This is a genomic window from Mycobacterium sp. E342 (genome assembly GCF_001667665.1).
GTDB lineage: Bacteria > Actinomycetota > Actinomycetes > Mycobacteriales > Mycobacteriaceae > Mycobacterium.
This window is the reverse complement of sequence record NZ_LZJM01000065.1, coordinates 1-57,162: the sequence shown is the minus strand read 5'-3', so window position 1 is coordinate 57,162 and position 57,162 is coordinate 1. Positions and strand designations below refer to the sequence as shown.

At 69.6% G+C, this 57,162-nt stretch carries 57 protein-coding genes and 2 pseudogenes (1 of these 59 only partly in view); 29 read left to right on the top strand and 30 right to left on the bottom strand.

Going from position 1 to position 57,162, the window contains the following annotated elements; genetic code table 11:
- The 4 genes and pseudogenes from A5692_RS27915 to A5692_RS29665 all read right to left on the bottom strand — a co-directional run.
- A protein-coding gene (locus A5692_RS27915; RefSeq protein ID WP_369830254.1) for a YlxR family protein crosses the window boundary here: on the bottom strand, positions 1-53 show its 5' portion. The gene continues 205 nt to the left of window position 1, outside the view; only the first 53 of its 258 coding nucleotides appear in the window; its start codon is at positions 51-53; its stop codon lies off the left edge, out of view.
- A gap of 207 nt (positions 54-260) precedes the next feature.
- Positions 261-1,316 carry a transcription termination factor NusA gene (nusA, locus tag A5692_RS03220; RefSeq protein WP_068051975.1) on the bottom strand — a complete coding sequence of 352 codons (1,056 nt, stop codon included), beginning with the start codon at positions 1,314-1,316 and terminating at the stop codon, positions 261-263.
- A 49-nt stretch (positions 1,317-1,365) separates the two neighbouring features.
- Positions 1,366-1,893 (bottom strand): ribosome maturation factor RimP, encoded by a 528-nt coding sequence (gene rimP / locus A5692_RS03215; protein ID WP_068051973.1) that lies wholly within the window; start codon positions 1,891-1,893, stop codon positions 1,366-1,368.
- 216 nt (positions 1,894-2,109) lie between these two features.
- Positions 2,110-2,493 (bottom strand): annotated as a pseudogene (locus A5692_RS29665) (hypothetical protein); the annotation flags it as partial.
- On the opposite strand from A5692_RS29665, the pseudogene A5692_RS27905 reads away from it, so the two are divergent.
- Positions 2,456-2,635 (top strand): annotated as a pseudogene (locus A5692_RS27905) (hypothetical protein); the annotation flags it as partial. The pseudogenes A5692_RS29665 and A5692_RS27905 sit on opposite strands and share 38 nt — an antisense overlap.
- Complete coding sequence (locus tag A5692_RS03205; RefSeq protein WP_067924867.1) at positions 2,632-3,078, top strand: ferritin-like domain-containing protein; 447 nt, start codon at positions 2,632-2,634, stop codon at positions 3,076-3,078. The pseudogene A5692_RS27905 and the gene A5692_RS03205, both read left to right, overlap by 4 nt.
- A 19-nt stretch (positions 3,079-3,097) precedes the next feature.
- On the opposite strand, the gene A5692_RS03200 is transcribed toward A5692_RS03205, so the two are convergent.
- The 8 genes from A5692_RS03200 to mqo form a co-directional block, all read right to left on the bottom strand.
- Complete coding sequence (locus A5692_RS03200; RefSeq protein ID WP_068051971.1) at positions 3,098-4,846, bottom strand: proline--tRNA ligase; 1,749 nt, start codon at positions 4,844-4,846, stop codon at positions 3,098-3,100.
- Positions 4,847-4,984: 138 nt separating this feature from the next.
- Positions 4,985-6,577, bottom strand: a complete 1,593-nt coding sequence (locus tag A5692_RS03195) for an MFS transporter (protein WP_068051968.1) — start codon at positions 6,575-6,577, stop codon at positions 4,985-4,987.
- 33 nt (positions 6,578-6,610) lie between these two features.
- Positions 6,611-7,816, bottom strand: a complete 1,206-nt coding sequence (gene cobA, locus A5692_RS03190) for a uroporphyrinogen-III C-methyltransferase (RefSeq protein WP_068051965.1) — start codon at positions 7,814-7,816, stop codon at positions 6,611-6,613.
- An 81-nt stretch (positions 7,817-7,897) separates the two neighbouring features.
- Positions 7,898-9,274 (bottom strand): cobyrinate a,c-diamide synthase, encoded by a 1,377-nt coding sequence (locus A5692_RS03185; protein ID WP_068051962.1) that lies wholly within the window; start codon positions 9,272-9,274, stop codon positions 7,898-7,900.
- Positions 9,271-9,885 carry a cob(I)yrinic acid a,c-diamide adenosyltransferase gene (cobO, locus tag A5692_RS03180; protein ID WP_068051958.1) on the bottom strand — a complete coding sequence of 205 codons (615 nt, stop codon included), beginning with the start codon at positions 9,883-9,885 and terminating at the stop codon, positions 9,271-9,273. The genes A5692_RS03185 and cobO overlap by 4 nt, the downstream gene beginning before the upstream one ends.
- Before the next feature lie 15 nt (positions 9,886-9,900).
- Complete coding sequence (locus tag A5692_RS03175; protein ID WP_068051955.1) at positions 9,901-11,736, bottom strand: magnesium chelatase subunit D family protein; 1,836 nt, start codon at positions 11,734-11,736, stop codon at positions 9,901-9,903.
- The gene (locus A5692_RS03170) at positions 11,733-12,212 is read right to left on the bottom strand and encodes a GNAT family N-acetyltransferase (protein ID WP_068051952.1); all 480 of its coding nucleotides are present in this window, start codon (positions 12,210-12,212) and stop codon (positions 11,733-11,735) included. The genes A5692_RS03175 and A5692_RS03170 overlap by 4 nt, the downstream gene beginning before the upstream one ends.
- Positions 12,209-13,711: a malate dehydrogenase (quinone) gene (gene mqo, locus A5692_RS03165; RefSeq protein ID WP_255396983.1), complete on the bottom strand. Its 1,503-nt coding sequence runs from the start codon at positions 13,709-13,711 to the stop codon at positions 12,209-12,211. The genes A5692_RS03170 and mqo overlap by 4 nt, the downstream gene beginning before the upstream one ends.
- A gap of 123 nt (positions 13,712-13,834) precedes the next feature.
- Between mqo and A5692_RS03160 the strand changes: the two genes are divergently transcribed.
- Positions 13,835-14,866 carry an alpha/beta hydrolase gene (locus tag A5692_RS03160; protein WP_068051995.1) on the top strand — a complete coding sequence of 344 codons (1,032 nt, stop codon included), beginning with the start codon at positions 13,835-13,837 and terminating at the stop codon, positions 14,864-14,866.
- Positions 14,867-14,870: 4 nt separating this feature from the next.
- Positions 14,871-16,250 carry a mycothione reductase gene (mtr, locus tag A5692_RS03155; protein ID WP_068051949.1) on the top strand — a complete coding sequence of 460 codons (1,380 nt, stop codon included), beginning with the start codon at positions 14,871-14,873 and terminating at the stop codon, positions 16,248-16,250.
- A 128-nt stretch (positions 16,251-16,378) separates the two neighbouring features.
- Here the strand turns inward: mtr and A5692_RS03150 are convergent, their stop codons facing one another.
- The gene (locus A5692_RS03150) at positions 16,379-16,843 is read right to left on the bottom strand and encodes a Fur family transcriptional regulator (RefSeq protein WP_068051990.1); all 465 of its coding nucleotides are present in this window, start codon (positions 16,841-16,843) and stop codon (positions 16,379-16,381) included.
- Between the two features lie 166 nt (positions 16,844-17,009).
- Here A5692_RS03150 and A5692_RS03145 point away from each other — a divergent pair, with 166 nt between their 5' ends.
- From A5692_RS03145 to A5692_RS03045, 21 genes are all read left to right on the top strand, one after another.
- Positions 17,010-18,125, top strand: coding sequence for a HoxN/HupN/NixA family nickel/cobalt transporter (locus A5692_RS03145; RefSeq protein ID WP_068051946.1), 1,116 nt, complete (start codon positions 17,010-17,012; stop codon positions 18,123-18,125).
- Between the two features lie 72 nt (positions 18,126-18,197).
- Positions 18,198-18,533 (top strand): hydrogenase maturation nickel metallochaperone HypA, encoded by a 336-nt coding sequence (locus A5692_RS03140; protein ID WP_068051943.1) that lies wholly within the window; start codon positions 18,198-18,200, stop codon positions 18,531-18,533.
- Between the two features lie 28 nt (positions 18,534-18,561).
- Entirely contained in the window at positions 18,562-19,332 is a 771-nt protein-coding gene (gene hypB, locus A5692_RS03135; RefSeq protein ID WP_068051940.1) for a hydrogenase nickel incorporation protein HypB, read from the top strand.
- Positions 19,333-19,561: 229 nt separating this feature from the next.
- Entirely contained in the window at positions 19,562-20,617 is a 1,056-nt protein-coding gene (locus tag A5692_RS03130) for a hydrogenase expression protein HypE (protein WP_068051937.1), read from the top strand.
- An 80-nt stretch (positions 20,618-20,697) separates the two neighbouring features.
- The gene (locus A5692_RS03125; protein WP_068051934.1) at positions 20,698-22,497 is read left to right on the top strand and encodes a nickel-dependent hydrogenase large subunit; all 1,800 of its coding nucleotides are present in this window, start codon (positions 20,698-20,700) and stop codon (positions 22,495-22,497) included.
- A 4-nt stretch (positions 22,498-22,501) separates the two neighbouring features.
- Entirely contained in the window at positions 22,502-23,404 is a 903-nt protein-coding gene (locus tag A5692_RS03120) for a NifU family protein (RefSeq protein WP_068051931.1), read from the top strand.
- Positions 23,401-24,027 (top strand): DUF5947 family protein, encoded by a 627-nt coding sequence (locus tag A5692_RS03115; RefSeq protein ID WP_068051929.1) that lies wholly within the window; start codon positions 23,401-23,403, stop codon positions 24,025-24,027. Before A5692_RS03120 ends, A5692_RS03115 begins: the two co-directional genes overlap by 4 nt.
- Entirely contained in the window at positions 24,024-24,674 is a 651-nt protein-coding gene (locus A5692_RS03110) for a DUF6084 family protein (protein WP_068051926.1), read from the top strand. The genes A5692_RS03115 and A5692_RS03110 overlap by 4 nt, the downstream gene beginning before the upstream one ends.
- Positions 24,671-25,996, top strand: a complete 1,326-nt coding sequence (locus A5692_RS03105; RefSeq protein WP_068051923.1) for a hypothetical protein — start codon at positions 24,671-24,673, stop codon at positions 25,994-25,996. The genes A5692_RS03110 and A5692_RS03105 overlap by 4 nt, the downstream gene beginning before the upstream one ends.
- Positions 25,997-26,147: 151 nt before the next feature.
- Positions 26,148-26,657: a hydrogenase maturation protease gene (locus A5692_RS03100; RefSeq protein WP_068051920.1), complete on the top strand. Its 510-nt coding sequence runs from the start codon at positions 26,148-26,150 to the stop codon at positions 26,655-26,657.
- Positions 26,648-26,914 (top strand): HypC/HybG/HupF family hydrogenase formation chaperone, encoded by a 267-nt coding sequence (locus A5692_RS03095; protein WP_068051917.1) that lies wholly within the window; start codon positions 26,648-26,650, stop codon positions 26,912-26,914. The genes A5692_RS03100 and A5692_RS03095 overlap by 10 nt, the downstream gene beginning before the upstream one ends.
- A 1-nt stretch (position 26,915) precedes the next feature.
- A complete protein-coding gene (hypF, locus tag A5692_RS03090) occupies positions 26,916-29,285 on the top strand; it encodes a carbamoyltransferase HypF (RefSeq protein ID WP_068051914.1) in 2,370 nt (789 codons plus the stop codon).
- Positions 29,282-30,004, top strand: a complete 723-nt coding sequence (locus A5692_RS03085) for a HypC/HybG/HupF family hydrogenase formation chaperone (protein ID WP_068051911.1) — start codon at positions 29,282-29,284, stop codon at positions 30,002-30,004. The genes hypF and A5692_RS03085 overlap by 4 nt, the downstream gene beginning before the upstream one ends.
- Positions 30,001-30,681, top strand: coding sequence for an SIS domain-containing protein (locus tag A5692_RS03080; RefSeq protein ID WP_068051908.1), 681 nt, complete (start codon positions 30,001-30,003; stop codon positions 30,679-30,681). The genes A5692_RS03085 and A5692_RS03080 overlap by 4 nt, the downstream gene beginning before the upstream one ends.
- Positions 30,678-31,790, top strand: a complete 1,113-nt coding sequence (gene hypE, locus A5692_RS03075; protein ID WP_068051905.1) for a hydrogenase expression/formation protein HypE — start codon at positions 30,678-30,680, stop codon at positions 31,788-31,790. Before A5692_RS03080 ends, hypE begins: the two co-directional genes overlap by 4 nt.
- An 11-nt stretch (positions 31,791-31,801) precedes the next feature.
- Positions 31,802-32,074, top strand: coding sequence for a HypC/HybG/HupF family hydrogenase formation chaperone (locus A5692_RS03070; RefSeq protein WP_067921005.1), 273 nt, complete (start codon positions 31,802-31,804; stop codon positions 32,072-32,074).
- Positions 32,075-32,085: 11 nt separating this feature from the next.
- Positions 32,086-33,225, top strand: a complete 1,140-nt coding sequence (gene hypD / locus A5692_RS03065; protein ID WP_068051902.1) for a hydrogenase formation protein HypD — start codon at positions 32,086-32,088, stop codon at positions 33,223-33,225.
- Positions 33,222-33,971, top strand: a complete 750-nt coding sequence (locus A5692_RS03060) for a DUF6390 family protein (RefSeq protein ID WP_304528599.1) — start codon at positions 33,222-33,224, stop codon at positions 33,969-33,971. The genes hypD and A5692_RS03060 overlap by 4 nt, the downstream gene beginning before the upstream one ends.
- Positions 33,972-34,046: 75 nt before the next feature.
- Complete coding sequence (locus tag A5692_RS03055; RefSeq protein WP_068051899.1) at positions 34,047-35,183, top strand: alkaline phosphatase family protein; 1,137 nt, start codon at positions 34,047-34,049, stop codon at positions 35,181-35,183.
- A gap of 103 nt (positions 35,184-35,286) precedes the next feature.
- Positions 35,287-35,739, top strand: a complete 453-nt coding sequence (locus tag A5692_RS03050) for a hypothetical protein (RefSeq protein WP_068051896.1) — start codon at positions 35,287-35,289, stop codon at positions 35,737-35,739.
- A 147-nt stretch (positions 35,740-35,886) separates the two neighbouring features.
- Entirely contained in the window at positions 35,887-36,777 is an 891-nt protein-coding gene (locus A5692_RS03045) for a PPE family protein (RefSeq protein WP_068051893.1), read from the top strand.
- Between the two features lie 7 nt (positions 36,778-36,784).
- On the opposite strand, the gene A5692_RS03040 is transcribed toward A5692_RS03045, so the two are convergent.
- From A5692_RS03040 to dxr, 10 genes are all read right to left on the bottom strand, one after another.
- Positions 36,785-37,513 (bottom strand): gamma-glutamyl-gamma-aminobutyrate hydrolase family protein, encoded by a 729-nt coding sequence (locus A5692_RS03040; RefSeq protein ID WP_068051890.1) that lies wholly within the window; start codon positions 37,511-37,513, stop codon positions 36,785-36,787.
- 153 nt (positions 37,514-37,666) lie between these two features.
- Positions 37,667-38,227 carry an alpha/beta hydrolase gene (locus A5692_RS03035; RefSeq protein WP_197514337.1) on the bottom strand — a complete coding sequence of 187 codons (561 nt, stop codon included), beginning with the start codon at positions 38,225-38,227 and terminating at the stop codon, positions 37,667-37,669.
- 121 nt (positions 38,228-38,348) lie between these two features.
- Positions 38,349-39,860: a cobyric acid synthase gene (locus A5692_RS03030; protein WP_068051884.1), complete on the bottom strand. Its 1,512-nt coding sequence runs from the start codon at positions 39,858-39,860 to the stop codon at positions 38,349-38,351.
- A gap of 14 nt (positions 39,861-39,874) precedes the next feature.
- Complete coding sequence (gene map / locus A5692_RS03025; protein WP_068051983.1) at positions 39,875-40,732, bottom strand: type I methionyl aminopeptidase; 858 nt, start codon at positions 40,730-40,732, stop codon at positions 39,875-39,877.
- Positions 40,733-40,766: 34 nt separating this feature from the next.
- Positions 40,767-41,351: a DUF1707 domain-containing protein gene (locus tag A5692_RS03020; RefSeq protein ID WP_068051881.1), complete on the bottom strand. Its 585-nt coding sequence runs from the start codon at positions 41,349-41,351 to the stop codon at positions 40,767-40,769.
- Between the two features lie 130 nt (positions 41,352-41,481).
- A complete protein-coding gene (locus A5692_RS03015) occupies positions 41,482-43,296 on the bottom strand; it encodes a penicillin-binding transpeptidase domain-containing protein (protein ID WP_068051878.1) in 1,815 nt (604 codons plus the stop codon).
- A gap of 142 nt (positions 43,297-43,438) precedes the next feature.
- The gene (locus A5692_RS03010) at positions 43,439-44,293 is read right to left on the bottom strand and encodes a GNAT family N-acetyltransferase (RefSeq protein ID WP_068051875.1); all 855 of its coding nucleotides are present in this window, start codon (positions 44,291-44,293) and stop codon (positions 43,439-43,441) included.
- A gap of 57 nt (positions 44,294-44,350) precedes the next feature.
- Positions 44,351-45,529, bottom strand: coding sequence for a flavodoxin-dependent (E)-4-hydroxy-3-methylbut-2-enyl-diphosphate synthase (ispG, locus tag A5692_RS03005; protein ID WP_068051872.1), 1,179 nt, complete (start codon positions 45,527-45,529; stop codon positions 44,351-44,353).
- Between the two features lie 17 nt (positions 45,530-45,546).
- Positions 45,547-46,770 carry an RIP metalloprotease gene (locus A5692_RS03000; protein ID WP_068051868.1) on the bottom strand — a complete coding sequence of 408 codons (1,224 nt, stop codon included), beginning with the start codon at positions 46,768-46,770 and terminating at the stop codon, positions 45,547-45,549.
- Between the two features lie 19 nt (positions 46,771-46,789).
- Positions 46,790-47,995, bottom strand: coding sequence for a 1-deoxy-D-xylulose-5-phosphate reductoisomerase (dxr, locus tag A5692_RS02995; protein ID WP_068051865.1), 1,206 nt, complete (start codon positions 47,993-47,995; stop codon positions 46,790-46,792).
- Positions 47,996-48,073: 78 nt separating this feature from the next.
- On the opposite strand from dxr, the gene A5692_RS02990 reads away from it, so the two are divergent.
- Complete coding sequence (locus tag A5692_RS02990; RefSeq protein ID WP_067921031.1) at positions 48,074-48,328, top strand: DUF2631 domain-containing protein; 255 nt, start codon at positions 48,074-48,076, stop codon at positions 48,326-48,328.
- A 73-nt stretch (positions 48,329-48,401) separates the two neighbouring features.
- Here the strand turns inward: A5692_RS02990 and rlmN are convergent, their stop codons facing one another.
- From rlmN to pyrH, 4 genes are all read right to left on the bottom strand, one after another.
- A complete protein-coding gene (gene rlmN, locus A5692_RS02985; RefSeq protein WP_068051862.1) occupies positions 48,402-49,508 on the bottom strand; it encodes a 23S rRNA (adenine(2503)-C(2))-methyltransferase RlmN in 1,107 nt (368 codons plus the stop codon).
- A 23-nt stretch (positions 49,509-49,531) separates the two neighbouring features.
- Positions 49,532-50,455: a phosphatidate cytidylyltransferase gene (locus A5692_RS02980; RefSeq protein ID WP_068051859.1), complete on the bottom strand. Its 924-nt coding sequence runs from the start codon at positions 50,453-50,455 to the stop codon at positions 49,532-49,534.
- A 32-nt stretch (positions 50,456-50,487) separates the two neighbouring features.
- Positions 50,488-51,045 (bottom strand): ribosome recycling factor, encoded by a 558-nt coding sequence (frr, locus tag A5692_RS02975; protein WP_046186785.1) that lies wholly within the window; start codon positions 51,043-51,045, stop codon positions 50,488-50,490.
- A gap of 67 nt (positions 51,046-51,112) precedes the next feature.
- On the bottom strand, positions 51,113-51,916 hold the full coding sequence (gene pyrH / locus A5692_RS02970) for a UMP kinase (protein WP_068051856.1): 804 nt from the start codon (positions 51,914-51,916) through the stop codon (positions 51,113-51,115).
- A 352-nt stretch (positions 51,917-52,268) separates the two neighbouring features.
- Between pyrH and A5692_RS02965 the strand changes: the two genes are divergently transcribed.
- Positions 52,269-52,505, top strand: a complete 237-nt coding sequence (locus A5692_RS02965; RefSeq protein ID WP_068051853.1) for a CsbD family protein — start codon at positions 52,269-52,271, stop codon at positions 52,503-52,505.
- A 222-nt stretch (positions 52,506-52,727) separates the two neighbouring features.
- Positions 52,728-53,465, top strand: coding sequence for a response regulator transcription factor (locus tag A5692_RS02960; RefSeq protein WP_068051980.1), 738 nt, complete (start codon positions 52,728-52,730; stop codon positions 53,463-53,465).
- An 8-nt stretch (positions 53,466-53,473) separates the two neighbouring features.
- On the opposite strand, the gene A5692_RS02955 is transcribed toward A5692_RS02960, so the two are convergent.
- Complete coding sequence (locus A5692_RS02955) at positions 53,474-54,409, bottom strand: lysophospholipid acyltransferase family protein (protein ID WP_068051850.1); 936 nt, start codon at positions 54,407-54,409, stop codon at positions 53,474-53,476.
- A gap of 98 nt (positions 54,410-54,507) precedes the next feature.
- Complete coding sequence (locus tag A5692_RS02950) at positions 54,508-55,071, bottom strand: MPT63 family protein (protein WP_068051847.1); 564 nt, start codon at positions 55,069-55,071, stop codon at positions 54,508-54,510.
- Between the two features lie 448 nt (positions 55,072-55,519).
- On the opposite strand from A5692_RS02950, the gene A5692_RS02945 reads away from it, so the two are divergent.
- On the top strand, positions 55,520-56,359 hold the full coding sequence (locus A5692_RS02945) for a glucose 1-dehydrogenase (protein WP_068051843.1): 840 nt from the start codon (positions 55,520-55,522) through the stop codon (positions 56,357-56,359).
- An 18-nt stretch (positions 56,360-56,377) separates the two neighbouring features.
- On the opposite strand, the gene A5692_RS28810 is transcribed toward A5692_RS02945, so the two are convergent.
- Entirely contained in the window at positions 56,378-56,797 is a 420-nt protein-coding gene (locus tag A5692_RS28810) for a hypothetical protein (RefSeq protein ID WP_068051841.1), read from the bottom strand.
- Positions 56,798-57,162 lie beyond the last annotated feature (365 nt).

Here is a 57,162-nt window from a genome sequence, read left to right as displayed (position 1 = left end):
AGGCTGGTCCCGGTGTCAACGATCACGGCGTAGTCGCCGTTCCCGTCCGGCACAGCCACGACGCGAAGCAGTTCGACGGCCAGCTCTCGCTTCCGGCACCCGACACACGTCCGGACTGGTCCGTCCACACGTCTGTGCGCCGAGACCGAAGGCTCACGCTGGATCACGGCTCAGTCTAGCGTCACTTATCCGATGGTCAGAACCGCCCGAGGTGCGGGCCGCCGTCCCGCCCGGCGGCGCCCCCGGGCCGGCTGTCTGCGCTAGCGGTCGTGCGCCATCCCATGGGTGGCCCCATTTTCGGGGTGACCCGCCGAATGCGGCTCGGATCCGCCGGGCGTGTCGCCGCGGATGTCGATGCGCCAGCCGGTGAGCCGGGCGGCCAGCCGCGCGTTCTGGCCCTCCTTGCCGATGGCCAGCGACAACTGGAAATCGGGTACCACCACGCGGGCGGCGCGGGCGTTCTGGTCGATGATCGACACGGAGACCACCTTGGCCGGCGACAAGGCGTTGGCCACGAAGCGGGACGGGTCTTCGTCGTAGTCGATGATGTCGATCTTCTCGCCGGACAGCTCGCTCATCACGTTGCGGACCCGCTGGCCCATCGGGCCGATGCAGGCCCCTTTCGCATTCAGGCCGGGGACGTTGGATTTAACCGCGATCTTGGAGCGATGGCCGGCCTCGCGCGCCACCGCCACGATTTCGACCGACCCGTCGGCGATCTCGGGGACCTCCAGGGAGAACAGCTTGCGCACCAGGTTGGGGTGCGTGCGGGACAGCGTGATCACCGGCTCCCGCGCGCCGCGGGTCACCCCGATCACGTAGCACCGCACCCGGTTGCCGTGCTCGTAGCTCTCGCCGGGGACCTGTTCGGCCGCCGGGATCACGCCCTCGGAGGCCTTGGTCTCGGTCCCCATCCGGACGACGACCAGCCCGCGGGCGTTGGCGCGGCTGTCCCGCTGGATGACGCCCGCGACGATCTCGCCCTCGCGGGTGGAGAACTCGCCGTAGGTGCGTTCGTTCTCCGCGTCGCGGAACCGCTGCAGCATGACCTGGCGGGCGGTGGTGGCGGCGATGCGGCCGAAACCCTCCGGGGTGTCGTCCCATTCGCTGATCACGTTGCCGTCTTCATCGGTCTCGCGGGCGACCACCTTGACGACGCCGGTCTTGCGGTCGATCTCGATGCGCGCATCGTTCTGGTGGCCCTCGGTGTGCCGGTACGCGGTGAGCAGCGCCGACTTGATCGTCTCGAGCAGCTCGCTGACCGAGATGCCCCGATCCACCTCGATGGCATGCAGCGCGGCCATGTCGATGTTCATCAGCGCCGCTCCTCCTCATCGCTAAGCTCTGCATCGTCGCCGGCGCGGTTCATGCTCCGGCCTCCGTCCTGCCGGCCTGGCCCGCCAAGTCCAACTCGGCTTGAGCCGGGGGCGAAAACTCCACCTGGACAACGGCTTTGGCGATATCGGCGAGCGGAATCCGGCGCAGCCGATAGTCACGGCCCGCACGGACCACCAGCGCGACGGCGTCGCCGCTCGCCTCGCCGATCCGGCCGGTCAGCCGCGAACCGTCGACGAGGACGACGTCGACCTTGCGGCCACGGGCGCGGCGGAAATGCTTTTCACCGGTCAGCGGGCGGTCCACCCCGGGCGAACTCACCTCGAGCACGTAACGGTCCCCGATGTCGTCGAGCCCGTCCAGCAAAGCCGACGCCGAGTGCGACAGCGTCGCGATGGTGTCCAGGTCGAGGGCTTTGTCGCCGTCGGCGATCACGGTGATCCGCGGCGGACGCGTCCGGGCGTCGACGACCACGTCCTCGATCTCGTATCCCGCGCGCGCGAACTCATCACCGAGTAGCTCGATCACCTGCGTCTGCGAAGGTAGCCCGGTGGTCACGGCGAGCTCCTCATCTTGAGTTGTCCGGTCAGCTGGAGGGCGTCGCCGCCCCGCTGGCTTGCGGGCGGCTCCAGTGTCCCGGCGGAACGCGAAGGCTGCCGTCCCGCGAGAGCCAGCTATCAACGATACGCCAGGAATCGCGTCTGACGGCCGGATCGCGTCCTGGCTTCGTACCCACCTCCGCACCGATGGCAGGATGTGTTTGTGTCTAGCGCAGATCCCGTCGTCAACCGGCGGGGTGTGCTCGCCGGCGGTGCGGCTCTGGCTCGGGGCGGGGGCCGTCGTCTCGCTCGTCGACGACGTGGTGATCTTGCCGGCGGCCCGCGAGATCTCGGTGGACAGGGCGCGGGCGTGCGCGGCGCGCTGGCTGGCGACCACCGTCAGCGCGGCGGCGATCTGCGGCGGATTGCCGACGGCCGCCGCGGCCGCCCCGGCCAGCGCGCTGTCCTTGCGGGCCTGGTCCAACGGCCCCAGCAGTTCTTCGACGGCCGGGGGTTTGGGCGGGGACTCGCCGCAGGCGGAGGTGACCACCCCGAGCGCAGCCAGAGCCGCACCGGCCGGCCCACCGCCACCCCCGCCGCCGGTGTCCGACGTGATCAACGCGCTGCGCGCCTCGGCGGACAGCGCCAACCGCCTGGTGGCGGGCGAATCCGGCTACCGGGCGGGGCTGCTCGCCTCGATCATCGCGTCCTGCACGGCGTCGTACACGGTCGCCCTGGTGCCCGGGGGCCCGTCGATATGAGCTCCGGCAAGGACGCCGACAACGCGGCGCTGTGCGACGCGCTGGCCATCGAGCACTCGACGATCTACGGCTACGGCATGGTGTCGGCGCTGTCACCACCGAGCGTGAACGGCATGGTGGTGGAGGCCCTGGCCCAGCACCGCCAACGCCGCGACGACGTGATCGCGATGCTGACGGCGCGCAAGGTCAACGCACCCGTCGCCGCCGCCGGTTATCAGTTGCCCCTCCTGGTGGGCAGCGCGGCCGACGCGGCGCGCCTGGCGGCGCGGATGGAGAACGACGGCGCGTCGGCCTGGCGCGTGGTGATCGAGCACGCCGAGACGGCCGACGACCGCGCGTTCGCCGCGACGGCCCTGACGCAAAGCGCCGTGATGGCCGCCCGATGGAACCGCGTGCTGGGCGCCTGGCCCATCACGACGAGCTTCCCGGGCGGAAACGACTAGCGCCGCAAGGCTTTTCGTCCTATCCGGCCAGGGTGGCCGCGAGGTCGGTGGCCAGCGACGGGCCGGTGGCCAGCTCGCGGGTCTCTCCGGTGAAGCGGTCGCGCAGCTCCACCACGCCGTTGCCCCACCCGCGGCCCACCACCAGGATCCAGGGCACGCCCAGCAGCTCGGCGTCCTTGAACTTGACCCCGGGCGACGCCTGCCGGTCGTCGAGCAGGACATCGACCCCCAACCGGTCCAGTTCGCCGGCCAGCGCGGTGGCCCCCGTGCGGGCGTCCGCGTCCTTGTTGGCGATCACCAGGTGGACGTCGAACGGCGCGATCGCCGGCGGCCAGCGCAGGCCCAGCTCGTCGTGGTGCTGCTCGGCGATCACCGCCACCATCCGCGACACCCCGAGGCCGTAGGAGCCCATGGTGAGCCGCACCGGCTTGCCGTCCTCGCCGAGCACGTCGGCGGCGAACGCGTCGGTGTATTTGCGGCCGAGCTGGAAGATGTGCGCGATCTCGATGCCCCGCGCCGAGACCAGCGGGCCGGCGCCGTCGGGAGACGGATCACCGTCGCGCACCTCGGCGGCTTCGATGGTGCCGTCGGCGGTGAAATCCCGGCCGGCCACCAGGCCGACGACGTGCCGGCCCGGTTCGTCGGCCCCGGTGATCCAGCTGGTCCCGTCCACCACCCGAGGGTCGACGAGATAGCGAACGCCGTTGTCGCGCAGCGCCTTCGGTCCTATGTAGCCCTTCACCAGGAACGGGTACCTGGCGAAGTCGGCGTCGTCGAGCAGCGCGTAGTCGGCCGGTTCCAGGGCCGCGCCCAGCCTCTTGTCGTCGACCTCTCGGTCGCCGGGTAGCCCGATGGCCAGCAGCTCCCACTCCCCGCCGGGCTGGCGCACCTTGAGCAGCACGTTCTTCAGCGTGTCGGCCGCGGTGACGGTGTGACCGAGGTCCGCCGTGTTGGCCCAGTCCACCAGGGTGGCGATGGTCGGGGTGTCACCGGTGTCGTGGACCACCGCCTCGGGGAGGCCATCGATGGGTTTGGCCTCCGGGCGGGCGGTGATGACGGCCTCGACGTTGGCCGCGTACCCGGACTCCAGGCAGCGCACGAAGGTGTCCTCGCCGACCGGGCTTTCGGCCAGGAACTCCTCCGACGCGCTGCCGCCCATCGCTCCCGACACCGCGGACACGATCACGTAGCGCACCTGCAGCCGGTTGAAGATGCGCTGGTAGGCCTCCCGATGCGCGTGGTAGGCGGCCTTGAGCCCGGCGTCGTCGGTGTCGAAGGAGTAGGAGTCCTTCATCAGGAACTCGCGCACCCGCAGGATCCCCGCGCGCGGCCGCGCCTCGTCGCGGTATTTGTTCTGGATCTGGTAGAGCAGGACCGGAAAGTCCTTGTAGGAACTGTATTCACCCTTGACGGTCAGGGTGAACACCTCTTCGTGCGTCGGCCCGAGCAGGTAGTCGTTGCCGCGGCGGTCCTTGAGGCGGAATACGCCGTCGCCGTATTCGGTCCACCGGTTCGTCGTCTCGTACGGCGCGCGCGGCAGCAGGGCGGGGAACAGGATCTCCTGCCCGCCGATCGCGTCCATCTCCTCCCGGACGACGGCTTCGATCCTGCGCAGCACCCGCAGGCCGAGTGGCAGCCAGCTGTAGAGCCCGGGGGCGATGGGCCGGATGTAGCCGGCCCGGATGAGCAGCTTGTGGCTGGGCACTTCGGCGTCGGCGGGATCGTCGCGCAGGGTGCGCAGGAACAACTGGGACATCCGGGTGATCACAGCGGGCCAGCCTAACTTGTCAGGGATGGGCGCCTAGCAGCCGAGGACCCATGCAAGGCTCCGCGAATCTGGTATCGCCGGCGCTATCGAATGCGGCGCAAAGCTATTGGTGCCGGCCGTCAATCGGCGACCGCGGCGTCACAGCTCGCCGGCGTCGATCGCTTCCTTGACCTCTTGCGCGTGGGCGACCTGCGCCGGCGTGTAGCCGATCAACAGCGCGGCGGCGCCGACGACGACGGCCACCCCGGCCACCCACAGCAGGCCGTAGGTGTAGCCCTGGTCGAGCGCGTGCAACTGGAGGTCGTTCATGATCTTCACCGGGCCGGTGGTCCCGCCCATGTACAGCGTGCGTGAGGTGATCACGGCCTGGATGACGGCCAGTACCAGCGGCCCGCCGAGGCTCTGCAACATCAACGCGATCGCCGAGACCGGGCCGATCTGGTCGAAACCGACACCGGCGATGGCCGCCAGCGTCAGCGGGACGACGCAGATGCCGATGCCGATTCCGCCCACGATGATGGGGAGCACCAGGTTGGGGAAATAGGGCACGCCGCGGTGCATGAATGCCCAGCCGTAGAGCATCGCCCAGAACAGCAGAATCCCGCCGCCGATCGTCAACACCCGGGGCGAGAACCGCGACACCAGTTGCGAGGAGACGCCCAGGCCTATCCCCATCGCGATGACGAACGGGATGAAGCCGACCCCGGCGCGCAGCGCGCTGTAGCCGAGGATGTCCTGCACGTACAGGCCGATGCAGACGGTCAGGCTGAACATGAGCCCGCCGGCAAGGAAGATCGCGGCGAAGGTGACCAGCCGGTTGCGGTCGCGGAACAGGTCGAAGGGGACGACGGGATTTTCGGCGGTGCGCTCCACGATGATGAAGGCCAGCGCCGCGGCCATGGCCACCACACCGGAGCCGACGGTGGTGATCGACACCCAGCCCTTCTCCGGCCCCATCGAGAAGGCGAAGACGGCGGCGGTGCAGGCCAGCGTGGCCAGCATGGCCCCGGTCGCGTCGAGCTTCATCCGCTCGCGGTTGGTCTCGCGCAGCGCGGTGCGGGCCAGGTAGATCATCACCAGCCCGATCGGCACGTTCACCAGGAACGCCAGCCGCCAGGACACCTCGGTCAGCGCTCCGCCGACCACCAGGCCCATCACCGAACCGATGGCGGTCATCGCGGCGAACACGGCCGTCGCGAAGTTACGCGCGGGCCCCTTCGGGAAGGTGGTGGCCACCAGCGCCAGGCCCGTCGGCGAGGCGATGGCGGACCCGACGCCCTGGGAGAGCCGGGCGATCACCATGGTGGCCTCGTCCCACGCCACCGCGCACAGCACCGAGGAGATGGTGAACAGCGCGACGCCGACGATGAAGGTGCGCTTGCGCCCGATCGTGTCGCCGAGCCGGCCACCCAGCAGCATCAGCCCGCCGAAGGTGAGGACGTACGCGGTGATCACCCAGCTGCGGCCGGCATCGGACAGGCTCAGCTCGTTCTGGATCTTGGGAAGCGCGACGATGGCGACGGTGCTGTCCATGGTCGCCAGCAACTGCATGCCGCCGATCGCGATCACGGCCGCGATGAAGCGACGCGAAGGCAACCAGGCCGGGTAGTACTTGCTGAGGCGAGTGGAGGCGGTCTCCGCCGGGCGCGTGGCGCGCACCGGGGCCGGACGATCGGGGCGCGCGGAGGTGAAGTTCCGCACCGCGCGCTCACTGTCGTTGAGGGCCGTCATAAAGGGTTACCTTACAGTAATCTTAAGATCCGTTTAAAGCCCGAAAGCCGCCACCGGACCGATCACGATGATCGCGGGAGGTCGGATGCCCTCGGCGCGGATCTTTTCCGGCGTGTCGGCCAGGGTGGCCCGCAAAGTCTGCTGGGCAGCCGTCGTGCCGTGCTGCACCACCAGCACCGGTGTATCCGCAGGTCGACCGCCTTGTATCAGCGCTTCGGCGAAAAGCTCGATGCGTTCGACGGCCATCAGCAAAACAATGGTGCCCGTCAAGGCGGCCAACGCATTCCAATTCACTAACGATTCGGGATGTCCGGGCGCCAAGTGGCCGCTGACCACGACGAATTCGTGATTGACGGCCCGATGCGTGACCGGGACACCGGCCAGCGCGGGCACCCCTATGGCACTTGTCACACCCGGCACCACGGTGACCGGGATCCCGGCGTCGGCGCACGCGAGCACTTCCTCATACCCGCGGGCGAAGACGAACGGGTCGCCGCCCTTGAGGCGGACGACGAACTTCCCGGACCGGGCGCGGTCGATCATGACGTCGTTGATCGCGTCCTGCGCCATCGCCCGCCCGTAAGGGATCTTCGCCGCGTCGATGACCTCGACGTGCGGGGGCAGCTCGGCCAGCAGTTCCGGCGGCGCGAGCCGGTCGGCGACGTCGACGTCGGCGTGGGCCAGCAGGCGGCGTCCGCGCACCGTGATCAGCTCGGGGTCGCCGGGGCCTCCGCCCACGAGCGCCACGCCGCCGCGCACGACGTCGGAACTCGCGGCGCTGTCCGTGGTGATGAGCCCGGCCTGCAACGCCTCGCGGATGGCCGAGCGGATCGCCGCCGACCGGCGGTGCTCACCGCCGGCGAGCACCCCGACCGACAACCCGGCATAGCTGAAGGACGCCGGTGTCACCGCCGTGCCCTCCACGGCGATGTCGGCGCGGACGCAGAACAGGTGGCGGCGTTCGGCCTCGGCGACCACCGCCGCGTTCACGTCAGGATCATCGGTGGCTGCGATCGCGTACCAGGCGCCGTCCAGGTCGCCATCTCGGTATTCGCGCAGGGAAAAGGTGATTCCACTCATCGCCTCGACCGACCTGGTGGCACTGCGGGAGATGACGTGGACGTCGGCACCGCTGGCGATGAGCAGGGGCAGCCGGCGCTGGGCAACCGTGCCGCCGCCGACGACGACGACCTTTTTGCCGGCCAACCGCAGTCCAGCGAGGTAGGCGTTCTCGGTCACCGGGCAAGCCTAGTGGCAGAGCTTCTGGACGCCGTGAGCGTAACGCCACGGCGCGTTTGTGCGGATTTTTTCGCAGCGCGGTTACGCTCGCGCAGCGGCGCGGCGGGCGGCGGCGTGCGCGACGAACCGCGCGACGGCTTGTGGTGCGGCAGCCGGATGCGTGTGCAAGTACGAGGCGTGCACTCCGGCGTGCACGACGCCTTCGCGCACGGTATCCGCGCCGTTGCCCCGGTACACCCAGGCGGGCTGGTAGCTGTCGCTGAAAGTGACTGCGGTCCGGTGGAATTCATGCCCCACCGCCCGCTGCCCGGCGGAATACAGCGGTGAATCGGCAACGGCTACCGCGTCGCGGTAGGCGAGCGTCAGGTGCGGGGTGAACCGTGCCGACCCGGCCAGCACCCCGCACATCGGATGGCCGTCGAGTTCGGTGGCCAGGTAGATGAGGCCGGCGCATTCGGCGTGGATCGGCGAGCCCGCGCCGGCCAGCTCGTTGATCTGCCGGCGCACCACCTCGTTGGCCGAGAGTTCGGCGGTGAACTGTTCCGGGAAACCGCCGGGCAGCACCACCGCGTCCGTCCCGTCGGGCAACTCCTCGGCCAGCGGATCGAATTCGACCACGTCGGCGCCGGCGGCGCGCAGCAGCTCGGCATGCTCGGCATAGGCGAAGGTGAACGCCTTGCCGGCCGCCATCGCCACGGTGGCCCGCCCGCCCGGCGTCTCCCCCACCGCCGTCGCCGGGTCCCATGGCGGGGCGGCCCGGCTCGCGGCGACCGCCGCCACGGCCGCCAGGTCGACGTGACGAGCGATCAGGTCGGTCATCGCCTCGACCGCCTGCCGCGCCCGCCGCCCGTACTCAACCGCGGTGACCAGACCCAAATACCTTGTCGGAAGCTCCAATTCGGCCGCGCGGGGAATGGCGCCCAGCACCGCGACGCCCGCCTGCTCGCAGGCCTGCCGCAGCACCTGCTCGTGCCGGGCCGAACCGACCCGGTTGAGGATCACGCCGCGGACCCGCGTCGCGGTGTCGAACGTCGAAAAGCCGTGCAGCAGCGCGGCGATGCTGTGGCTCTGGCCGCGTGCGTCGACGACCAGGACGACGGGGGCGCCCAGCAGGCCGGCGACGTGGGCGGTGGAGCCCTGCGCGGGGCCGGCGGCGACGGGGCCGATCCGCCCGTCGAATAGGCCCATCACCCCTTCCACCACCGCGATGTCGGCGCCGCCGGCCCCATAGGCGTACAGCGGACCGACGAGGTCCTCGCCGACCAGCACAGGGTCCAGGTTGCGGCCGGGACGCCCGGCCGCCAGGCCGTGGTAGCCGGGGTCGATGAAGTCGGGGCCGACCTTGAACGGCACCACCACATGACCCGCACGCCGCAGGGCACCTATCAAACCCGTTGCGACGGTGGTCTTTCCGCTGCCCGATGCCGGCGCGGCGACGACGATCGCGGGGACACTCACCACTCGATGCCCTTCTGTCCCTTGCGGCCCGCGTCCATCGGGTGCTTGACCTTGGTCATCTCGGTGACCAGGTCGGCGGCGTCGATCAACCGCCGTGGGGCGTCGCGCCCGGTGATGACCACGTGCTGGTGGCCGGGCCGCGCCAGCAGCACGTCTACCACCTCGTCGACGTCCACCCAGCCCCATTTCAGCGGGTAGGTGAATTCGTCGAGCACGTAGAAATCGTGGCGCTGCGCGGCCAGCCGGTCCGAGATTTCGGCCCACCCGTCGGCAGCGGCCGCGGCGTGATCGAGCTCGCTGCCCGCCTTGCGCGACCAGGACCAGCCCGCCCCCATCTTGTGCCATTCGACCGGCCCACCCACATGGTCCTGATCGTGTACCCGGCCGAGTTGCGTGAAGGCGGTCTCTTCGCCCACTTTCCATTTGGCGCTCTTGACGAACTGGAACACCGCGACGGACAGTCCGGCGTTCCAGGCGCGCAGCGCCATCCCGAACGCCGCCGTCGACTTGCCCTTGCCGGGGCCGGTGTGGACCGCCAGCACCGGGGTGTTGCGCCGGGCCCTGGTGCTCAGCCCGTCATCGGGGACCTGAAGCGGGCGGCCTTGGGGCATGAGCGATTACCTTTCTCAGGCGGCGTTGCGCACGGCGCGCGTCAGGGAGTCCGCGTGCAACTGCTCCAAGCGCACGACCGGCGCGCCGAGCTGGCGGGCCAGTTGCCCGGCCAGACCCAGCCGCACATAAGACGTTTCGCAGTCCACCACCACCGCGGCGGCGCCCTCGGCCGCCAGGCTGGCGGCCGCGGCCCGGCTGCGGCCCAACGGATCCGGCCCGGCGGTGGCCCGGCCGTCGGTGAGCACCACCACCAGGGCACGCCGGGCCCGGTCGCGGGCCTTCTCCCGGACGATCAGTTGCCGCGCGGCCAGCAGGCCCTCCGCGAGCGGGGTCTTGCCGCCGGTGTCGAATCGGGCCAGTCGCCGGCCGGCGATGTGCGCCGACGACGTCGGCGGCAGCAACAGCCGCGCCTCCTGCTGGCGGAACGTGATCACGGCCACCTTGTCGCGGCGCTGGTAGGCGTCGCGCAGCAGCGACAGCGCCGCGCCGCTCACCGCGGCCATCCTGTCGCGCGCCGCCATCGAGCCCGACGCGTCCACGACGAAGATCACCAGGTTGCCTTCGCGCCCTTCGCGAATCGCCCGCCGCACGTCCTCGGGCGCCGGCCGCAACGGTCCGGCCGCGGCGCGCTCGGCGGCCGACAGCAGGGTGGCGAACAGGTGCAGCCCGTGCGCGCCCGAGCCGGTGTCATTGCCGTCGGCGGCCGCGACGACGCTGCCCGCGGCGTTGCGGGCCCGCGAGCGCCGCCCGGGCGCGCCCGCGCCGACGCCGGGCACCGTCAGCGCCTTGGTGCGGAAGGTTTTCGACGGCGGCGCGCTGGGCCTCGGGTTCGCCGGTGCCGGCGAGTTGGCTTGCGGCGCGCTCACATCGGCGGAGTGGCCGTTCCCGCCGGGCGGTTCGGGGTCGGGTTCGGGGTCGGGCTCGCCGTCGCCGCCCTGCGCCAGCGCCTCGTCCAGCTGGTCGCGGTCGATGCCCGGGTCGTCGAACGGGTCGCGGCGGCGCCGGTGCGGCAACGCCAGCTCCGCGGCCACCCGGACGTCTTGCTCCTCGACGGACGTGGCCCCCCGCCAGGCGGCGTGCGCAGCGGCGGTGCGGGCCACCACCAGGTCGGCCCGCATCCCGTCGACGTCGAAAGCCGCGCACACCGCTGCGATGCGTCGTAATTCATTGTCCGGCAACACGACCTGACCGACGAGCGCCCGCGCGTCGGCGATCCGGCGAGCCAGCTCGGCCTCGGCGTCGGCGTAGCGCTCGGCGAATGCGTCCGGGTCCGCCTCGTAGGCCATGCGCTGGCGGACCACCTCCACCCGCACGTCGACATCGCGCGACGCGTGCACGTCGACGGTGAGACCGAACCGGTCCAGCAGTTGCGGGCGCAGTTCGCCCTCTTCGGGATTCATGGTGCCGATCAGCACGAACCGGGCCTCGTGCGAATGGGAGATCCCGTCGCGTTCGATGTGCACCCGGCCCATCGCGGCGGCGTCCAGCAGCACGTCCACCAGATGGTCGTGCAGCAGGTTGACCTCGTCGACGTAGAGCACCCCACCGTGGGCGCGGGCCAGCAGCCCCGGCGAGAAGGCATGCTCGCCGTCGCGCAGCACCCGCTGCAGGTCAAGCGAGCCGATCACCCGGTCTTCGGTTGCGCCGAGCGGCATTTCGACGAGGCCGGTCCCCTCGCTGCCGTTGGCGGCGGACAGCAGCGCCGCCAGACCGCGCACGGCCGTCGACTTGGCCGTGCCCTTTTCGCCCCGGATCAACGCGCCGCCGATCTCCGGTCGGACCGCACACAAGAGCAGCGCCAGGCGCAGCTGGTCGTGCCCGACGATCGCGCTGAACGGATACGGCCTCACGGTAGCTCCGTCAGGCCGGAGCCCGGGCGTGCGGGCTTGAGCATCGGCACGTGCGGGATGCCGTCGTCGACGAAATCCTCACCGGCGCGCACGAAGCCATGCTGGGCGTACATGTCGGCCAGGTAGGTCTGCGCGTCGATCCGGCACGGGTAGTCGCCGACCTCGGCCAGGGCGGCGCGCAGCAGCCGGGTGGTGTGACCCTGCCCGCGGGCACTGCGTTTGGTGCACAGCCGGCCGATCCGGAACGTCTTTCGGCCGCCGGCGTGCTCCTCCATCAACCGCAACGTGCAGATCACCTCACCCTCGGGCGTCTCGAGCCAGAAGTGCCGAGTCTCGGCGAGCAGGTCACGCCCGTCGAGCTCCGGGTACGGGCAGGCCTGTTCCACCACGAATACCTCCACCCGCAACTTGAGCAGCTCGTAAAGGGTCCGCGCGCCAAGGTCTTTGGCCCAGGACCGACGCAAAGCTTCACTCATGACCGAACCCCCGAATCGGACCTCAATCCCAGCACCTCGGTGCTCCAGGACCACACCTCGTCGTACAGCTCCGGCTCGCGGGACAGCTCGACGCCCAGCGACGGCACCATCTCTTTGAGCGCGGGCAGCCAGGAGCGGTAGCGGTCGGCGAAGCACCGCTGTAGCACCTCGAGCATGGCCGACACGGCCGTCGACGCTCCCGGGGAGCCTCCCAGCAGCCCGGCGATGCTGCCGTCGGCGGCGGCCAGCACGGTGGTGCTGAAGTCCAGCACGCCACCCTTGCGCCTGTCGCGCCGAATCACCTGCACGCGCTGACCGGCCACGGTCAGCCCCCAGTCGGAATCGACCGCGCTGGGCGCGAATTCGCGCAACGCGTGGATGCGGTCCGGTTCGGACAGCCGCAGCTGGCCGATCAGGTAGTTGACCAGCCTCAGCTGGGTGAGGCCCACCCCGAGCACGGACACCGCGTTGTCGGGTTTGACCGAGCGGGGCAGGTCGGACAGGCGGCCGTGCTTCAAGAACTTCGGCGACCAGCCGGCGTACGGCCCGAACACCAGCCACGGCTTGCCGTTGACGAACCGGAGGTCCAGGTGCAGCGCGCCGAGCGGCGGGGCCCCCGGTGCCGGCACCCCGTACACCTTGGCGCGGTGGGCGGCGACGAGCTGCGGGTTGTCGGTGCGCAGGAACCGACCGCCGATGGGGAATCCGGCCAAGCCCCTGACCTCTTTGATGCGGGACTTCTGCAGCAACGGCAGGGCGTCGCCGCCGGCCCCGACGAAGACGAATTTGGCGTTCAGCCGGTGCTTTTCGCCGGTGCGCCGATTGCGCAGCAGCAGCGTCCAGGTGCCGTCGGACTGGCGGGCCAGATCGCGGACCTCGTGGCCGAACAGCGCGGTCGCGCCGCCCTGCACGCAGAAACCGACGAGTTGGCGGGCCAGCGCACCGAAGTCGACGTCGGTGCCGTGCGGGGCCCAGTTGAGGGCGGTCGGCTCGGAGAAGTCGCGCTTGGCGGCCATGAACGGCAGCCGGCGGGCGAACTCGTGCGGGTCGTCGATGAATTCCGTGCCGGCGAACAGCGGGTTGGTCGCCAGGGCGCGCTGCCGTCGGCGCAGAAACTCGACGCGCCGCGCGCCGCGGACGAAGCTCACGTGGGGAAGCGGGTTGAGGAAGCCGGTGTCGGTCAGCATCCCGTTCTCGACGGCGTACGCCCAGAATTGGCGGGTCACCTGGAACTGCTCGTTGATGCGCACCGCCTTGGTGATGTCGATCGAGCCGTCGGCGTTCTGGGGGGTGTAGTTGAGCTCGCACAGCGCGGAATGCCCCGTGCCGGCATTGTTCCAGGGGCTGCTGCTCTCCGCGGCGACGGCGTCCAGCCGCTCGACGACGGTCATCGACCAGTCGGGCTGCAGCCTGCGCAGCAACGCACCCAGCGTGGCGCTCATGATGCCCGCGCCCACCAGCACAACGTCCGTCCGTGCGGTTCTGGCTAGCGACGACACCTGCTCCTTGGTCCTTTCCTCGACTGCGCCGACACTCAGGCTATCCCGAGGTAAACCCGGCACGAACGGCATGCGCCCCCCGGTGGCCAGCAAAACCTCTAAGCTGGCCTGGTGAGCGGCGGGGTGACTGGCTGGGAACCCGATGTCCTGCCCGGCTATTGGCGGCGCACCATCGCCCTCGGGCCCGACCCGATCGGCGAAGGGGAGATCGTCGCGACGCTGATCCGGCGCGGCGAGCCGGCCGGCCGGCCGGGCAACGCCCGCCCGGGCCACGCGGTCCTGGCCGTGCACGGCTACACCGATTACTTCTTCAACACGGCGCTGGCCGATCACTTCGCCGATCGTGGCTTCGCCTTCTACGCGCTGGACCTACAGAAATGCGGCCGGTCGCGCCGCGACGGGCAGACGCCGCACTTCATCACCAACCTCGACGACTATGACGCCGAACTCGAACACGCGCTGGCGGTCATCCGGCAGCAGGACCGGTCCCCGCGGGTCCTGGTGTATGGCCATTCCTCCGGTGGGCTCATCGTGTCGTTGTGGCTGGACCGGCTTCGCAGGCGCGATGCCGCGGCCCACGCAACCATCGGGGGGTTGGTGCTCAACAGCCCGTTTTTGGACCTGCACGGCCCGGCGGTCCTGCGCCTGCCGGTCACCTCGGCGCTGATCGCCGGCCTGTCGCGGGTGCGCTCCAAGGGGGTGGTCCGCACACCCACCGAGGGCGGTTACGGCACCACCCTGCACCGCGACTACCACGGCGAGTTCGACTATGACCTGCAGTGGAAACCAGTGGGCGGCTTCCCCATCACGCTCGGCTGGCTCAACGCCATCCGCCGCGGCCACGCCCGGTTGCACCGCGGGCTCGACGTCGGGGTGCCCAACCTGATCCTGCGCTCGGATCACACCGTGCGAGAGACCAGCGACGCGGCGTCCATGCAGCGCGGCGACGCGGTGCTCGACGTCACCCAGATCGCCAGGCGGGCCGGCTGCATCGGGAATCACAGCACCATCGTTCCCATCGGCGACGCCAAACACGACGTCTTCCTGTCGCTGCCGCAGCCTCGGCAGGCGGCCTATCGTCAGCTGGACCTCTGGCTCGACGACTACCTCGACGCCGACCGCACCGACGCCTCGCCCTCATCGAGGAAGGGCTGACGGGGTGGAGACGTACGACATCGCGATCATCGGAACCGGTTCGGGCAACATGCTTCTCGACGATCGTTTCCTGGCCAGGCGCGCGGCGCTGTGCGAGCATGGCACGTTCGGCGGCACCTGCCTGAACGTCGGGTGCATCCCGACCAAGATGTTCGTCTACGCCGCCGAGGTCGCCACCACGATCCGCGACGCCGCGCGCTACGGGATCGACGCAAATGTCGACCGGGTGCGCTGGGACGACATCGTCTCGCGCATCTTCGGCCGGATCGATCCGATCTCGATGAGCGGGGAGGACTACCGCCGCGCAGCACCCAACGTCGACTTGTACAGCCAGCACACCCGGTTCGGACCGGTTCAGCCCGACGGCCGCTACCTGTTGCGCACCGATGCCGGCGACGAATTCACCGCCGAGCAGGTGGTGATTGCGGCCGGGTCGCGCCCGGTGATTCCACCCGCGATCGCCGAATGCGGCGTCGCCTATCACACCAGCGACACGATCATGCGGATCCCCGAGCTGCCCGAGCACCTCGTGATCGTCGGAAGTGGCTTCGTCGCCGCCGAATTCGCCCACGTCTTCTCCGCCCTGGGCGTGCACGTGACGCTGGTGATCCGTGGTGGCACCATGCTGCGGCACTGCGACGACACCCTGTGCAAACGCTTCACCCGCATGGCCGCGGCCAAATGGGAGCTGCGCACCCACCGCAACGTCGTGGGGGGCACGGAAAACGGCTCGGGCGTCTCGCTGCGGCTCGACGACGGGTCCACGCTGAACGCCGACCTGCTGCTGGTCGCCACCGGCCGGGTGTCCAACGCCGACCTGCTCGACGCCGAACAGGCGGGCGTCGATGTCGAGGACGGCCGGGTGCTGGTCGACGAATACCAGCGGACCTCGGCGCGTGGCGTCTTCGCCCTCGGCGACGTCTCCTCGCCGTACCAGCTCAAGCACGTCGCCAACCATGAGGCCCGCGTCGTGCAACACAACCTGCATTGCGACTGGGACGACACCGGGTCGATGGTGATGACCGATCACCGCTACGTGCCGTCGGCGGTGTTCACCGATCCCCAGGTGGCCACCGTCGGCCTGACCGAAAACCAGGCCATCGCAAAGGGATTCGATATCTCGGTCGCGATACACGACTACGGCGATGTGGCCTACGGGTGGGCGATGGAGGACACCACCGGGATAGTCAAGCTCATCGCCGATCGGGACACCGGCCGCCTGCTGGGCGCGCACATCATGGGCCCGCAGGCGTCGTCGATCATCCAGCCGCTGATCCAGGCCATGAGCTTCGGGCTGACCGCCCCGGAGATGGCCCGCGGCCAGTACTGGATTCATCCGGCGCTGCCGGAGGTGGTCGAGAACGCGCTGCTGGATCTGTACTAGTGGCGATCGCAAGCGCGGCGTAGCCGGGCGCGGCGGGTCGCCACCATCGGACTAGTGGCGATCGCAAGCGCGGCGTAGCCGGGCGCGGCGGGTCGCCACCATCGGACTAGTGGCGATCGCAAGCGACGTCAGCGCCGCTGGCACCGGGGGCACAGGCCGTGCAGCGTCAGGCCCGCGGCTTCGGACAGCGCGAACGAACTGCCCGCCATCGCATGTTCCAGCGCCGAACTGAGCTGCCCGGCGGGCACTTCGATGATCGAGCCGCATTCGGTGCACACGGCGTGGTGGTGCGGCGCGGTGGCCATCCCGTAGGTGGTGACGCCGCCGTCGAGGGTCAGCGCGTGCAACACCCCCTGCCCCACCAGGGTGGTCACCGTGCGGTAGATGGTGGCCACGTCCGGCGCGTGCGCGCCGTGCGGCAGGCAGGCCTGCACCCGCTTGTGGATCTCCGCCACCGGCAGATGCCCATCCACCGGCTCGAGCACGGCCAGCACCTGGATCCGCGACGACATCCGCCGCAGCCCCCTGGCGCGCAGCAGGTCGCCGATCCGGGCGGTGACGGAGGGATCCAGTGCTGACGGCTGAGGCGTCACCCGTTCAGTGTCGCGCCGCCGCCCCGGGTACGCCAGTCTTCCGCCGAATTCGGCCCGTCCGCCGGCCACGGTGATTCCTGCGACCCACTTGCATGTGGTTGACCGTGGCGCGCACCGACACATACAGTCGTGCCGGTTGCTCCCTCCCGATGCTGGAAGGACCCCGGTGACCAGTACCGAGCTCGACCGGCGCCCGTCATGGACGACCCGGCTTCGCAGCGCCCTGACCCCGGCGGAGTGGTGGCGGCTCGCCACCATGCTGACGCTCATCGTCGGGCTCCACGTGGTCGGCTGGTTCACCCTGGTGGTTTTGGTTGCGCCCGCACAATTCAGCTTCGGCGGCAAGGCATTTGGTGTCGGCATCGGGCTGACGGCCTACACCCTGGGCATGCGGCACGCGTTCGACGCCGACCACATCGCGGCCATCGACAACACCACCCGCAAACTGATGAACGACGGGCAGCGCCCTCTGGCCGTCGGATTCTTCTTCTCGCTGGGCCATTCCACGGTGGTCTTCGGGCTGGCGATCCTGCTGGCGTCGGGGGTCAAGACCATCGTCGGACCGGTCCGGGACGACTCCTCGAACCTGCATCACTACACGGGGCTGATCGGCACCGGCGTCTCCGGCGCGTTCCTGTATGCGATCGCCCTGCTCAACGTCGTCGTGCTCGTCGGCATCCTGAGGGTGTTCGCCCGGCTGCGCCGCGGCGACTACGACCCGGATACCGACGGCGCGGAGCTCGAACGGCAGTTGGACAACCGGGGCCTGATGAACCGGATCCTCGGCCGCTTCACCAAGTCGATCACCCGGTCATGGCACTCCTACCCCGTCGGGCTGCTGTTCGGGCTCGGCTTCGACACCGCCACCGAGATCGCGCTGCTTGTTCTGGCGGGCACCAGCGCGGCCGCCGGGTTGCCCTGGTACGCCATCCTGTGCCTGCCCGTGTTGTTCACCGCCGGCATGTGCCTGCTGGACACCATCGACGGCTCGTTCATGAACTTCGCCTACGGCTGGGCCTTTTCCAACCCTGTGCGCAAGATCTACTACAACATCACCATCACCGCCTTGTCGGTGGTGGTCGCGCTGTTGATCGGCAGCGTCGAACTCCTCACCCTTTTGGAAGAGCAGTTCGGCTGGCGGGGGCCGTTCTGGAACTGGATCGGCGGGCTGGACCTCAACGTCGTCGGCTACTTCGTCGTGGGCACGTTCGTCATCACCTGGGCGGTGGCGCTGCTGGTCTGGCGTTACGGCCGCCTCGAGCAGAAGTGGACGTCCTCCTGACACCGCTGCGCAGCCGGGCCGTCCGGGTGTAGAACAGTGCTCATGACCCTCGCTGGACGCCGGTGATCGCCGGTGCACGAGCTGTCGCTGTGTGAAGCGATCGCCGGTGTGGCCAAGACGCATGCCGACGGTCGGCACGTCGACGTGGTGCGTGTGCGGATCGGCGCACTGCGCCAGGTGGTGCCCGAATCGCTGTCGTTCTGCTGGACGCTGGTGCGAGACGCCGAGGACATGCCGGAGGCCGAGCTGGAACTCGAGTGCGTCGACGCCGAGGTGCGCTGCCGCGCATGCGGCCGCCAATCGGAGATCACGTCGGCCTGGTCGATCTGGTGTCCGGAGTGCGACAGCTCCGACGTCGAGGTCCTGCGTGGCAACGAATTCTTGGTGACGTCGCTGGTTGTATCGTGAAAAGTGAACGCTGCGAACGGGTTTGACCATGGGGAGATTTCATCGGCACGACGACGGAACCGTGCACACTCACGAGCACGACGATCCCGACCACCGGCACGGCGATCACGGCCGGTACCGGACCGGCAAGCAGCGCGTCGACGTGCTGGAGGCGATCTTCGCGGAGAACGACCTGCTCGCCGACGCCAACCGGGCCGCGTTCGAGAGCAACGGGGTGCGCACGCTGAACCTGATGAGCTCGCCGGGATCGGGCAAGACGACCGTCCTGCAGGCGACCCTCGACGAGCTCGCCGGCGAGCTTGCCATCGGCGTGATCGAAGGCGACATCGCCACCGACCTGGACGCGGCCAAGCTCAGCGGCCGCGGCGCCCAGGTGTCACTGCTCAACACCAGCAACGGTTTTGGCGGCGAGTGCCATCTGGACGCGCCGATGGTGAACCGCGCGTTGCCTGGCCTGGATCTTGCCGCGCTGGACCTGGTGATCATCGAGAACGTCGGCAACCTGGTCTGCCCGGCGGAGTTCGACGTCGGCGAGCACGCCAAGGCCATGGTGTACTCCGTGACCGAGGGCGAGGACAAGCCGCTGAAGTACCCGGTCATGTTCCGGTCGGTGGATGTGGTGCTGCTCAACAAGATTGACCTGGTCCCCTACCTCGATGCCGACGTCGACACCTACATCGACCACGTGCGCATGGTCAACGCGACGGCGACCATCCTGCCGCTCAGCGCGCGCACCGGGGCCGGGATGGCCGCGTGGTTCGGCTGGCTGCGACGCTTCGCCGGGGAGCCGTCGGCCTAACGGTCCTTCTTGCAACGGTTTTGCATGACGCCGTGGGCCGCCACGCCCCACCGAATTCCCGGCCCGACGGCACGAAACAGCATGCAACGCTTGTCTAACTACTTGGTCCCCCAGAACCGTTGACACGCCCGGCGGTGAGGAGTAGACCCAAAAAATAGCGCCACGCAAGTGGGCCGACGGTCGACTCCGGTGGTGCAGGGGTCTCAGCCCGGCCCCGGAAAGCTGCAGCATGCCAACAGAAGCAGCAGTCAAAGCGGAAGAAACGTTGATCCATGTTCTCTGGATTAATGCGGGGCTCAGTTGTGATGGCGATTCGGTGGCGCTGACTGCCGCCACCCAACCCACTGTTGAGGAGATTGCCCTCGGGGCGTTACCGGGGCTTCCGAAGGTCGCCGTGCACTGGCCGCTCATCGATTTCGAGTGCGGACCCACCGGAGGGGCGGACGACTTCCTCTCGTGGTTCTTCAAAGCCGACCGCGGCGAGCTCGAACCCTTCGTCCTCGTCGTCGAGGGATCGATCCCCAACGAAAAGATCAAGGACGAGGGCTACTGGTGCGGGTTCGGCAATGACCCGGCCACCGGCCAGCCGATGACCACCAGCGAGTGGCTCGACCGGCTGGCGCCCAAGGCCACCGCGATCGTGGCGGTCGGGACCTGCGCCACCTACGGCGGCATCCACGCCATGGCGGGTAACCCGACGGGGGCGATGGGGGTGCCCGACTACCTGGGGTGGGACTGGAAGAGCAAGGCCGGCATTCCCATCGTGTGCGTGCCCGGTTGCCCCATCCATCCCGACAACCTGTCGGAGACGCTGACCTACCTGCTCTACATGGCGACGGGTCAGGCGCCGATGATTCCGCTCGACGACGCGCTGCGCCCCAAGTGGTTGTTCGGCAACACCGTCCACGAGGGTTGCGACCGGGCCGGATACTACGAGCAGGGCGATTTCGCGACCGAATACGGATCGCCGAAATGCATTGTCAAGCTTGGCTGTTGGGGCCCCGTCGTCAAATGCAACGTGCCCAAGCGGGGATGGATCAACGGCGTCGGCGGTTGTCCCAACGTGGGCGGGATCTGCATCGGCTGCACGATGCCGGGATTCCCCGACAAGTTCATGCCTTTCATGGACGAGCCGCCGGGCGGCAAGGTCTCCACGACCGCGTCGGGCCTGTACGGAACTGTGATTCGCAGTCTGCGGGGCATCACGGCGCGCACCGTCGACAAGGAACCGCGGTGGCGCCACAGCGGTAACCAACTCACCACCGGAGCGCGCCGCACCTGGTAGGTCACCTACCAGGTGGGCGCGCTTCGTTTTCCAATCTGAGCCCTCAGGCCCAAGAGCCCACAGCGGGAAGAAGAAGCGCGATGACAACCATCATTCCGGAGCCCACCCACGCCAAGCGGGAACCCGGCCAACTGGTCGACATGGCCTGGGACCCCATCACGAGGATCGTGGGCAGCTTGGGCATCTACACCAAGATCGACTTCGAGAACCGCGAAGTCGTCGAGTGCCACAGCACCTCGTCGATCTTCCGCGGCTACTCGATCTTCATGAAGGGCAAGGATCCTCGCGACGCCCACTTCATCACCAGCCGCATCTGCGGTATCTGCGGCGACAACCACGCCACCTGCTCGTGCTACGCCCAGAACATGGCGTACGGCGTCAAGCCACCGCACCTCGGCGAGTGGATCGTCAACCTCGGTGAGGCCGCGGAATACATGTTCGACCACAACATCTTCCAGGAGAACCTGGTCGGCGTGGACTTCTGCGAGAAGATGGTGTCCGAGACCAACCCGAGTGTGCTTTCGCTGGCGGAGAAGACGCCCGCGCCTCAGGCCGGTGCGCACGGGTACCGGACGATCGCCGACATCATGCGGTCGCTCAACCCGTTCACCGGCGAGTTCTACCGCGAGGCGCTGGCCGTCAGCCGCTGGACGCGAGAGATGTTCTGCCTCATGGAGGGGCGCCACGTGCACCCGTCCACGCTGTACCCCGGTGGGGTCGGCACCGTCGCGACGATTCAGCTGATGACCGACTACATGACCCGGCTGATGCGGTACGTGGAGTTCATGAAGAAGGTCGTGCCGATGCACGACGACCTGTTCGACTTCTTCTACGAGGCGCTGCCCGGATACGAAAACGTCGGGCTGCGCCGCACCCTGCTCGGCTGCTGGGGCTCCTTCCAGGACCCCGAGGTGTGCAACTTCGCATACAAGGACATGGAGCGCTGGGGCAACGCCATGTTCGTGACCCCGGGCGTGGTGGTCGACGGCAAACTACTCACCCACTCGTTGGTGGACATCAATCTGGGCATCCGGATCCTCTTGGGCAGTTCGTATTACGACGACTGGACCGAGCAGGAGATGTTCGTCAAAACCGATCCCCTGGGCAACGCGGTGGACCGGCGCCACCCGTGGAACCAGCACACCAACCCGCACCCGCAGAAGCGGGACATGGACGGCGGCAAGTACAGCTGGGTGATGTCGCCGCGCTGGTTCGACGGCAAGGACCACCTGGCGCTGGACACCGGCGGCGGCCCGCTGGCCCGGTTGTGGTCGACCGCGCTGGCCGGCCTGGTCGACATCGGCTATGTGAAGGCGACCGGCAACAGCGTCAAGATCAACCTGCCCAAGACCGCGCTCAAGGGTCCGGTCGAGTTCGAGTGGAAGGTGCCCAAATACGGCAGCAACACCATCGAGCGGGACCGGGCGCGCACCTACTTCCAGGCCTACGCGGCGGCATGCGCGTTGTACTTCGCCGAGAAGGCGTTGACCGAAATCCGTGCCGGCCGCACCAAGACGTGGGAGCGCTTCGAGGTGCCCGACGAAGCCATCGGATGCGGCTTCACCGAGGCGGTGCGCGGCGTGCTCAGCCACCACCTGGTGATCCGGGACGGCAAGATCGCCAACTACCACCCGTACCCGCCCACCCCGTGGAACGCCAACCCACGGGACAGCTACGGCACGCCGGGGCCGTATGAGGACGCGGTGCAGGGTCAACCGATCTTCGAGGAGAACAGCCGGGAGAACTTCAAGGGCATCGACGTCATGCGCACGGTGCGCAGCTTCGATCCGTGCCTGCCCTGCGGCGTACACATGTACCTGGGCAAGGGCAAGACCCTGGAGAGACTGCACACGCCAACTCAGTCACCCGTCGGGGAGTGAGGAGATGGTGGATCGCCCGGAAACCCTTGACGACAACGACGCGCAATGGCGCACAGCGGGCGATCGGATCCAGACCCTGCTTGATTCCTGCGCGGCGGGTGGCGCGGCCGCGCAGGAACGCGCCCGGCAGCTGGTCCGCGAGGTGGTCGGGCTCTACGGGGCCGGGCTGCAACGGATCATGCTGTTGGCTCAGGACGGTCCAGGCCCCGGCCTGGCCGAGCGGCTGGCCACCGACGACCTGGTGGCCAGCCTGCTCTTGATCCACGGCCTGCACCCGCACGACGTCCGCCGCCGGGTGTCCGACGCGCTCGACCGGGTGCGGCCGTACCTGGGCTCGCACGGCGGGGACGTGGACCTGATCGAAGTGACGGAGAGGCCCGACGGTGTTGGCGTGCTCCTCGCTTTCAAGGGCAGCTGCAAGAGCTGTCCATCGTCGGCGGTGACGCTGGAGTTGGCCGTCGAGGACGCGGTGCGCGCCGCGGCCCCCGAGATCTCCTCGATCGAGGTGATGAGCGCCGAATCCGCGCCCGGCCCGGCCGTGATACCCGCCGAATCGCTGCTGGCCCATCTCCATTCGACCAGCTCGACCTGGTACCCGGTACCCGAGCTGGCCGAGCTGGAGCCCGGCGAGGTAGCAGGTTTCCTGGTGTCGGACACCCCGCTGTTGGTGTGCAGGATCGGCGACCTGCCCCTGGCCTACCGTGACCACTGTCCGGTGTGTGACGACTCGTTGGCGGGTGCGCAACTGCGCGAGGCGCTGCTGAGCTGCCCGCGGTGCGGCACGCAGTTCGATGTCGTCCACGCGGGCGCCGGCCCGGGCGGGACTCACCTCGAGCCACTCCCCCTGCTGCTCCGCGATGGTGTGCCATCGGTAGCGCTGGCCGAACCGATGGGCGCCCCCGCATGACGACCCCGTACGAGGTACTAACTCGCATCCGCAGCAACCGGCCGGCCCCCGAACCGGCCGGTGAGCGCTGCGAGATGTGCTCGGAATCGGTCGCCGACGAGCATCAGCACGTGGTCAATGTGGCCGACCGACAGCTGATGTGCGTGTGCCGCGCCTGCTACCTGCTGTTCACCGATTCCCGTTCCGAACTGCGCTACCGCGCGGTGCCCGACCGGTATCTGTCCTTCCCCGACTTCGCGCTGGACCGGCGCGCCTGGGAGGCCCTGCAAATCCCGGTGGGGGTCGCCTTCTTCTTCACCAACTCCGCCCTGGGGCGCACCGTCGCCTTCTACCCGGGACCGGCCGGGGCGTGCGAATCCGAGCTCGCCCTCGACGTCTGGGGCGCGCTCAGCGGCGCCGACGCCCGGGTGGGCCTGCTGGCGGACGACGTGGAGGCGCTCCTGGTGCGCGTACCCGAATCCGGTTCGCCGCAGAGCTATCTCGTCCCCATCGACGCCTGCTACGAATTCGTCGGGCGGCTACGCCTGCTGTGGCGCGGATTCGACGGGGGGCAGGAGGCCCGCGAGTTCATCGACGGCTTCTTCTCCCGCCTCGAGGCCCGCGCAGTCAAGACACCGCCATGATGGACATCGACTTCTCGGTCCTTGACGTGGCGCCCGAACCGTACACCGTCACGCCGGTGCTGACCGCGCGCGTCGCCGTGGCCACCGGCGGCACCGACGGCGGGGACCCGGTGCACGCCATCGCCTTGCGCTGCCAGGTCCGCATCGAGCCGCTGCGGCGGTCCTACTCCGACGACGAGGCGGCCGGCCTGACGGACCTGTTCGGGCCGCGCGAACGCTGGGCGAGCACCCAACGCACCTTCCTCTGGCAGCACTGCACCGCGATGGTGCAGGGCTTCACCGGCAACACGACCGTCGCGCTGCCGCTGGAGTGCACCTACGACTTCGAGGTCACCGCCGCCAAATACCTGCACGCCCTGCGTGACGGCGCCGTGGCCCTCCAATTCCTGTTCAGCGGAACGATTTTCGCCCGGTCCGACCGCGGATTTTCCGTCCAGCAGATCCCGTGGGACTGCGAAGACCGCTACCACATGCCGGTCGCGGTCTGGCGGCAGCTGATCGTCCAGCACTACCCGAACGCCGGATGGCTGCGGCTGAACCACGAGACGATCGCCGCGCTGGCGGCCTACAAATCGGCGCACGGGCTGCTCGACCTCGACCACGCGATCACCTCCCTGCTGGATGCGGACCGGGAGACGGCGCGGTGACCGCGGATCGGGACCGGGCCCGCGCCGTCGCCGACGCGGTGCTCTACGAGGGCTACCTGCTCTACCCGTACCGCGGAACGTCGAGCAAGAACCAATCCCGCTGGCAGTTCGGCGTTCTGGGACCGCCCGGGGCCGCGGACGCGGGCCTGGGCGAGGACGCCACCCTGGCGGCGCAGTTCCTGGTCCAGGGCGCGCGTGAGCTGCACCTGGTGGTGCGGTTCCTGCAACTGCAGCACCGCCGGGCCGAACGCGAGGTCGCGCCCGGCGAATACCTGCCCGTCGACCAGCTGACGAGCGCGGGCGGGTCGTGGCTCACCTGGGATGAGGCGGTCGAATGCGAAAGGCCCTTCGGCCCTGTCGCGCTGGACGGCGGACCGTGGACACTGTCGGTGACGGCGGATGCGGGCACCGACATCGAAATCCTCGAGGGCGGTCGCCTGGTGCGCCAACGACGGGAGGTACGTGGCGTGCTGAGGGTCGCCGGCGAGGCGGATGGCGACCTGTGCCGGGTGTCGGTGCGGCTCAGCAACGTCGGCGACGCCGCGGCGGACAAGGGCGACGCGATCGCCCGGTCCATGATCGGCACACACCTCATCGCCGAACTCGCGGAGGGCCAGTTCGTCTCGCTGCTCGAGCCGCCCCCGTCGGCATCCGCCGCGGTGTCCCGGTGCGCCCAGCATCGCTGCTTCCCGGTGCTGGCCGGCCCACCCGGCTCCCGGGACCTGCTGCTGATCTCGCCGATCATCCTCTACGACCACCCCGAGGTCGCCGAACAGAGCGACACCGCCCTGTACGACTGCACGGAGATCGACGAGATCCTCACCCTGCGGGTGATGACCATGACCGACGAGGAGAAGGCACAGGCCCGGGCTACGGATCCGCGAGCGGCGCGAATCATCGACGAATGTGACGCCATGTCCCCCGAGGCGATGGCGCGCCTGCACGGCGTGCTGCGCGATCCCCACGCGATCTCGGGTCTGGTCCCGCAGATCCCCGAGGGGGTCGACTGGTGGGATCCGCTGGCCGACAACGCCGTTCGGCCGGAGATCGACGCGGTGCTGGTGAACGGGACCCGGGTGGCGCGCGGCAGCCGGGTCCGGCTGCGGCCGCGACGCAACGCCGACGCGCAGGACATCTTCGTCGCCGGCAAGACCGCCCGCGTCACCTCGGTGCACTCCGACGTGGAGGGCAACACGCACGTCGCGGTCGTCGTCGCCGACGACCCCGCCGCAGACCTGCACGACTGGTACGGCCGTTACCTCTACTTCTCCCCCGACGAGATCGAGCCCCTGGAAGCTCACCGCAGCCCCGCAAACTCGTGAAAGGAGTTCTCAGATGGAAATCCTCGGCTGGATATTCCTCGCTATCATCGCGTTGGTGCTCGTGATCGGATTGGCGCTGGGGGTGGTATCCATCCCCGATGCCCGCCGCTACCTCAAGCTGAGGCGGATGTAACTTGCTCGGACGGCGGAAATGACAGCGCGCATCCTGGTAGCGGGCATCGGCAACATTTTCCTGGGCGACGACGGGTTCGGATCGGAGGTGATCCGCAACGCGGAGATCCCCCGCGACGACCCCAGCGTTCGCGTCACCGACTACGGCATCAGCGGCATGCACCTGGCCTACGACCTGCTCGACGAATGGGACACGCTGGTGCTGATCGACGCGGTGCCCAACCGCGGCAACCCCGGCGCGTTGCACGTCTTCCAGGCCGACCATGAATCGGATTCGGCTGCAACGGGTTTCGACGGTCACAGCATGGATCCGGCCGCGGTGTTCGCCAGCCTGCGGGCGCTGGGCGGCACCCCGCCCTACACCGTCGTCGTCGGATGCGAGGCGGGCAGCGTGGAGGAGGGCATCGGCCTCACCGAGCCCGTGGCCAAGGCGGTTCCCCGCGCCGCGCGGGCCGTCGAGGAGATCGTCGCGGCGTTGCACGCGCACCCGGTCGCCACCACCGAGGGGACCGCTGAGCCATGTGTTTAGGGATCCCCGGTCAAGTGATCCGGATGCTGGACGGCTTCGAAGGGCAACTCGCGTTGGTCGACGTCACCGGCGAGCAGCGCCGGGTCAACGTCGGCATGCTGCCGGAAGAGACGTTTTATCCCGGCGACTGGATCATCATCCACATGGGCTTCGCCGTCGAAAAGACCGACCGTGCGGGCGCCGAGCAGGCGATGGCCGGCCTCGAGCTGATGGGGCGGGGCCGCGCCGACGGGACCGACTTCCCGGAGGGCGGCTGAAATGACCCAGTCCCCCCTGCTGCTGCGGCATGATCCCGCTTCCCGGGTTCGGCAGCGCTTCACCGTGACCGGTGTTGTGCAGGGGGTTGGCTTCCGGCCCTTCGTCCACCGCATCGCGACCGAGCTCGGCCTGTCCGGCTTCGTCGGCAACGACTCCGGCGCCGTCTTCCTCGAGGTGCAGGGCGAACCCGGGCGCGTGGCCGAATTCGGCCGGCGTCTGCGCACCGACGCGCCGCCGCTGGCCCGGATCAGCCACGTCAGCGTCGACCAACTTTCCGCGGACGCGGGCTGCGGACGCGGGTTCTCGATCGTGGACAGCCGGGCGGTCCCAGGCGCCACGACACCGATCCCGCCCGACATCGCGCTGTGCGACGACTGCGTCGCCGAGCTCTTCGACCCGCGCGACCGCCGCTACCGCCACCCCTTCGTCACCTGCACCAACTGCGGACCGAGGTTCACCATCATCCGCGAACTGCCCTACGATCGCCCGGCCACCACCATGTCGGGGTTCGCCATGTGCGAACGCTGCGCCGCCGAATACCACGACCCGGCGGATCGCCGTTTCCACGCGCAGCCGATCGCCTGCCCCGACTGCGGGCCGTCCCTGTGGTTCTCCTCGGCGGCCGGGCGGATCGACGGGGCGGACGCCGCGCTGGCGGCCACCCAGCGCGCGCTCGCCGCGGGCGCGGTGGTCGCCATCAAGGGCGTTGGCGGCTACCACCTGGCCTGCGGCGTCAGCGACGGCGCGGCGGTCAGCGCGTTGCGCACCCGAAAGGCCCGCGGCGCCAAGCCGTTCGCCATGCTGGTCCGCGACCTCACGGTGGCGCGCCGCTACGCCTACGTCGACGACACCGAGGCCGCGGCGCTGCGGAGTCCCGCCCGTCCGATCGTGCTGCTGCGCCGCCGGCCCGGTGACGACAGCGCGCCGGTCGCCCACGGCGTTGCGCCCGGCAGCCCGCTGCTCGGCCTGATGCTGCCGTACTCCCCCATCCATCACCTGCTGCTGGCGCCCGTCCCCGGCGCGGCCGGCGAGCCCCCCGCCGCGCTGGTGCTCACCAGCGCCAACCGGTCCGACGAGCCGATCTGCTTCACCGATGACGATGCCGCACAACGGCTTCCGGCGCTGTGCGACGCGGTCCTGGACCACGACCGCCCGATCCACGTCCCGTGTGACGACTCGGTGGTGCGCATCATCAAAGACGGCGGGCACGACGCCGAGCTGCCGATCCGCCGGTCACGCGGGTACGCGCCGCTGCCGATAGACCTGAACGTGACGGGCCCGCCGGTGCTGGCCGTCGGCGGGGAATTGAAGAACACGTTCTGCCTCACCGACGGCGCGCGCGCCTACCTGTCCGGGCACATCGGTGACATGTCCACCTGGGAGACGCTGCGCGCATTCGAGCGGGCGGTGCGCCAGCTCAGCGAAATACGCGGCGAGCCCGTGCGATTGGCCGCCGACCTGCATCCGGGGTATCACACCCGAAGCTGGGCGGAGCGGCACGCCGACGGCCGGCCGCTGGACCTGGTTCAGCACCATCACGCGCACGTGGTGTCGCTGCTGGCCGAGCATGGACGCATCGGCGAACCGGTCGTCGGGGTCTCCTTCGACGGCACCGGCTACGGATGTGACCAGAGCGTGTGGGGCGGTGAGATTCTCCTGCTCGGCAGCGACAGCCACCGATTCGTCCGGGCCGGCCACCTGTTGGCGGTGCCACTGCCCGGCGGCGACGCGGCGGTCCGAAACCCGTGGCGGATGGCGTTGTCGCAGCTGTGGTCGGCCGGCATTGACTGGACCCCCGACCTGACTCCCGTCGCGGCGGCGACCCGCGACGAATTGCGCGTCACCCGTGCCCAATTGGAGACGGGAACGGGCTGCGTGCCGTGTTCGAGCATGGGCCGCCTGTTCGACGCGGTCGCCTCGCTGCTCGGCGTGCGGCACCGCATCGACTACGAAGGCCAGGCCGCCATCGAGCTGGAGGCGCTGGCGGAGTCGGCCGGCGGCAAGGCCGGGCCGTCGCTGCCGCTCATGGTGCGCGCCGACGGGGTGATCGACCCCGCCCCGATGGTGCAGACGCTGGTGTCGGCGCTCTATGCCGGCGCGCCGCCCGCGGTGCTGGCCGCGGCGTTCCACGAGGCCGTCGCGGACGCCGTCGCCAAGGTGGTCGCTCAGGTGGCCGGGCCCACCCGGCTGGCGGGTCTCACCGGCGGGGTATTCCAGAACGTGTTGTTGCTGAACGCATGTCGTCAGCGGTTGCGGCTCGCGGGATTCGAGGTGCTGACCCACCGAACGGTGCCGCCGAACGACGGCGGGCTGGCGCTGGGTCAGGCCGCGATCTCCATGCTGACCGCGCCGGGGGGGACCGACTCATGACCACCACAGCCATCGATCGCGGCCTCGGCGCCGAATTGGCCGAGGACCTCGCCGCCACCGCGTTCACGCTCGCCAAGCGCTTCGCCGCCGGCGCCACCATGTGGTCCATCGCGCCCTCGTGGGAGCCGCACGCGCTGCACATCGCGGTCGAGTTCGTCCACCCGGTGATCATGGGCAAACGGGCACTGCCCGCGGTGGCGCTGACCGGACCCGAGCTGGTGGATCTGGTCCGGGTGTCCGTGCGGCCGGGTGACATCGTCGTCGCGGTGTCCGGCGCGGACGACGCGCAGGTCCGCTCGGTGATGCGGCGCGCCCCCGCGTGGGGCGCCACCACGATTTGGATCGGCAGCGGCGCACGCCCCGCGCCGGGCACGGCCGATCACGTGCTGTGGCTGGACGACCCCGACCCGCGCGTGCCCGCGACGGGCGGTTTCGTGCTGTTCTACCACCTGCTGTGGGAACTGACCCACGTGTGTTTCGAGCACCCCGGCCTGCTCAAACCCGAGTGCTCCGAGTCGGTTTGCGTCACCTGCAGCGACGAGGGACGCCCGGGGGAGGCGGTAACGGCGTCGGCCGACGGGCACGCCACCGTCCGCACCGCGCGCGGCATCGAGAACGTGGTGACCACGCTGATCGACCCGGTGGTCGCAGGGGACCTGATACTGGTGCACGCGGGCATGGCGATCGGCAGACTGGAAGACGAGGAGGGCGCCCGATGAGCCCGGAACACGGCGACGAACCGACCAACTTCCTGTACCCGTTCATCGATGCGCAGGAAGACGATGCCGGCTCGCTGCTGGCCGACCTGGCCGCGTCCGCGCAGGCGAAGGCGGCCGAGAGCCTGGCGCTCCGGCGCTCCACGCTGGACGCCAACGCCGCACTGCTGGGTCAGGCCGCCGCGGAAGTGGCGCGCCGCTTCGCGGCGGGCGGACGCATGTTCACCTTCGGAAACGGCGGCAGCTGCACGGATTCCACCACCCTGGCGAGGCTGTTCGCCCGGCCGCCGGTCGGCAAGCCGTTGCCCGCGTGGCCGTTGACCACCGACCAGGCCATCCTGACCGCCCTGGGCAACGACGTCGGATTCGAGTTGGTGTTCGCCAGGCAGCTGATCGCCCGGGCCACCGCCGGCGACATCGCGATCGCCATGTCGACCAGCGGCGGCTCACCCAACCTGCTCGCCGCGCTGGCCGAGGCGCGCCAACGCGGCCTGTACACCATCGGATTCGCCGGCTATGACGGTGGCGCGTTCGCGAACAACCCGAATGTGGACGCCTGCTTCGTCGTTCGGTCGCAAAGCGTGCACCGGATACAGGAATCGCAGGCACTGCTGGGCTATCAGTTGTGGCTGAGCGTGCACCAACAGCTGGGCGGCGAGCAGGGTCTGGGGGCGGCATGAACAAGCCGGTGGGTGAATACCTTTCGTCGGGGCCGCGATTCGCCGAGGGCGAGGTGATCGAGCGGATCGAATCGTTCCGCAGGCGCCGCCCGCGCCTGCTCGACGACCACGTGACCCTGGCGCACGGGGCCGGTGGCAAGGCCTCGGCGGCGCTGGTGGACGCCGTCTTCGTGGAGGCGTTTCGCAACCCGCTGCTGGAATCGCTCGGTGACAGCGCGGTCCTGCCGCTACCCGGCGGCCAACGACTGGCGATGTCGACGGATTCATTCGTGGTGCAGCCCCGGCGCTTTCCCGGCGGCTCGCTCGGCGCGCTCGCCGTGCACGGCACCTGCAACGACCTCGCGATGGCGGGCGCCGTGCCGTCGTGGATCTCGGCGGCGTTCGTGCTCGAGGAGGGCTTCCCCATCGCCGAATTGAAGGAGATCGTCGCCGACATGGCGGCCGCCGCCGCCAACGCGGGCGTGCGGATCGTCACCGGTGACACCAAGGTGGTGCCCAGGGGCGCCGCCGACGGCGTGTTCGTCACCACCGCCGGCGCCGGCGTGATTCCCGCGGGACGCGCGTTGTCCGCGGCGTCGGTGCGGCCCGGGGACAAGCTGCTGCTGACGGGGTCGATGGGCGATCACGGCATGGCGGTGATGCTGGCGCGGGGCGACCTGGCCATCGAGGCCGACATCGCTTCCGACACCGCGTGCCTCAGCCCGCTGGTGGAGCTGTTAATGGCGGCCGCGCCGTCGACCCGCTGGATGCGCGACGCGACGAGGGGCGGCGTTGGCACGGTCTGCAACGAACTGGCCCAGGCCTGCGGCCTGGGGGTGCTGCTCGAAGAAGAGCGGCTTCCGGTGGCGCCCATGGTGAACGGCGCGTGCGAGCTGCTCGGGATCGATCCGCTCTACGTCGCCAACGAGGGCAAGTTCGTCGCCGTCGTCGCGCCGGAGGAGGCGGCGGCCGGGCTCGACGCTCTGCGGTCGCATCCGCTGGGTGCCGATGCGGCCGAGGTCGGGGAAATCGTCCGCGAGCCGGCCGAAAGCGTGGTGCTGCGAACAGGATTCGGCGGAACGCGGATCGTCGACATGCTGGTCGGTGACCCGCTGCCGAGGATTTGCTGAAGGAGCTGATCATGTGTCTTGGGATTCCGGGCCGGATCGTCGAGATCACCGATCCCGCCAACTATTTGGCGAAGGTCGACGTCAGCGGCGTGCAGCGCACCATCAGCGTCCGGCTGCTCGAGGACGACATGCCCGAGCCGGATGACTGGGTCCTGGTCCACGTCGGGTTCGCCATGGCCAAGATCGACGAGACCGAGGCGCTGCTCACCCTGGCCGCCGTCAAGAAACTCGGCGACGCCTACGACACCGAGATCCAAGCCTTCGACTCGTCGGCCATCATCTAGGAAGGCGCACAATGAAATTCGTTGACGAGTTCCGTGACCCGGCCGCGGCGCGCAGGCTGCTGGGCGCCATCGGGCGCCTGGCCGGCACCGACTCCCCCGGCGGCGAGCAGTTCAAGTTCATGGAGGTATGCGGCGGGCACACGCACACCATCTACCGGCACGGCATCGAACACCTGCTGCCCGACAACGTCGAACTGGTGCACGGCCCCGGGTGTCCGGTCTGCGTGATCCCGATGGGCCGCATCGACGACGCGATGTGGCTGGCGGGCCAGCCCGACGTGATCTTCACCTGCTTCGGCGACATGATGCGGGTGCCCGGGTCGAACGGCAGCCTGCTGGACGCCAAGGCGCGCGGCGCCGACGTCCGGTTCGTCTACTCCCCGCTGGACGCGCTGAAGATCGCGCTCGACAATCGCGACAAGCACGTGGTGTTCTTCGCCATCGGTTTCGAGACCACCGCGCCGTCGACGGCGGTGACGCTGGTCCGGGCGCGCGAGCAGGGGCTGACCAACTTCAGCGTGTTCTGCAACCACGTGATGATCGTGCCGCCGATCAAGGCCATCCTGGAGTCTCCGGACCTGCGGCTCTCGGGCTTCATCGGCCCCGGGCACGTCTCGACGGTGGTGGGCAACCGGCCCTATCGGTTCGTGCCGCAGGTGTACCGAAAGCCGTTGGTGGTGGCCGGTTTCGAGCCACTGGACATTCTGGCCGCGGTCGCGATGCTGCTCACCCAGATCCGCGAGGGCCGCTGCGAGGTGGAGAACCAGTACAAGCGCGTGGTGCCCGAGCGCGGCAATCCGGCCGCCCTGGCGTTGATGGGCAAGGTGTTTGCCCTGCGTCCCCACTTCGAGTGGCGCGGCCTGGGCTTCATCTCCCAGAGCGCGCTGCGGCTGCACGACGACTTCGCGGAGTTCGACGCCGAACTGCGGTTCTCGATGCCGGGCGTGCGCGTGGCCGACCCCAAGGCGTGCCAGTGCGGCGAGGTGCTCAAGGGTGTGCTCAAGCCTTGGGAGTGCAAGGTTTTCGGCACCGCGTGCACCCCGGAGACCCCGATCGGCACCTGCATGGTGTCCCCCGAGGGCGCGTGCGCCGCCTACTACAACTTCGGGCGCATGCACCGTGACGCCGTCAAGCTGGTGGGGCGCGCTTGACCGGTGACCCCAGCGGCTCGCAGCGCGGCGTCGAGATGTTCGCCCGCTACGCGTATGCGCCCAACGCGCTGGGCTACTGCGGTCCCCCGCTGGGCGCCACCCTGCGCGACGGTTCGGCCGATGAGGTGCGCGCGGCCGCGACGCGGTTCTCCGGGGCGTGGCCGTACCTGCGGGTGCTGTCGGCGCTGACCGGGATCGCCGACCCGCTGGATCATCGCCTCGTCGAGGCGTACTGGCTGGGCGGCGGCGTCGGGGCCGACCTGGACCCGCGGGATTTCTTCGAGGCGTTGCTGGGAATCATCGGCCCGCAGGCGGGCCGCTACTGGTCACACCTGACGCCGGACCTGGCCCGCGAGGCCGCCGCCAATCACTGCTTCCACGTGTTCGGCGTGTACCCGTGGACGCGGTTCCTGGGCCGGGGCATGGACGGCCATCCCCTCAATGTGCTCGACAACTGCCGCATCACCTGGGGGACGGTGGTCTCGCGCGACCACGACCGGATCGAGGTGCTGCGCCGCACGCTGACCTTCGACGGCAAGGCGCTGGCGCTGTCCGAACCGTCCTGCGGCGAGTTCGACGTCTGGACCGACGGGTACAGCGCGGTCCCCGACGTGGCCGCCGGCGACGAGATCGCCCTGCACTGGGGGCGGCTGTGCGGCCGGCTGTCGCCGCGGCAGGCTGGCGCGCTGGCAGACGGGACCGATCGCCAGCTGCGCCTGACGAGCCGCCGACTGGCGCGTGTCTAGCGGTGATCGCGAGCGCGGCGGCGCCGCGCGACGCGGGTCGCCGCCATCGGGGTCGGCTCGTGCCAGACTGGCCCGGTGTCCGGTTCCCTCCGCGACGTGCTGCCCGCCGTCGCCGCGCTGCTCGGCGCGCCGGGCGCCGTGGACAGGCTGGGCTTGGCCGACTGGCTCGGCGGAGCCGCCGAGCTCGATCGCGTCGCGGTCGTGCTGGTGGACGGGTTGGGCTGGCACCTGCTCGGCGAGCTCGCGGGCAGCGCCCCGTTGCTCGCCGCGGTGCTCGCCGGGCAAACCGGGCGCCTCACTGAGCTCGCCTGCACGTTCCCTTCGACCACGCCGACCAGCCTGGTTTCCCTGGGCACCGGGGCGCAGCCCGGCGAGCATGGGATCCTGGGCTTCACGCTCAACGTTCCCGGCACCGACCGGGTGCTCAATCACATCCTGTGGCGCGACGATCCGCCACACACCCAGTGGCAGCCGCTACCGACCTGGTTCGGGCGGCTCAACCAGGCCGGTGTGAGCGCGCGGGCCGTGTTGCCGGCCGCGTTCCTGGGCAGCGGGCTGACCGACGCGGCGTATCGCGGCGCCGAATTCCGCCCGGTCCAGCCGGCCGACGACAACGCACAGAAGGTGGCCGACGAGCTGCACGCGGCGCCCGGCCTGGTCTACGGTTACACCGCCGCCCTGGACACCGCGGCGCACGCGTTCGGCGTCGGCTCCGCCCAGTGGCACGAGGCGGCGGCCAAGGTCGACGCGCTGCTGACCCGGCTGATCGAGACGCTTCCCCCGAGCGCGGCGCTGCTGGTGACGGCCGACCACGGCGGTTTCAACGTGCCGCCGGGCGCCCGGGTCGACCTTGACGCCGACGCGCGGCTGGCCGCGGGAGTCCGCGTGGTCGCGGGCGAACCCCGGGTGCGCTACCTGCACACCGAGCCGGGTGCCGCGGCTGACGTGCAGGCCACCTGGAGTGAGGTACTCGAGGGCAGGGCGCACGTCTACAGCCGCGAGCAGGCGGTGGCCACCGGAATGTTCGGGCCGGTCAGCCCGGCACATCTGGCGCGTATCGGCGACGTCGTCGCCGTCTGCACCGGCGATGCCGCCATCCTGGCCACCGGGCACGAACCGCCGGAAACGGCCCGCCTCATCGGCTTTCACGGCGCGGCGACACCCGCCGAAATGGCCATCCCGCTCATCGCCTTCAAATCCCCTGCCGCTTAGGACGACCGGCAACGCGGTGACCGTTGACACACACCGGACTTTGATCGTTTTCACAGCTGGCTTGCCTTGCCGTCCAAGCCTCGCGTTGTAGGTTCGGGCCACTGTGACAGTCGGAGGCACCCGTCGGGTTTCGCGATGGCCGTCAGCCATCGCGATCGTTGCGGCGCTCGGACTGTTCGGCGCGGTCACCGCGGGCTGGGCGTCGTGCGGAACCGCGGTGGCCGGTGTGGGGCTGCCGCAGGCGGCGGCGCAGCACCAGCAGACCGTGCAGGCCGGCGCGAACGCGGCGCCGGCGCGGGCGGACCGCGTCAACCCTGTCGCACCGCGCTTTTCGTCCGGCTCCACGCCGGCACACCACAAGACCACCAAGAACGCGTGGATGACGCGGGACCGGCCGCCGACGTGGGAGCGCTCATCACCCCCATCGATCGGGTCGCCGTTGCCGGATTCATTCGCGGCCGCGGCATTTCGGTTGCCCGACGCACCATTCCGTGATCCCGGGGCGGTTCCCCCCGACCGGGACCTGTTGACGCGGCTCTGCATCGCCCGTTGCTGAGGGATCAGCCGCCCGCGGCGGCCGCCGTCGTTGCACCGCCGCGGGTGCGGTGAGGCCGTAACCCGTCGGCCTACGTCCCAACAGAAGAGTCCACGTGCTCGCAACGGCCCCACGGGCCCATAACGCCGTCGTTAGGCAGAGACAACCATGAACTTCACGACGCTCCCGCCCGAAATCATCTCCGCGCAGCTGCATGCGGGCCCCGGCCCGCAGCCGATGCAGGAAGCCGCGACGGCCTGGGCCCGCCTGGCCACCCGGCTGCACACCGCGGTCGCGGACTACCGGGCGGTCACCTCGAAGCTGCTGGCCGGATGGGAGGGCCCGGCGGCCGCGCCCGACGGCGCGGCGCCCTACATCGATTGGCTGAACGCCACCGCGATACGGGCCGAGCAGGCGGCCACCCAGGCGGTGGCCGCGGCGCGGGCCACCGAAACGGCTGTGGCGGCTACGGTGCCGCCGTCGGTGATCGCGGCCAACCGCGCGTTGCGCGGCCCGCTGGTTCTGGCCGACGCGCTGGGACTGGCCGGCCCGGCGATCGCCGACACCGAGGCCGAGTACGAGCGAATGTGGGCCCGGGACGCCGCGGCCATATACGCCTACGCCGAGGCTTCGGCGCAAGCGGCGGTCCTCACGCCGTTCACCGCGCCGCCCGACGGTGCGAGCGACGGCACATGGGCGCTGGAGTCCGCGCCGGAGGTGCTGGCGGCCGGCAGGCAGCTGATCTCGGCCGCCCCCGCCGCCCTGCGGGCGCTGTCGGAGTCACCGCTGGCCACGCTGGACGTCTCCCTCGCGTCGGCGACCTGCCCCCTGTCCAAGCTCAGCTCGCTGGCGGCGCCGTCGGGTGCGGCGATCGCCCACCTGAATTCGCTCAACAAGGCGGCGGCACTGCGGTGCCTGCTGCCCGACCGGCGTGGTGGCCGCCGCGCGGCAATCACCGTGCGAGCCGGCGGCGCGGCGTCGGTCGGGGCGCTGTCGGTACCGGGGGCCTGGACGGCGGCCGCCACGCCGATGGCCGTCTACCGCGGAACGGTCGCCTAGCGCCGGGTCAGCCCGCGTACGATCGCGCCGCGTCCACGACGGCGGCGAAGAGGCGCAAGTCGTCCAGGGCCTGTTCCGGATGCCATTGCACCGCAAGCACAAACGTGTCCCCAGGCAGCTCGAGCGCCTCCACCACGCCGTCGGAATCCCAGGCGCTGACCACCAGGCCCGCACCGACTTCGTCGATCGCCTGATGGTGGTAGCAGGCCGCGTCCAGGGACTCGCCCACCAACGCCGACAGCCGGCTGCCCGCGACGGTGCGCACCGGCAACCTGGTGAACACGCCGTTGCCCGCCCGATGCCCGTCGTGACCTAGCACGTCGGGCAGGTGCTGGTGCAGGGTGCCGCCGAGCGCCACGTTGAGTACCTGCGCGCCGCGGCAGATGCCCAGCACCGGCAGGCCCCGGTCCAGCGCGCCGCGCAGCAGCGCGAGCTCCCAGGCGTCGCGCATGGCACGCGGCTCATCGGTGGCCGGATGCGGTTGCTGGCCATAGGCGGCGGGGTCCACGTCGTAGCCGCCGGTGATCACCAGCGCGTGCAGGCTGTCGAGGACCGAGCCGACCGTCTCCGGTTCCGCCGGTTGCGGTGGCAACAACACCGCGGCCCCACCGGCCAGGACGATCCCCTGGAAGTAATCGGCCGGCAGGTAACCCGCAGGCATGTCCCAGATCCCGGTCTGCACCCGCTCCAGGTACGAGGTCAGGCCCACGACCGGGCGCCGAGAGGCGTGCACCATCGCGCATCCCTTCCGATCATGACCGCCGTCGATTCCGCGCCCCGTCCGACACGCTACCGCCCGGGGGCCATCACCGCCGATCGCGGCGGACGGCGCACGCGAACACCGGCGATCCGCTTGCGCGAGTGAGGGTTCCGTGCACCAAGCCGGGGATCACCAGGTGCTGGTGCGCAGCACGATCTCGGCGGCCAACTGTGCGGTCGACTCCTGCACCGTGCGCCGGCCCAGGTGCACCACGCGGTAATCGGCGTAGACGTACTGCTGGCTGGCGCGCGCCACCGCCCGCGCGGCCGCGGAGCTGAACAGCACCGTGGTGCCGATCTCCACCGGCGGGCAGTGCTCATCCCGTACGACCCCGTCGCGATCGGCCGCCCGCGGATGCCCGCGGTCGATCACCACCAGGCCGACGAAGCGGCCCAGCTTCGTCGCCGCCAGCTCCCAGGCCAGGTCACCGCCGGTGCGGTCGCCCACCACCACCGCCCACCCGATGGCCAGCGCGTCGAGGATGCCGACCACCGACTTCGGGGTCAGCCGCGGGTCGAGACCGATGACGACCGTGCGAAGCGACGCGGTGTGCAGACGCTCGCAGACCGCGTCGTACGCGGCGGGGGCGCGGTCCTCGTCGCCCAGGATGACGACCACGACGCCCTGCTCCGGACCGGCGACGGACACCGGCACGGGAAACCCGTCGAGCGTGGTCATCATGGAGGGCATCTACGCACGCTACAACCGATCGGCCTGAGCGCGCGACGATTTCTTCAACATCCGTGCACGATCAACGCGATTGCGTCGCCGTCAACTCCGCCTCCACGCCCGCACCTGCTCGACGAATACCTCAGGGCCGCAACCGAGTTGCAAGGTGGGGCCGACATGGTGGTGGGCCGTCGAGCAGCCCGAGGACCGCGTCGACGTCGAGATGGGCGGCCATCAGGTCGGCGACGCGGTCGAGCTGGGCGTCGCGTCGCGCGGCGACGTCGGTGTCGGCGACGATGAACCCGCCGCGGCCCGCCGCGGCGGCGATGCGGGTGAGCCATGCGCGGCGGAAGTCGTCGTTGTCGAGCAGGCCGTGCCAGTGCGTGCCGAAGACCGCGCCCCGCACGAGGCCGTGTGGCCGGCAATCGCGCCCGCCCTCCGCGCCGAACCAGCTCTGTTCGGCGCACCGCGTCACCTGGCCATGGTGGATTTCGTATCCGGCGAGCGGCGGCGGCCACCGGCGCAGAATCTTGGCCTCGCCGAAGGCGATGTCGGCATCCAACAGCCCCAGCCCGGCGACCTCGCCGGCCCGCGATTCCACGGTGTCGTCGATGCGCCGGCACAGCATCTGGAAGCCCCCGCAGATGCCCAGCACCGGTTTGCCGGTCGCGGCGTGCGCGGTGATCGCCTCGGCCAGGCCGCGATCGCGCAACCAGGCCAGGTCGGCGACGGTCGACTTGCTCCCGGGGATCACGATCAGGTCGGTCCCGGCCAGCTCGGCCGGGTCGGTGCTCCAGCGCACCAGGACGCCGGGTTCGCAGGCCAGCGCCTCGACGTCGGTGGAGTTGGAGATTCGCGGCAACCGGATCGCGGCCACCCGCAGCCAGTCTCGTCCGCGCGGCGGCAGCGGGGTGCCGACGACGCGGTGCGCCACCACCGACAGCGAGTCCTCGGCGTCCAGCCAGAGGTCGTCGGCGTAGGGCAACACCCCGTAGGTCGGGCGGCCGGTCATCTCGTTCAGCTGCCGCAGGCCGGGCTCCAGCAGCGCGGGATCCCCGCGGAATTTGTTGACGACGAAGCCCGCGATCAGCTCCTGGTCGCCGGGTTCGAGGACCGCGACCGTCCCGAACAGGTGCGCGAGCAGCCCACCGCGGTCGATGTCACCGACCAGGATCACCGGCAGGTTCGCCGCCCTGGCCAGGCCCATGTTGGCCAAATCAGTTGCCCGCAGATTGATTTCGGCCGGCGAGCCGGCACCCTCACAGATGACCGCGTCGAATTCTTCGCGCAGACAGGATAATTCGTCAGCGACGATCCCCGCGAGGCGATCGCGATGGCGCACATAGCTTGCCGCGGTGACCGAGTCGGCGACCCGGCCGCGGATCACCAGCTGCGACGTCCGATCGCTGCCCGGTTTGAGCAGGATCGGGTTGAACCGCACGCTGGGCTCCAGCCCCGCCGCCCGCGCCTGCAGCGCCTGAGCCCGGCCGATCTCGCCGCCGTCGACGGTGACCACGGAATTGTTGGACATGTTCTGCGCCTTGAACGGCGCCACCCGCACGCCGCGGCGCGCCAACAGCCGGCACAAGCCCGCGACCACCACCGATTTCCCCGCGTCGGAGCTGGTGCCGGCGACCAGCAGCGCCCCGCTCAAGGGTTCACGGCTTCTTATATCGAGGTGAGGATTTCGACGCCGGTGTCGGTCACCAGCAGGGTGTGCTCGAACTGTGCCGTCCACTTGCGGTCCTTGGTGACCACCGTCCAGCCGTCGTCCCAGATCTCGTAGTCCAGGCCGCCGAGGTTGATCATCGGTTCGATGGTGAACGTCATCCCCGGCTGCATGACCGTGGTGACCGAGGGCTGGTCGTAGTGCAGCACCACCAGGCCGTTGTGGAAGGTGGTCCCGATGCCGTGACCGGTGAAGTCGCGAACCACGTTGTACCCGAACCGGTTCGCGTATGCCTCGATGACGCGGCCGACGACCGACAGCGCCCGCCCCGGTTTGACGGCGTTGATTGCGCGCATCGTCGCCTCCCGGGTCCGCTCGACCAGCAGCCGGTGTTCCTCCGAGACGTCACCGGCGAGGAAGGTCGCGTTGGTGTCGCCGTGCACCCCGTCGATGTAGGCGGTCACGTCGATGTTGACGATGTCGCCGTCCTCGATCACCGTCGAGTCGGGAATCCCGTGGCAGATCACCTCGTTGAGCGACGTGCAGCACGACTTCGGGAAGCCCTTGTAGCCCAGGGTGGACGGGTAGGCGCCGTGGTCGATCATGTACTCGTGGGCGATGCGGTCCAGCTCGTCGGTCGTCAACCCGGGCGCCACCGCTTTGCCCGCCTCCTGCAGCGCGCCGGCCGCGATCCGGCCGGCGACCCGCATCTTCTCGATCACCTCCGGGGTCTGCACCCATGGCTCGCTACCCTCGCGCACGGTGGACTTCCAGGCGTATTCCGGACGGGGGATGCGGCTGGGCACCGGCAGAGTCGGGGACAACTCTCCGGGGGAAAGCGCGGTGCGGGCGGGCATGCCGACCAGCTTAATCACGCCGCGCGGCGCCGGCTCAGCCGAAGCGGCCGCGCAGCAACGAGCGACGCGGTCCCCGGATGGTCACCGAGCCGCACACCACGCGCCCCGTCAGCACGACGTGCGGTCGCCCTTCGGCCGGCGCGTCTTTGCGGCGGTCGATGGCGCTGCCCACGTAGACCTCCACGTCGTCGATCGACGCGCTGGCGCCGTCAGGCAATCGGACCTCCACCGAGCCGAACCGCATGTCGAGTTCGATGACCACCACCGGGCCCGCGAACCGGGCCTTGGTGAGGTCGAGTTCGATCGAGCCCAGCCGCCGGACCAGCGCCAAGCGGGTCGGCACCGTCCACTCGCCGTGCCGTTTGAGTGAGCCGGCCCAGCCGCGCAATTCGACCCGGTCGGCCGCGGACGTGACGATGGCACCGGGACCGGGCAGGTCACCGACCAGCCCGTCGAGCTCTCCCCGGGTGCGCGCGTAGGACACCTGCGACGAGCGCTGCTCGAACTCGTCGATATCGATCAGGCCCAGCGCGACGGCGTTGTGCAACCGCCGCATCGTGCCGTTGCGGTCGGCGTCCGAGACCCGCAACGCGACCATGTCGCCGCCGGTATCCGTCATGCTCGCAATTTACCGCCGAAGCGGGCCCGGGGACCGCGTCAGGCCAGATGGCGCCGCGCTTGCGAGCGGCGCTAGGCCCGATTGCGCCGCCCCGCTGCGCCCGGCGCAGACGCCGCGCTTGCGAGCGGCGCTAGGCCAGGAAGTCCGGCGGCAGCGACTCGAACATCACCTTGGTCATCCGGACCGCGTATTCCGAGCTGCCGCCCCCGACGATCAGCGACGCGAACGCCAGGTCCCCGCGGTAGCCGGCGAACCAGGAATGCGATCCGCCCGGGAACTCGGCCTCACCCGTCTTCCCGTAGACCGCGCCGCAGCCGGCGATCTCCTTGGCGGTCCCATTGGTGACCACCAGCCGCATCATGGGCCGCAGCGCGTCGACCATCTTGGGGCTGATCGGCGTGGTGTCGCCCTGAACCGCGGTGGGCCGGCCCGCGATGAGCTGCGGCGTCGGCGTCTTGCCGGCGGCAACGGTCGCCGCCACCAGGGCCATGCCGAACGGGCTGGCCAGCACCTTGCCCTGGCCGAAGCCGTCCTCGGTGCGCTCGGCGAGGTCCACCGTCGGCGGCACCGACCCGGTCACCGTGGTGATGCCGTCCACCTGATAGTCCAGCCCGATCCCGTACCGGCTGGCGGCCTGCGTCAGGCCCCGGGGCGGCATCCTGCTGCTCAGCTCGGCGAAGGTGGTGTTGCAGGAACTGGCGAACGCCCGCGACATCGGCACCACGCCGAGGTCGAAACCCCCGTAGTTGGGGATGGTGCGGTGCCCGATGTCCAGATGGCCCGGGCAGCCCAGCATCGTGTTGGGGGTGGCCATGTCGCGGTCGACGGCCGCGCCCGCGGTCACCATCTTGAACGTCGACCCCGGGGGGAACAGGCCGGTGGTGGCTACCAGGCCGTCGGCGTCGGCGCCCCCGTTCTGGGCGATCGCCAGGATCTCCCCCGTCGACGGCTTGATCACGACCATCATGGCCTTGCCGCCGCGGGAGTCCACCGCGCGCTGGGCGGCGTTCTGCACCACCCGGTCGAGCGTGATCGAGATCGACGGCGCCGGCGATCCCGGCACCTCGTGCAGGACTTCGACCTCGACACCGTTCTGGTTGACGCTGACCACCCGCCAGCCCGCCTCGCCGTCGAGCTGGTCGACCACGGCCTTCTTCACCTCGGACATGACGGCCGACGCGAAATGCGGGTCGGTGGGCAACATCTCGGGCTGGGGCGTGACCACGACGCCGGGCAGCCGGCCGATCGCCGGGAAGACCTTGTCGTTGTCGTCGGGGTGCAGCGTCACCAGGTCCACCTGCTGCGTCGCGGAGCTGGCCTGCTCGGCGAGCAACTGCGGGTCGTTGAGCGCGCCGTTGAAGGGCCGCAGGACGTCGACGATCGCGTGCGCCGTCCCGATCAGGGCGGCCCCGGATCCGGCCTGGGTGGCGTCCAACGTGTAGTGGTACAGGTAGCCGGGCACCAGCACGTCGCTGCCCCCGAGCTCGTTCACCGAGGCGCGCCGCGGGGCGTCGGCACGCAGCGCGAACGTCTGATGCTCGCCCAGTTTGGGATGCAGGTCGGTGGTGGTCCAGCGGACCTCCCAACGGCCCTCGTCGCGCGCCATCTTCAGCTGGCCGTCGTAGGTCCAGGTGCGGTTCTTGGGCAGGTGCCAGGTGAAGCGGTAGCCGACCGTTCCGGTGTCCTCGGCGTACTTGGCGTTCAGGATCTGCGCGTCGAGGTGACTCGCCTGCAGGCCCGCCCACGCCGCGTTGAGCGCCTCGCGGGCCTCGTTGGGGTTGTCGCTGAGTTGGGCGGCCGTGGCGGTGTCGCCGACGGCCAGGGCGCCGAAGAACTTCTCGGCTGCCGGCCCGGGGCCGTCGGGCCGCGGCGTGCACCCGGAGAGGGCGGCGGCCGCAAGGAGCAATCCGGCCGTCACGATTACCAGTGGGGTTTTTGTGACCATTGGTACAGATGTTATGAAGGCTGGCTGTCGGGCCGGTGTCGACACACCGAGACGCGATCGTTATGCACGCGCACGTAACGCCACGGCGAAAAAGGCGGCCGGAAATCGCCGCTGCGTTACGTCCGCGAACGTGCCGGGCGACCTAGTCCAGCAAGACCGTCGCGAAGGTGCCGACCTCGGTAAAGCCGACGCGGGCGTAGGCCGCGCGCGCGACCGTGTTGAAGCTGTTCACGTACAGGCTGGCGGTGCGCCCGCTGCCGACGACGACGGCGGCCACCGTCGCGGTGCCTGCGGTGCCCAGGCCCAGGCCCCGCCACTCCGGGTGCACCCAGACCCCTTGGATCTGGCCGACGCCCGGCGACTGCGACCCCACCTCGGCCTTGAAGACGACCTGGCCGTGCTCGAAGCGGGCCCAGGCGCGGCCGGCCGCGATCAGGCTCGCCACCCGCCGCCGGTAACCGCGACCGCCGTCACCGATGCGGGGGTCGACGCCCACCTCGCCGATGAACATGTCCACCGCGGCCACCAGATAGGCGTCCAGCTCGTCCGGCCGGACCTGGCGCACGCCGGGATCGATGTCGCAGTCCGGGTGCCTGGACAGCGCCAGCAGCGGCTGGCTGTCGCGCACGTCGCGGGCCGGGCCCCAGGCGGACTCGAGCCGGTCCCACATCCGCATCACCAGGTCCGCCCTGCCGACCAGCGACGAACAGCGGCGCGTTCCGCTCATCGCCTCGTCGGCGAAGGCGTCCATGTCCGCCGGTGTGCCGCGCAGCGGGATCAGGTTGGCGCCGGCGAAGCACAGCGACTCTTCCGCGCCGCGCAGGGTCCACAGTTCGCCGCCGATCGAGTTCGGGTCGATGCCGTGATCTGCCACCCGGGCCGCGACCATGCACGACCCGACCGGATCCTCGTCGAACACCCGCCAGACGGCGGCGGCATCGCGCACCACGGACACCCGTCGCTCACCGACAAGGCGGAACAGGGGCGGAGCCGACATCTGGCGGATCTCTCTGTGCTGCGAACTAAAGGACCGGCACGAGGAATCCGGCCCCCATCAGCTTACGGTCACGATCGGCGAACCGCTGGATGTTGTGTCAGGACCGTGACCGGCGCCCGCCTCGGTCGCCATTTCGGCCGCCAACCGCTGAGCCTCCTCGATCAGCGTCTCGACGATCTGGGCCTCCGGCACCGTCTTGATCACTTCGCCGCGAACGAAGATCTGCCCCTTGCCATTTCCCGACGCCACGCCCAGGTCGGCCTCCCGCGCCTCGCCCGGGCCGTTCACCACGCACCCCATCACCGCGACGCGCAGCGGCACGTCGAGGCCGTCCAGGCCGGCGGTGACCTCGTTGGCCAGGGTGTAGACGTCGACCTGCGCGCGACCGCACGACGGGCAGGAGACGATCTCCAGCCCGCGCGGGCGCAGGTTCAGCGACTCGAGGATCTGGATGCCGACCTTGACCTCTTCGACCGGCGGCGCGGACAGCGACACTCGGATGGTGTCGCCGATGCCGCGCGACAGCAGGGCGCCGAAGGCGACCGCGGACTTGATGGTGCCCTGGAATGCGGGACCGGCCTCGGTGACGCCGAGGTGCAGCGGGTAGTCGCACTGGGCGGCCAGCTGCTCGTAGGCGGCGACCATCACGACGGGGTCGTTGTGCTTGACGCTGATCTTGATGTTGCCGAAGCCGTGCTCCTCGAAGAGCGAGGCCTCCCAGAGCGCGGACTCCACCAGCGCCTCGGGGGTGGCCTTGCCGTACTTCTCCATGAATCGCTTGTCCAGCGAGCCCGCGTTGACGCCGATGCGGATCGGGATGCCGGCCGCCGCGGCGGCCTTGGCGACCTCGCCCACCCGGCCGTCGAATTCCTTGATGTTGCCGGGGTTCACCCGCACCGCCGCACACCCCGCGTCGATGGCGGCGAAGATGTACTTCGGCTGGAAGTGGATGTCGGCGATCACCGGGATCTGGCTCTTCTTGGCGATCGCGGCCAGCGCGTCGGCGTCCTCCTGGCGCGGGCAGGCCACCCGCACGATGTCGCAGCCGGCGGCGGTCAGTTCGGCGATCTGCTGCAGCGTCGCGTTGATGTCATGCGTTTTGGTGGTGCACATCGACTGCACGGAGATCGGATAGTCGCTGCCCACCCCGACGTCGCGGACCATCAGTTGCCGCGTGGTGCGCCGGGGGGCGAGCGTGGGCGCCGGAGCGTCCGGCATGCCCAGGCCAACGGACACTTGTTTTCCTTCTCTCGTTACTGGAAGAGCCTGATCGGGTTGACCAGATCAGCGGTCACGGTCAGCAGCATGTAGCCGACCACGAACACCAGCACCACGTAGGTGGCGGGCATCAACTTGAGGTAGTTGACCGGCGCGGCCGCGACCATGCCGCGGGCCGACCGGACCAGGTTGCGGATCTTCTCGAACACCGCGATGGCGATGTGGCCGCCGTCGAAAGGCAGCAGCGGCACCAGGTTGATCGCGCCCAGAATGAGGTTCAGCTGGGCCAGGAAGAACCAGAACGCCACCCACAGCCCGTGGTCGACGGTGTCGCCGCCGATGATGCTGGCACCGACCACGCTCATCGGGGTCTGCGGATCGCGCTGCCCACCGCCGATCGCGTGCACCAGCGCACCCACCTTGGTCGGGATGGTGACCAGCGCCTTGCCCACCTCGCGGGTCAGGTCGGCGGTGAACGCGAACGTGGCCGGAACCGCGGAGAGCACCCCGTAGTGCGCGGGTGCCAGCTTGACGGCGGCGACGCCGATGGCGCCGACCGTCGAGGGCGCCGCCTGACCGCCCTGCCCGTTGGCACCGTTGGTCAGGAAACGCTGCGTGGGCGTGACGTCGACGTAGGTGGTGATCGTCTTGCCGCCGCGCTCGACGACGACCGGAACGGTGCCGTGCAGCTTGCGGACCGCGGCGGCCATGTCCTCGAACGTGGACACGGGGGTATCGCCGACCTTGACCACGACGTCGCCGGCGCGGATCCCGGCCAGCGCCGCGGGACCGGGACCCGCGCAGTCCGCGATCTTCCCCGGCGCGACTTCCGGTGCGACACAAGCAGTTTCGCCGATCACCGCCTTGGTCGGCGGGTGCAGGTTGGGCAGTCCCCAGACCAGTGCGATGCCGTAGATCAGCACCAGGCAGATGACGAAGTTCATGGCCGGACCGGCGAACAGCACCGCGACGCGCTTCCACACGTCCTGCTTGTACATCGCCCGCTCGGTTTCGTCGGGAGCCAGCTCCTCGACCGAGGTCATCCCGGCGATGTCGCAGAAGCCGCCCAGCGGCACCGCCTTGAGCCCGTACTCGGTCTCGCCGCGGCGCGTCGACCACAGCGTGGGCCCGAACCCGACGAAATAGCGGCGCACCTTCATGCCGGTGGCACGGGCGACCCACATGTGACCGCACTCGTGCAGGGCCACCGACACCAGGATGGCGAGGGCGAACAGCACAATGCCGATAACGAACATCATCTCCGCTGCGGGACCTTTCTCACACCATTCCGGAGGCGTTGACGGAAGCCTCGGTGGGCCTTGCGTGGGCGACTCGATCGATTCGGCGCCTGGCCTTCTCCCTAGCCCAGCGCTGCGCGTCCAGTACCTCATCCACGTTAGCGGGTGAAAGCGCCCATTGGTCTGCGGCGTGCAGCACCTCGGCGATGGTTTTCACGATGACCGGGAATCCCACCCGGCCCTGAAGGAACGCCCCGGCCGCTTCCTCGTTGGCCGCGTTGTATACCGCGCTCATGCAGCCGCCGGTCTGGCCGGCATACCGGGCCAGCTCGACGGCGGGGAAAACCTCGCTGTCCAGCGGCTCGAATTCCCAGCTAGACGCGGTGCTGAAGTCGCAGGACGCGGCCACCCCGGGGACCCGGTTCGGCCAGCCCAGGGCCAGCGAGATGGGCAGCTTCATGTCCGGCGGGCTGGCCTGGGCGATGGTCGAGCCGTCCACGAACGTGACCATCGAGTGAACAATCGACTGCGGGTGCACGACGACGTCGATGCGGTCATAGGCGATGCCGAACAGCAGGTGCGTTTCGATCAGTTCGAGCCCCTTGTTGACCAGCGAGGCGGAGTTCAGTGTGTTCATCGGTCCCATCGACCAGGTCGGGTGAGCGCCGGCCTGTTCCGGGGTGACACTCTCGAGCTGCGCGGCAGTCCAGCCGCGAAACGGCCCGCCGGACGCGGTCAGCACCAGCTTGGCCACTTCCTCGGGGGCGCCGCCGCGCAGGCACTGGGCCAGCGCGGAGTGTTCGGAGTCGACGGGCACGATCTGGCCAGGGCGCGCCGCGCGCAGCACCAGCGGACCACCGGCGACCAGCGACTCCTTGTTGGCCAGTGCCAGCCGGGCGCCCGATTCCAGCGCGGCCAGCGTCGGGCGCAGGCCCAGCGCGCCCACCAGCGCGTTGAGCACGACGTCGGCCTCGGTGTCCTCAACCAGGCGGGTCACCGCGTCGGGACCGCGGTAGGGGACGTCGGCGATCTCCGCCGCGCGTTCGTCGGCGACGGCGACGTTGGTGACCCCGGTCTCGGCGCGCTGGCGCAGCAGGGTGTCCAGGTTCGCGCCCCCCGCGGCCAGGCCGACCACCTCGAAGCGGTCCGGGTGGGCAGCGATCACCTCCAGCGCCTGGGTGCCGATGGAGCCGGTGCTGCCCAGCACCAGCACGCGCAGGCGGCCGTCGGGTGTCGCATTAGTCACTCACTCATTGTGCCCGCTCGGCCTCGCAGCGGGTGTGCCAGAATCTCTCCTACCAGCCGATCACGAAAGGGATTCACCGTGGCCAGTACCGAGGTGGAACAGTTCACCGGCGTCGACACCGTCGAGGTGCCGTCGGCGGCGTGGGGTTGGAGCAGGATCAATCACCGCACCTGGCACATCACGGGTCTGGTCATCTTCGGATTCCTGCTGGCGATGCTGCGCGGCAACCACGTCGGCCACGTCGAGAACTGGTTCCTCATCGGGTTCGCCGCGCTGGTGCTCGCCGCTCTGGTCCGTGACCTGTGGGGCCGTCGGCGCGGCTGGATCAGGTAGGCGCTACCCGCCTGCTACGCCTTTTCGAAGGCCAGCTGTCCGCAGGCCCCCTGCTGATTCGCCTGCGCTCCAGCTACCCGCCTGCTACCCCGCCTTCGGCGGCCAGCTGTCCGCAGGCGGCGCTGATCTCCCGCCCGCGCGTGTCGCGGACCGTGCACGAAACCCCTTGCGCCCGTACCCGCCGGACGAACTCTCGCTCCACCGGCTTGGGGCTGGCGTCCCACTCACTGCCCGGGGTCGGGTTCAGCGGGATCAGGTTGACGTGCACCAGCGGGCCGAGCGCCCGGTGCAGGCGCTTGCCGAGCAGATCGGCCCGCCACGGCTGGTCGTTGACGTCGCGGATCAACGCGTACTCCACCGACACCCGGCGACCGGTGACATCGGCGTAGTAGCGGGCGGCGTCAAGGGCCTCGGTGATCTTCCACCGGTTGTTGACCGGCACCAGCGTGTCGCGCAGTTCGTCGTCGGGCGCGTGCAGCGACAGCGCCAGCGTCACCCCGAGCCGCTCGTCGGCCAGTCTGCGAATGGCCGGAGCCAGGCCGACGGTCGACACCGTGACCGAGCGCGCCGAAATGCCGAAGCCGTGCGGCGAGGGCTCGGTGATGCGACGCACCGCGGCCACCACCCTGGCGTAGTTGGCCAGTGGCTCCCCCATGCCCATGAACACGATGTTGGAGAGCCGGTCGCCGAAGTCGTCGCGCAGTGCGACGGCGGCCGAACGCACGTGTTCGAGGATCTCCGCGGTCGACAGGTTACGGGTCAGTCCGCCCTGCCCCGTCGCGCAGAACGGGCAGGCCATGCCGCAGCCGGCCTGCGACGAGATGCACACGGTGTTGCGCTGCGGGTAGCGCATCAGCACCGACTCGAACGTCGTCCCATCGGTGCCGCGCCACAACGTCTTTCGGGTCTGCCCGGCGTCACAGGTGACTTCGGCGGCCGAGGTGAGCAGGCGCGGGAACATCGCTTCGGCGACCCGGTCCCGCACGGCGGCCGGAAGGTCGGTCATCTCGCGGGGGTCGGCGATCAGGCGGCCGTAGTACTGATGGGCGAGCTGCTTGGCGCGGAACGCCGGCAGGCCCAGCTCGGCGACGGCTGACGCGCGGCCTTCCGCGTCCAAGTCGGCCAGGTGCCGCGGCGGCCTGGCGGGGCGGGGTTCGGTGAAAACCAGTTGTTGGACCATGACCAGTCCAGTATCGGCCCTTTTCAGTGAACGAGCGTCAGCACCGTCCACGCGGCGACCGCCGAGGGCAGCACTCCGTCGAGCCGGTCCATCAGACCCCCGTGGCCGGGCAGCAGGCGGCCCATGTCCTTGATGCCCAGGTCGCGCTTGATCTGGGATTCGACCAGGTCGCCGAGCGTGCAGGTGAGCACCAGGACAACGCCCAGCAGCGCGCCGATCCAGGGCGGTTTGCCGGCCAGGAACGTGGCCGTCAGGACCGCCGCGGTGATGCCGAAAAAGAGCGAGCCGGCGAAACCCTCCCAGGACTTCTTCGGGCTGATCGCGGGAACCATCGGGTGCTTGCCAAGCAGGACGCCGACGGCATAGCCGCCCACATCGGAGGCGACGACGGTGACCATCAGGCAAAACACCCGGCCCGCGCCGTCGTGCGGGTAGACCAGCATGGCGCCGAACGAGGCGAACAGCGGCACCCACGCGGCCAGAAACACGGTCGCCGACGCGTCACGCAGATAATTCGCCGAGGGCGAACCGGCGAACGGCTCGGGCCGCTTGCTGTTGTCCTGCATGAACAGCCGCCACACGTTGCAGACCACCACGGTGGCGCCGAACCCGGCCAGGGCGCCGGCGGCGTGATAGGGCCACGTCAGCCAGACGGTGACCTGGCCGCCGATCAGCAACGGGATGAGCGGGATGACGTATCCGGCCTCGCCCAGCCGCCGCGCCACCTCAACGGTGGCGACGAAGATCGCGAGCGCGACGATGGGAACCCAGTAGCGCGGCGCGTACACCAGCGTCACGATCAGCACGCCGCCGATCCCCGCGCCCACCGCGATGGCGGCGCGCAGGTCACGTCCCGCGCGGGACGTCTTCTTGACCGGCTGCTGCGTGGCCTTGGCGGACTCACGCGGCGGCTCGTCGGGCGGGCTGGCTGCGCCGGTATTAGCCACGGACCTGGGTGAACTCAGCTGCTGGGCGGCCGCTAGACCTCCAGCAGCTCGCCTTCTTTGTGCTTGACCAGGTCTTCGATCTGGGTGATGTACTGGTGGGTGGTCTTGTCCAGGTCTTTCTCCGCCCGGCCGACCTCGTCCTCGCCGGCCTCGCCGTCTTTGCGGATGCGGTGCAACTCCTCCATCGCCTTGCGGCGGATGTTGCGCACCGACACCTTGGCGTCTTCCCCCTTGCCCTTGGCCTGTTTGACCAGCTCCCGGCGCCGCTCCTCGGTGAGTTGTGGCACCGCCACCCGGATGAGGGTGCCGTCGTTGGTGGGGTTGACGCCCAGGTCGGAGTTGCGGATCGCCGTTTCGATCGCGCCGAGCTGACCGGTCTCGTAGGGCTTGATGACGACGAGCCGCGCCTCGGGCACGTTGATGCTGGCCAGCTGCGTGATGGGGGTGGTGGCGCCGTAGTAGTCGATGACGATCCGGGAGAACATGCCGGGGTTGGCGCGCCCGGTCCGAATGGTTGACAAGTCGTCACGGGCCACCGCTACGGCCTTCTCCATCTTTTCTTCGGCGTCGAAGAGAGCCTCGTCAATCATTGCGCCGCTCCTCTTCATCACTGCGTTCGGCATCGTCGCCAGCGCGGATCATCGTTCGCTCTTCCCCTCAGGTGGTGACCAGTGTCCCGATTTTCTCACCGGCGACCGCGCGGGCGATATTGCCATTGGTCAGCAGGTTGAACACCAGGATCGGCATGCCATTGTCCATGCAGAGGCTGAACGCGGTGGCATCGGCCACTCGCAGGCCCCGGTCGATGACCTCACGGTGGCTGATCGCGGCGATGAGCTCGGCGTGCGGGTTGTGCCGGGGATCCGCGGAAAACACCCCGTCGACCGCCTTGGCCATCAAGACCACCTCGGCGCCGATCTCCAGCGCCCGTTGCGCGGCCGTGGTGTCGGTGGAGAAGTACGGCAGCCCCATGCCGGCCCCGAAAATCACCACCCGCCCCTTCTCCAAGTGGCGCACGGCGCGCAGCGGCAGGTAAGGCTCGGCGACTTGGCCCATGGTGATCGCGGTCTGCACCCGCGTCACGATGCCTTCCTTCTCCAAGAAGTCCTGCAGCGCAAGGCTGTTCATGACCGTGCCGAGCATGCCCATGTAGTCCGAACGGGTGCGTTCCATCCCGCGCTGCTGCAGCTGCGCGCCGCGGAAGAAGTTGCCGCCACCGATCACGACGGCGACCTGGACGCCGTCGCGAACCACCTCGGCTATCTGGCGGGCCACCCGCGCCACGACGTCGGGGTCCAGACCGACCTGGCCACCGCCGAACATCTCGCCGCCAAGCTTGAGCAACACCCGGGAGTACTTGGGCCGGGTTCGCGGTTGCCCGGCAGCCGATCCGTTCTCCGGTGCCATGTGTTCTTGCGGAGCCGCCGCGCCGGCGGCTTGGGGCTCGCTGGACTCCGTCATCACGCTCCTCGCATGAGAGTGCCATCCCGGGGTGAGGACATCCGGAACGGCATTTCACATCCTGCCTCATCGCAGCACAACGCGGCGCCGGCGGGGTGCGTTATGCGCAGAGTTGGCGATCCGGGCGGCTATTCGAGCCGATCGGCCCAGGTCCGGCCTACCGCCGGCCTGGCTCCGCCGCCCTCGGCCGGCGAATGTTTGAGCGATGGCCGACAGGGGGAATCCGCACCAACGCGGTGGGAATTCACGGTCTTGAGAATAAGGGCCAACCCTGCCGTGTGACCGGACCGGTCGCCTCGGCGATCGGCATTGAGCGATCGCTCAAGGTACGCCTATGAGGAGGAATTGATCCATGGCGGACAACAACTCGGGACCTGCTGAAGCTGTCAAGGGCGTCGTCGAGGACGTCAAGGGCAAGGCCAAGGAGGCCGCTGGTGCGGTGATCGGCCGCGACGACCTGACCCGTGAGGGCCAGGCCCAGCAGGACAAGGCGGAAGCGCAGCGAGACGCGGCGAAGAAGGAAGCCGAGGCCGAGGCGGCGCGCGGCGGCGCCGAGGCCGCTGAGGAGCGCCAGAAGGCCAATCAGTAGCTTGCTGGAAGGATGGGTCCGGTCTGTGCAAACGGACCGGGCCCATCGACTTTTTCCGGCCACGAGGGGCGTGCCGAGTTAGCCAGGCCGGCGCGGTCGGCAATCTCCTCGAAGCAGTTTGCTTAATTTCGCGGAGAGCGGGTAATCAGCGGTGCGCTGGCAGACATCTCCGTGCGGGATGCCTACGGCGGGGGGGAACACGCCCACGCGGAGTTCCGGGAGATGCGGTTGGACGTTCTACTGCTGACCGACGCGGACGACTTCGATGGGGCTCTGCCGCCCCTGCCGTCGTTCGCGCGAATCAAGAGGCGCGCGCCCCTGACCGGAGATCGCGATGCGCCGGCCGATTCCGGCGACGTCGCGATCGTCGACGCACGAGGCGACCTCGCGGCCGCCCGGGAGGCCTGCCGTCGGCTCACCACCGACGCCCCCGCCACCGCGGTGGTGGCCCTGGTGGAACGGACCGACGGGGTAACGGTCGACGGCGACTGGGTCGTTGACGACGTGATGCCGTCCGGCGCCGACGCCGACGAGCTGCAGGAGCGGCTGCGGCGCGCGATTACGCAGCGGCGCAGCGCAATCGACGGCAGCCTGAGATTCGGCGCCCTGCTCTTGCACCCGACCAGCTTCACCGGATCGTTGGAGGGCAGGGACCTGGGTTTGACGCTGACCGAGTTCAAACTGCTGAGTTTCCTTGTGCAGCACGCCGGTCGGCCCTTCACCCGAACCCGCCTGATGCACGAGGCGTGGGGCTACGACAGCAACGGCCGCGTCCGTTCGGTCGACGTCCACGTCCGCCGGCTGCGCGCCAAGCTCGGTCCGCGGCATCAGTGGATGGTCGACACCGTCCGGGGCGTGGGTTACATGGCGGCTACCCCACCGCATCCGGAATGGATCGTCAGCGAATCGACGCTGACACCGGCGACGACGAACTCCGCCTCGAACACCGTGCGGCACTGATTCTTTCGTCAGCCGAAGAGCGGGAAGGCGCGCTTGCGGGCGAGTGCGTCCATGCCCTGCTGAATGGAGTCCTGGATCTCACGGTACTTGCGGTCGACGTAAGCTTCGTCCTGCGCGCGCGCGGGATCGTGGTCGAGCTCGATGGCCGGCATGAACCGCGTCCTGATCTTGGCCGGCAGCGGAAATTGCGGCAGCGCTGCGGGCGCGATTCCCCACGGCAGTGAGATCGCCAAGGGGAACACTTTGAGGCGCAGCAGGCGGTCCAGCTGCAAGGCCTTCGACAACTTGTCACCGCGGATCAACACGGGCATCGCGTCGGCGCCGCCCACCGTGGCGATCGGCACGACGGGAACGCCGGCCCGAATCGCCATCTTCACGAACCCTTTTCGGCCCGCCAGGTTGGCTTGGTCGCGCTCGGTCCACGGGCGCAGCGAGTCCACTTCGCCGCCGGGCCACAGCGCAACGTCACGCCCCTCGGCCAGAGCGGTGGCGATGGCGTCCGGGGCGGCCGGAAGCACGCCCATGGACCGGAAGTATCGTCCGATCACCGGAATCGCCATCAAAGCGTCGTGCGCCGTGCCGTGTAGCGGGCGTTCCTGGCCGAAACGCCGCCACCACTGCAGACCGACGGTCCAGGCGTCCCAGACGAACGGAGCGCCCGAGTGGATGCCCACCAGCAGGGCCGGCGGCGCCGGGACGTTCTCCCAGCCGTCGATCTCCATGCGAAACCAGTAGTCCACCAAGACATTCCACAGGTACTTCTGGCGTTGCAGGGTGGTCTCGTCCTGCCCGCTGAGATCCCACTTGCCGGCGCGCTCGGCGACCCAACCGCTCAATCCGCCGCCCTGATCGCTGCGCCGCTCCTCCATCGTGGCCCGCGCCTGCTCGGCATGGACCTGCGCCTGTTCGCGAATTTCGGCTGGCCTGTGATCCGGGTTACTCATGCGTGCCGGGTACCCGATTCGTGCGCGCACGATGCACCACGGCCAGAAAACGGATCTCCCCGCGTCGCACGCGACGCGGGGAGATCCCACAAACCGGACTACATGTGGGCCGGAGCCGGGCTGGGCGGAGCGCCCGGTGCCGGGCTGACGTTCGGAGCGCCAGGCGCCGAGCCGCCCTGCACGTTCGACGTCCAGATCAGAACGTCTTGCATGCCGTCGTTGTAGACGACGCCATTCGGCGGCGCGCCCGTCACGTCGAAGTACAGCGTTCCGGTCGACTCGCTGCCCTGCGGGATCGGCGCCGGGTTAAGGCCGTTCGGGACCCCAACCTTGTCGATCACCCGGTAGTTCTGACCGTTGGGTCCGCGGGCGATGAAGTCGTTGACCATCGGGGTCACGAGCCCACCGTCCGACCGGGCGGCGATGTCCGCCTGGTAGAGCGTCCCCTTGGGCGTGTAGCCGGGAATCGTGGCGTTGCTCGGCTGCAGGTTGCTGACCGTGTAGTCGGTGATCAGCGGTCCGTCGACGAGTTTTTCGCTGGTGCCGAAACCCTGGATGTTGGGCGGCGGCGCGGCCGAAGCCGGCGTCGCGGCGAAAATGCTCGCCACCGCTATCCCCCCGGCTGCGGCGGCTGTCTTCACGGCCGTCTTGGTGACCTTCATTGTCCATTCCTTTCGTGTCGAACAATCGCCCCCCGGAAGGGCAATACGCACATAAGCGGCCCATAGCCATTTGTCATCCGCTCTAAACCTGTTCGCGCGCCTAAATGTCGGAATCGGTGCCGCTTGCCTGCCGAAATGGAATTTTTTGCTGTACAGCATCTTTCGCATCAGTTCTTAACATCTGTATCGCCATTCACGTCGTATCAGTGATATGCGGACGCCACGGCCGACCTCCACAGCGCGATTAGTGCGCGTTCTGGGGGGTAGTCGGAGCCAGACCAAGCAGACCGGTACGAAAGGGACCGTCGATGGACCGGGGAAGTTCGAAGCACAGTCCGCGCGAGGACGACGCCGACATCCCGACTGCCGGGCCGCTGCCGCGCGAACCCTAGAACCGTTTGCTCGCACCAATGCGTGACTGGACCTTCGAACACGAAAGAGAAACCACATGGGCTTTGCCCCTCAGCAACAGGACGTCCCGGGCGTGCAGGCGCGGATGAACCCGATTCCGGACTGCGGCGAAAACACTTACCGCGGCTCGGGAAAGCTCACCGGGAAGAGAGCCGTCGTCACCGGTGGTGACAGCGGCATCGGCCGGGCGGTCGCAATCGCTTTCGCCCGGGAAGGCGCCGACGTGCTGATCTCCTATCTCAATGAGGACGACGACGCCCGCGACGTCGCCCGTTACGTTCGGGACGCCGGGCGCAAATGCGTGCTGGTTCCCGGTGACCTTTCCGATGCGGCGCATTGCCGCGCCGTCGTCGACCGGGCCGTCGAAGAATTCGGCGGCATCGACATCCTGGTCAATAACGCCGCCTATCAGATGATGCACAAGAGCCTGGACGAAATCAGCGACGAGGAATGGGATTACACGTTCCGGCTCAACGTCGGCGCGTACTTCTACCTCGCCAAGGCGGCCGTCCCACACATGAGCCCGGGGGCGTCGATCATCGGCAGTTCATCGGTCAACTCCGATACGCCCAACCCCACGCTGGCACCCTACGCGGCCACCAAGGCCGCTATCGCGAATTTCTCGGCCAGCCTCGCCCAACTGCTGGGCGAGAAGGGAATTCGGGTCAACAGCGTGGCGCCCGGCCCGATATGGACACCTCTGATTCCCTCGACCATGCCGCCGGACAGCGTCGAATCCTTCGGGGAGAACGTGCCGCTGGGGCGTGCCGGCCAGCCCGCAGAGCTGGCCCCCATCTATGTGCTGTTGGCGTCCGATGACGCGAGCTACATCTCCGGCGCGCGGGTGGCGGTGACGGGAGGGCGGCCGGTGCTGTGAGCCTTTCCGGCACCGCGGTCACGGGCGGAACGGGCAGACCATGCCGGGAGTCCAGCCGAGCGGGACCGCGGGGTTGGCAGGATCCGGCGGGCAGACGCGGTAGCACTGAGTGCCGCCCCAGCCCAACACGGAGACGCTGACGCAGTGGTCGTAGCTGCCGTCGGGATATGGGTTGCTATCGCAGTAGGTGCCACCACCCCACGGCGACCATCCGCCCTGGCATCCGGCCGTCGGGACGTTGCCAACGGGCGCTAAAGGGTTTTCCGGCAACGTGATTGGCCTGTCGGCGCATAAGAATTCGGTGTCGGCCGTCGGCGCACGGCCGTCGGCGTCGTCCGGTCGATCGAGCGCCGTCGTCACCAGGCCGCCCACTGCCAGAGCCGCCGCCGCCCCGCCGACCGCAAGCCCGGCCAACGTCGCCGCAACCATGCCCTTCATGACCCCTGCCCCTCCGGCCGCGAAACCCGGCCCCCTCAGGGAATTCGAGCACCCCGGGCCTTCGGCGGCTAGGGTCTAGGGACCCTGGGGCCGGGCCGAAGGTCACTCACGGCGCCGGTGGCCGAACTCGGGTCGAAATGGCTGCTGGCACTGGTGGTTCGACGGCTCGGCCGTCAGCGCGCGACGCGCCGGAGTCAGGAACCCCGGTTCTCGCCCAGCTCGTCGACGATCGGGCTCTGGACGGGGATGTCCTTTCCGTTCTCGGCGAGCCCGGGTTTGGTGTGGGAGCGGCGCGCCGCGGCCTTGTCGCCGTCCCGGACGTCGTGTTCGTCGGCGATGGTGACCGATGCGGCGACCTGGGCGGC

Bases quoted from the DNA above. Each gene is read 5' to 3' on its own strand.
- nusA (WP_068051975.1), bottom strand. From the start codon at position 1,316: ATGAACATCGACATGGCCGCGCTGCATGCCATCGAGGTGGATCGGGGC.
- A5692_RS03205 (WP_067924867.1), top strand. From the start codon at position 2,632: ATGAGCTCCGGCAAGGACGCCGACAACGCGGCGCTGTGCGACGCGCTG.
- A5692_RS03195 (WP_068051968.1), bottom strand. From the start codon at position 6,577: ATGACGGCCCTCAACGACAGTGAGCGCGCGGTGCGGAACTTCACCTCC.
- cobO (WP_068051958.1), bottom strand. From the start codon at position 9,885: ATGCCCCAAGGCCGCCCGCTTCAGGTCCCCGATGACGGGCTGAGCACC.
- A5692_RS03170 (WP_068051952.1), bottom strand. From the start codon at position 12,212: ATGAGTGAAGCTTTGCGTCGGTCCTGGGCCAAAGACCTTGGCGCGCGG.
- hypB (WP_068051940.1), top strand. From the start codon at position 18,562: ATGGGGAGATTTCATCGGCACGACGACGGAACCGTGCACACTCACGAG.
- A5692_RS03130 (WP_068051937.1), top strand. From the start codon at position 19,562: ATGCCAACAGAAGCAGCAGTCAAAGCGGAAGAAACGTTGATCCATGTT.
- A5692_RS03125 (WP_068051934.1), top strand. From the start codon at position 20,698: ATGACAACCATCATTCCGGAGCCCACCCACGCCAAGCGGGAACCCGGC.
- A5692_RS03120 (WP_068051931.1), top strand. From the start codon at position 22,502: ATGGTGGATCGCCCGGAAACCCTTGACGACAACGACGCGCAATGGCGC.
- A5692_RS03115 (WP_068051929.1), top strand. From the start codon at position 23,401: ATGACGACCCCGTACGAGGTACTAACTCGCATCCGCAGCAACCGGCCG.
- A5692_RS03110 (WP_068051926.1), top strand. From the start codon at position 24,024: ATGATGGACATCGACTTCTCGGTCCTTGACGTGGCGCCCGAACCGTAC.
- A5692_RS03100 (WP_068051920.1), top strand. From the start codon at position 26,148: ATGACAGCGCGCATCCTGGTAGCGGGCATCGGCAACATTTTCCTGGGC.
- A5692_RS03095 (WP_068051917.1), top strand. From the start codon at position 26,648: ATGTGTTTAGGGATCCCCGGTCAAGTGATCCGGATGCTGGACGGCTTC.
- hypF (WP_068051914.1), top strand. From the start codon at position 26,916: ATGACCCAGTCCCCCCTGCTGCTGCGGCATGATCCCGCTTCCCGGGTT.
- A5692_RS03085 (WP_068051911.1), top strand. From the start codon at position 29,282: ATGACCACCACAGCCATCGATCGCGGCCTCGGCGCCGAATTGGCCGAG.
- A5692_RS03080 (WP_068051908.1), top strand. From the start codon at position 30,001: ATGAGCCCGGAACACGGCGACGAACCGACCAACTTCCTGTACCCGTTC.
- hypE (WP_068051905.1), top strand. From the start codon at position 30,678: ATGAACAAGCCGGTGGGTGAATACCTTTCGTCGGGGCCGCGATTCGCC.
- A5692_RS03070 (WP_067921005.1), top strand. From the start codon at position 31,802: ATGTGTCTTGGGATTCCGGGCCGGATCGTCGAGATCACCGATCCCGCC.
- hypD (WP_068051902.1), top strand. From the start codon at position 32,086: ATGAAATTCGTTGACGAGTTCCGTGACCCGGCCGCGGCGCGCAGGCTG.
- A5692_RS03045 (WP_068051893.1), top strand. From the start codon at position 35,887: ATGAACTTCACGACGCTCCCGCCCGAAATCATCTCCGCGCAGCTGCAT.
- A5692_RS03040 (WP_068051890.1), bottom strand. From the start codon at position 37,513: ATGGTGCACGCCTCTCGGCGCCCGGTCGTGGGCCTGACCTCGTACCTG.
- A5692_RS03035 (WP_197514337.1), bottom strand. From the start codon at position 38,227: ATGCCCTCCATGATGACCACGCTCGACGGGTTTCCCGTGCCGGTGTCC.
- map (WP_068051983.1), bottom strand. From the start codon at position 40,732: ATGCCCGCCCGCACCGCGCTTTCCCCCGGAGAGTTGTCCCCGACTCTG.
- A5692_RS03020 (WP_068051881.1), bottom strand. From the start codon at position 41,351: ATGACGGATACCGGCGGCGACATGGTCGCGTTGCGGGTCTCGGACGCC.
- A5692_RS03015 (WP_068051878.1), bottom strand. From the start codon at position 43,296: ATGGTCACAAAAACCCCACTGGTAATCGTGACGGCCGGATTGCTCCTT.
- A5692_RS03010 (WP_068051875.1), bottom strand. From the start codon at position 44,293: ATGTCGGCTCCGCCCCTGTTCCGCCTTGTCGGTGAGCGACGGGTGTCC.
- A5692_RS03000 (WP_068051868.1), bottom strand. From the start codon at position 46,770: ATGATGTTCGTTATCGGCATTGTGCTGTTCGCCCTCGCCATCCTGGTG.
- rlmN (WP_068051862.1), bottom strand. From the start codon at position 49,508: ATGGTCCAACAACTGGTTTTCACCGAACCCCGCCCCGCCAGGCCGCCG.
- frr (WP_046186785.1), bottom strand. From the start codon at position 51,045: ATGATTGACGAGGCTCTCTTCGACGCCGAAGAAAAGATGGAGAAGGCC.
- pyrH (WP_068051856.1), bottom strand. From the start codon at position 51,916: ATGACGGAGTCCAGCGAGCCCCAAGCCGCCGGCGCGGCGGCTCCGCAA.
- A5692_RS02965 (WP_068051853.1), top strand. From the start codon at position 52,269: ATGGCGGACAACAACTCGGGACCTGCTGAAGCTGTCAAGGGCGTCGTC.
- A5692_RS02960 (WP_068051980.1), top strand. From the start codon at position 52,728: ATGCGGTTGGACGTTCTACTGCTGACCGACGCGGACGACTTCGATGGG.
- A5692_RS02955 (WP_068051850.1), bottom strand. From the start codon at position 54,409: ATGAGTAACCCGGATCACAGGCCAGCCGAAATTCGCGAACAGGCGCAG.
- A5692_RS02950 (WP_068051847.1), bottom strand. From the start codon at position 55,071: ATGAAGGTCACCAAGACGGCCGTGAAGACAGCCGCCGCAGCCGGGGGG.
- A5692_RS02945 (WP_068051843.1), top strand. From the start codon at position 55,520: ATGGGCTTTGCCCCTCAGCAACAGGACGTCCCGGGCGTGCAGGCGCGG.
- A5692_RS28810 (WP_068051841.1), bottom strand. From the start codon at position 56,797: ATGAAGGGCATGGTTGCGGCGACGTTGGCCGGGCTTGCGGTCGGCGGG.